Annotated in this window: 45 protein-coding genes, 1 tRNA gene, 1 pseudogene, 1 riboswitch and 1 other annotated feature; of the genes and pseudogenes, 33 read left to right on the top strand and 14 right to left on the bottom strand. The window is 42.3% G+C overall.

Features of this window, described 5'->3' with window-relative positions; genetic code table 11:
* Positions 1-263: 263 nt before the first annotated feature.
* The 5 genes and pseudogenes from thrC to JJE29_03795 all read left to right on the top strand — a co-directional run bounded on the left by thrC (position 264) and on the right by JJE29_03795 (position 4,192).
* Complete coding sequence (thrC, locus tag JJE29_03815; protein MBK5251744.1) at positions 264-1,487, top strand: threonine synthase; 1,224 nt, start codon at positions 264-266, stop codon at positions 1,485-1,487.
* The gene (locus tag JJE29_03810; protein MBK5251743.1) at positions 1,471-1,932 is read left to right on the top strand and encodes a RidA family protein; all 462 of its coding nucleotides are present in this window, start codon (positions 1,471-1,473) and stop codon (positions 1,930-1,932) included. Before thrC ends, JJE29_03810 begins: the two co-directional genes overlap by 17 nt.
* Positions 1,933-1,967: 35 nt before the next feature.
* Positions 1,968-3,002: a homoserine dehydrogenase gene (locus JJE29_03805; protein MBK5251742.1), complete on the top strand. Its 1,035-nt coding sequence runs from the start codon at positions 1,968-1,970 to the stop codon at positions 3,000-3,002.
* 331 nt (positions 3,003-3,333) lie between these two features.
* Positions 3,334-3,717: pseudogene (locus JJE29_03800) on the top strand (pyridoxal-phosphate dependent enzyme).
* A gap of 193 nt (positions 3,718-3,910) precedes the next feature.
* A complete protein-coding gene (locus JJE29_03795; GenBank protein ID MBK5251741.1) occupies positions 3,911-4,192 on the top strand; it encodes a hypothetical protein in 282 nt (93 codons plus the stop codon).
* Between the two features lie 146 nt (positions 4,193-4,338).
* Here JJE29_03795 and JJE29_03790 read toward each other — a convergent pair whose 3' ends face one another.
* The 4 genes from JJE29_03790 to JJE29_03775 all read right to left on the bottom strand — a co-directional run bounded on the left by JJE29_03790 (position 4,339) and on the right by JJE29_03775 (position 7,034).
* Positions 4,339-4,980: a thioredoxin family protein gene (locus JJE29_03790; protein MBK5251740.1), complete on the bottom strand. Its 642-nt coding sequence runs from the start codon at positions 4,978-4,980 to the stop codon at positions 4,339-4,341.
* 29 nt (positions 4,981-5,009) lie between these two features.
* Positions 5,010-5,978 carry an FAD-dependent oxidoreductase gene (locus tag JJE29_03785; protein ID MBK5251739.1) on the bottom strand — a complete coding sequence of 323 codons (969 nt, stop codon included), beginning with the start codon at positions 5,976-5,978 and terminating at the stop codon, positions 5,010-5,012.
* Positions 5,979-5,990: 12 nt separating this feature from the next.
* On the bottom strand, positions 5,991-6,734 hold the full coding sequence (locus JJE29_03780; protein ID MBK5251738.1) for a transposase: 744 nt from the start codon (positions 6,732-6,734) through the stop codon (positions 5,991-5,993).
* Between the two features lie 141 nt (positions 6,735-6,875).
* A complete protein-coding gene (locus JJE29_03775) occupies positions 6,876-7,034 on the bottom strand; it encodes a hypothetical protein (protein ID MBK5251737.1) in 159 nt (52 codons plus the stop codon).
* A gap of 274 nt (positions 7,035-7,308) precedes the next feature.
* On the opposite strand from JJE29_03775, the gene ybaK reads away from it, so the two are divergent.
* On the top strand, positions 7,309-7,788 hold the full coding sequence (ybaK, locus tag JJE29_03770; protein ID MBK5251736.1) for a Cys-tRNA(Pro) deacylase: 480 nt from the start codon (positions 7,309-7,311) through the stop codon (positions 7,786-7,788).
* Between the two features lie 166 nt (positions 7,789-7,954).
* On the top strand, positions 7,955-8,986 hold the full coding sequence (locus JJE29_03765; GenBank protein MBK5251735.1) for a low specificity L-threonine aldolase: 1,032 nt from the start codon (positions 7,955-7,957) through the stop codon (positions 8,984-8,986).
* Between the two features lie 105 nt (positions 8,987-9,091).
* On the opposite strand, the gene JJE29_03760 is transcribed toward JJE29_03765, so the two are convergent.
* Positions 9,092-9,607, bottom strand: a complete 516-nt coding sequence (locus JJE29_03760) for a GNAT family N-acetyltransferase (protein ID MBK5251734.1) — start codon at positions 9,605-9,607, stop codon at positions 9,092-9,094.
* 208 nt (positions 9,608-9,815) lie between these two features.
* Here JJE29_03760 and JJE29_03755 point away from each other — a divergent pair, with 208 nt between their 5' ends.
* Positions 9,816-11,432 (top strand): ATP-binding cassette domain-containing protein, encoded by a 1,617-nt coding sequence (locus tag JJE29_03755; GenBank protein ID MBK5251733.1) that lies wholly within the window; start codon positions 9,816-9,818, stop codon positions 11,430-11,432.
* Here the strand turns inward: JJE29_03755 and JJE29_03750 are convergent.
* Positions 11,354-11,722: an FMN-binding protein gene (locus JJE29_03750; protein ID MBK5251732.1), complete on the bottom strand. Its 369-nt coding sequence runs from the start codon at positions 11,720-11,722 to the stop codon at positions 11,354-11,356. The two genes, JJE29_03755 and JJE29_03750, sit on opposite strands and share 79 nt — an antisense overlap.
* 90 nt (positions 11,723-11,812) lie before the next feature.
* Between JJE29_03750 and JJE29_03745 the strand changes: the two genes are divergently transcribed.
* The 10 genes from JJE29_03745 to JJE29_03700 all read left to right on the top strand — a co-directional run bounded on the left by JJE29_03745 (position 11,813) and on the right by JJE29_03700 (position 21,431).
* Positions 11,813-11,889: transfer RNA gene (locus JJE29_03745), tRNA-Pro, on the top strand.
* Positions 11,890-12,106: 217 nt separating this feature from the next.
* Positions 12,107-12,259, top strand: coding sequence for a hypothetical protein (locus JJE29_03740; protein MBK5251731.1), 153 nt, complete (start codon positions 12,107-12,109; stop codon positions 12,257-12,259).
* A gap of 167 nt (positions 12,260-12,426) precedes the next feature.
* Positions 12,427-13,653: a serpin family protein gene (locus tag JJE29_03735; GenBank protein ID MBK5251730.1), complete on the top strand. Its 1,227-nt coding sequence runs from the start codon at positions 12,427-12,429 to the stop codon at positions 13,651-13,653.
* A 37-nt stretch (positions 13,654-13,690) separates the two neighbouring features.
* Positions 13,691-14,167, top strand: a complete 477-nt coding sequence (msrA, locus tag JJE29_03730) for a peptide-methionine (S)-S-oxide reductase MsrA (protein MBK5251729.1) — start codon at positions 13,691-13,693, stop codon at positions 14,165-14,167.
* A 267-nt stretch (positions 14,168-14,434) separates the two neighbouring features.
* Positions 14,435-15,145 carry a class I SAM-dependent methyltransferase gene (locus JJE29_03725; GenBank protein ID MBK5251728.1) on the top strand — a complete coding sequence of 237 codons (711 nt, stop codon included), beginning with the start codon at positions 14,435-14,437 and terminating at the stop codon, positions 15,143-15,145.
* 115 nt (positions 15,146-15,260) lie between these two features.
* Entirely contained in the window at positions 15,261-16,328 is a 1,068-nt protein-coding gene (locus tag JJE29_03720) for a hypothetical protein (GenBank protein ID MBK5251727.1), read from the top strand.
* Between the two features lie 85 nt (positions 16,329-16,413).
* Positions 16,414-17,613 (top strand): class I SAM-dependent rRNA methyltransferase, encoded by a 1,200-nt coding sequence (locus JJE29_03715; protein ID MBK5251726.1) that lies wholly within the window; start codon positions 16,414-16,416, stop codon positions 17,611-17,613.
* A 158-nt stretch (positions 17,614-17,771) separates the two neighbouring features.
* Positions 17,772-18,635, top strand: a complete 864-nt coding sequence (locus JJE29_03710; GenBank protein ID MBK5251725.1) for an RNA-binding protein — start codon at positions 17,772-17,774, stop codon at positions 18,633-18,635.
* A gap of 5 nt (positions 18,636-18,640) precedes the next feature.
* The gene (gene mnmH, locus JJE29_03705; protein ID MBK5251724.1) at positions 18,641-19,720 is read left to right on the top strand and encodes a tRNA 2-selenouridine(34) synthase MnmH; all 1,080 of its coding nucleotides are present in this window, start codon (positions 18,641-18,643) and stop codon (positions 19,718-19,720) included.
* A gap of 151 nt (positions 19,721-19,871) precedes the next feature.
* Entirely contained in the window at positions 19,872-21,431 is a 1,560-nt protein-coding gene (locus tag JJE29_03700) for a bifunctional GNAT family N-acetyltransferase/carbon-nitrogen hydrolase family protein (GenBank protein MBK5251723.1), read from the top strand.
* Here JJE29_03700 and JJE29_03695 read toward each other — a convergent pair.
* On the bottom strand, positions 21,428-21,865 hold the full coding sequence (locus tag JJE29_03695) for a DUF188 domain-containing protein (GenBank protein ID MBK5251722.1): 438 nt from the start codon (positions 21,863-21,865) through the stop codon (positions 21,428-21,430). The genes JJE29_03700 and JJE29_03695 overlap by 4 nt on opposite strands.
* A gap of 136 nt (positions 21,866-22,001) precedes the next feature.
* Between JJE29_03695 and JJE29_03690 the strand changes: the two genes are divergently transcribed.
* A complete protein-coding gene (locus JJE29_03690; GenBank protein ID MBK5251721.1) occupies positions 22,002-22,649 on the top strand; it encodes a cyclase family protein in 648 nt (215 codons plus the stop codon).
* 89 nt (positions 22,650-22,738) lie between these two features.
* Here the strand turns inward: JJE29_03690 and JJE29_03685 are convergent, their stop codons facing one another.
* From JJE29_03685 to JJE29_03675, 3 genes are all read right to left on the bottom strand, one after another.
* Positions 22,739-24,115, bottom strand: a complete 1,377-nt coding sequence (locus JJE29_03685) for an MATE family efflux transporter (protein ID MBK5251720.1) — start codon at positions 24,113-24,115, stop codon at positions 22,739-22,741.
* Positions 24,112-24,582, bottom strand: coding sequence for a MarR family transcriptional regulator (locus tag JJE29_03680; GenBank protein ID MBK5251719.1), 471 nt, complete (start codon positions 24,580-24,582; stop codon positions 24,112-24,114). Before JJE29_03680 ends, JJE29_03685 begins: the two co-directional genes overlap by 4 nt.
* A gap of 96 nt (positions 24,583-24,678) precedes the next feature.
* Positions 24,679-25,332 (bottom strand): hemolysin III family protein, encoded by a 654-nt coding sequence (locus JJE29_03675; GenBank protein ID MBK5251718.1) that lies wholly within the window; start codon positions 25,330-25,332, stop codon positions 24,679-24,681.
* 147 nt (positions 25,333-25,479) lie between these two features.
* Between JJE29_03675 and JJE29_03670 the strand changes: the two genes are divergently transcribed.
* The 11 genes from JJE29_03670 (at position 25,480) to JJE29_03620 (ending at position 37,574) form a co-directional block, all read left to right on the top strand.
* Positions 25,480-25,986, top strand: a complete 507-nt coding sequence (locus JJE29_03670; GenBank protein MBK5251717.1) for a DUF1836 domain-containing protein — start codon at positions 25,480-25,482, stop codon at positions 25,984-25,986.
* A 13-nt stretch (positions 25,987-25,999) separates the two neighbouring features.
* A complete protein-coding gene (locus JJE29_03665; GenBank protein ID MBK5251716.1) occupies positions 26,000-27,079 on the top strand; it encodes an alanine/ornithine racemase family PLP-dependent enzyme in 1,080 nt (359 codons plus the stop codon).
* Between the two features lie 59 nt (positions 27,080-27,138).
* Complete coding sequence (locus tag JJE29_03660) at positions 27,139-27,705, top strand: LysE family transporter (GenBank protein MBK5251715.1); 567 nt, start codon at positions 27,139-27,141, stop codon at positions 27,703-27,705.
* Positions 27,706-27,807: 102 nt separating this feature from the next.
* Positions 27,808-28,078, top strand: a binding site (T-box leader).
* A 70-nt stretch (positions 28,079-28,148) separates the two neighbouring features.
* Positions 28,149-28,382, top strand: a complete 234-nt coding sequence (locus tag JJE29_03655) for a hypothetical protein (protein ID MBK5251714.1) — start codon at positions 28,149-28,151, stop codon at positions 28,380-28,382.
* Positions 28,383-28,401: 19 nt separating this feature from the next.
* Positions 28,402-29,394, top strand: a complete 993-nt coding sequence (ilvC, locus tag JJE29_03650) for a ketol-acid reductoisomerase (GenBank protein ID MBK5251713.1) — start codon at positions 28,402-28,404, stop codon at positions 29,392-29,394.
* Positions 29,395-29,415: 21 nt separating this feature from the next.
* Complete coding sequence (gene ilvB, locus JJE29_03645; GenBank protein ID MBK5251712.1) at positions 29,416-31,056, top strand: biosynthetic-type acetolactate synthase large subunit; 1,641 nt, start codon at positions 29,416-29,418, stop codon at positions 31,054-31,056.
* Positions 31,057-31,727: 671 nt separating this feature from the next.
* Positions 31,728-34,022, top strand: coding sequence for an ATP-dependent Clp protease ATP-binding subunit (locus tag JJE29_03640; GenBank protein ID MBK5251711.1), 2,295 nt, complete (start codon positions 31,728-31,730; stop codon positions 34,020-34,022).
* 86 nt (positions 34,023-34,108) lie between these two features.
* Positions 34,109-34,594, top strand: coding sequence for a copper amine oxidase N-terminal domain-containing protein (locus JJE29_03635; protein ID MBK5251710.1), 486 nt, complete (start codon positions 34,109-34,111; stop codon positions 34,592-34,594).
* A gap of 167 nt (positions 34,595-34,761) precedes the next feature.
* Positions 34,762-34,851: riboswitch (glycine riboswitch) on the top strand.
* A gap of 95 nt (positions 34,852-34,946) precedes the next feature.
* Positions 34,947-35,216 (top strand): ACT domain-containing protein, encoded by a 270-nt coding sequence (locus tag JJE29_03630; protein ID MBK5251709.1) that lies wholly within the window; start codon positions 34,947-34,949, stop codon positions 35,214-35,216.
* Between the two features lie 11 nt (positions 35,217-35,227).
* Positions 35,228-36,586, top strand: coding sequence for a PFL family protein (locus JJE29_03625; protein MBK5251708.1), 1,359 nt, complete (start codon positions 35,228-35,230; stop codon positions 36,584-36,586).
* 148 nt (positions 36,587-36,734) lie between these two features.
* Positions 36,735-37,574: a sulfurtransferase gene (locus tag JJE29_03620; protein ID MBK5251707.1), complete on the top strand. Its 840-nt coding sequence runs from the start codon at positions 36,735-36,737 to the stop codon at positions 37,572-37,574.
* A 150-nt stretch (positions 37,575-37,724) separates the two neighbouring features.
* Here JJE29_03620 and JJE29_03615 read toward each other — a convergent pair whose 3' ends face one another.
* Positions 37,725-38,366 carry a lactate utilization protein gene (locus JJE29_03615; GenBank protein ID MBK5251706.1) on the bottom strand — a complete coding sequence of 214 codons (642 nt, stop codon included), beginning with the start codon at positions 38,364-38,366 and terminating at the stop codon, positions 37,725-37,727.
* A gap of 182 nt (positions 38,367-38,548) precedes the next feature.
* Here JJE29_03615 and JJE29_03610 point away from each other — a divergent pair, with 182 nt between their 5' ends.
* Positions 38,549-39,430, top strand: a complete 882-nt coding sequence (locus tag JJE29_03610) for a YitT family protein (GenBank protein MBK5251705.1) — start codon at positions 38,549-38,551, stop codon at positions 39,428-39,430.
* Between the two features lie 72 nt (positions 39,431-39,502).
* Here the strand turns inward: JJE29_03610 and JJE29_03605 are convergent, their stop codons facing one another.
* From JJE29_03605 to JJE29_03595, 3 genes are read right to left on the bottom strand one after another with little or no spacing between them, the layout of a single operon-like run.
* Entirely contained in the window at positions 39,503-40,159 is a 657-nt protein-coding gene (locus JJE29_03605) for an ABC-2 transporter permease (protein ID MBK5251704.1), read from the bottom strand.
* Positions 40,152-41,021, bottom strand: a complete 870-nt coding sequence (locus tag JJE29_03600; GenBank protein ID MBK5251703.1) for an ABC transporter ATP-binding protein — start codon at positions 41,019-41,021, stop codon at positions 40,152-40,154. Before JJE29_03600 ends, JJE29_03605 begins: the two co-directional genes overlap by 8 nt.
* Before the next feature lies 1 nt (position 41,022).
* Positions 41,023-41,394: a GntR family transcriptional regulator gene (locus JJE29_03595; protein ID MBK5251702.1), complete on the bottom strand. Its 372-nt coding sequence runs from the start codon at positions 41,392-41,394 to the stop codon at positions 41,023-41,025.
* Positions 41,395-41,557: 163 nt separating this feature from the next.
* Between JJE29_03595 and JJE29_03590 the strand changes: the two genes are divergently transcribed.
* The gene (locus tag JJE29_03590; protein MBK5251701.1) at positions 41,558-42,382 is read left to right on the top strand and encodes a purine-nucleoside phosphorylase; all 825 of its coding nucleotides are present in this window, start codon (positions 41,558-41,560) and stop codon (positions 42,380-42,382) included.
* A gap of 40 nt (positions 42,383-42,422) precedes the next feature.
* The coding region (locus JJE29_03585) for a hypothetical protein (protein ID MBK5251700.1) at positions 42,423-42,708 on the top strand (286 nt) is incomplete at its 3' end.

Genomic DNA, 42,708 nt, shown 5'->3' with positions numbered 1-42,708 from the left:
TTCTTTACTAGTAAAATGAATATAATCGAGAGAGGATTATTCTTTATTGGCGGATTAATGTTACTTACAACAAATCGTTATTTTAATCTAATAGCAGTAATACTGTTGGCTGTAGCGTATATTTTACAAAAAAGAAAACATCCAAAAGCAAAGATGGCATAATAAGAAAAAAAATATACAATCAACTTCTATCTACTATGCAGGCATTAATATCAATAATTCATTCTGTTAATAATATTATTTAATAGTGAGGGGGAATTAACATGAAAAATATAAAGCTTAATTGTACAAAATGTGGTAAAGAATTTTCAATAAAAAAAATAAATTTCCGATGTGATATTTGCAATGAACCATTGGAACTAGAAGAGGTAAAAACAGGAAAAATTACTAAAGGCAATACACTCAGCCAAAATACGCTAGAAAGATATTCTGATTTTTTTCCATTTCTGGAGTTAACCAAGGGAATATCTTTAGGAGAAGGATTTACAGCTCTTACTGAATCTCCGGATATTGCTAATAAAATAGGCATTAAAGAGCTTTATTTTAAAAATGAGAGTCAAAATCCTACATGGTCTTTTAAAGATAGAGGGACTGTAGCAGCAGTACAACATGCCATAAAACTTGGTTTTAAAAGAATAGGAACTGTTTCAAGTGGGAATATGGCACCGTCGGTAGCTGCTTATGGCAGCAAATCTAATTTAGAAACATTCATTTTTGTAAAAGAAGGTATACCTACTGAAAAGATAAATCCCATAGCGATATACAATCCTAATCTTCTAAAAATCAATGGGAATTATGATGATATTTATTTGGAAAGTTATAAAATTGGAGAAGAGAATGATATATACTTTATGAATTCAGATGTTCCTTTTAGGGTTGAGGGCGAAAAAACTGCTGCTTTTGAAATTTGCGAACAACTTAATTTTAATATGCCGGATTATGTAGTTGTGCCAACCAGTTCAGGCGGGAATACAAGAGGTATAGAAAAGGGATTCAGAGAATTTAAAAATTGTGGTTTAATAGATAAAATCCCAAAGATAATTTGTGCGCAAGCAAAGGGATGTTCTCCTATTGCTGAAGCTTATGAAGATGGACGCGAAGTGGTTAATAAAGTTGAGAATCCCAATACAATTGCTCATGCTATTGAAAACCCATATCCACCAAGCGGCAATCAAATTCTTCGTATGCTAAAAGCAAATGGAGGAATCGCAGTTAGTGTTACAGATGAAGAAATAATAGATGCGCAGGGGATTCTAGCAAGGGAAGGTATTTTTATTCAGCCAGCATCTGCGGTTCCATTGGCTGCCGTAAAAAAATTAAAGAAGCAAAATTATTTAAATGAAAACGATAGAGTTGTTTGTATTGTGACAGGAAGTGGATTGAAATACACAGCTGTTTTTGAGAAACATAAACTGAATACTATTGATTGCGATATAGAAGATCTATCTAGCGTAATTAAGGGGATAAAAAATGATAATAGAAAATAGACTAAAGGAATTGAAAATCAATATTCCGTTGTCGCCAAAACCGGGTGCAATATATGTCCCGGCAGTTAAGTGTGGGGAGTATATATATGTATCGGGGCAAACTCCCAAAGATGGAGTGAATTTAGTATACAAAGGAAAGCTAGGAAGAGATTTGTCTACAATTGAAGGATATGAAGCTTCAAAACTTTGCGTATTAAGATCTATTAGTGCTATAAAAGATATTATAATCGATTTGGACAACATAGAGAAAATTGTAAAAATGACAGGTTTTGTAAATTCTTGTGAAGATTTCACTGAACAATCTCTAGTTATAAATGGTGCATCTGAATTATTGGAGCAGATTTTTGGAGAAGTTGGAAAACATGCAAGGTCAGCTATAGGTGTTAACTCATTACCTGGAAACGCAGCCGTAGAAATTGAACTAATCGTAAAAATCAAAAAATAATAAAGCTTTGTCTATGTTGAAATAAGGAGAATTTAATGAATATTGCAGTTATTGGTTTTGGTGGTGTAGGAAGAGCTTTCATGAAGCTGCTTGAAGAAAAAGAAGAAATACTGCGTGAAGAAGGATTGGATACGCAAATCTGCTACATCATCAATTCGCGTGGCGGGGTTTATAACCCCGAGGGTATAGACTGCATGGACCTATTGGAATTTTCTGCGAAGGAGAGGGACATATCTAAATATCCCAAAGGCGGAAGCAAAGATGTCTCGTTCGGTAAAATGCTTGAAAACAAAGATGTTGATGTCGTTGTTGAAATGACCCCCACAAACAAAAAAACCGGAGAACCGGGTATGACCCATATAACTAAATCGATTGGAAGTGGAATTCATGTAATCACATCCAACAAGGGGCCAATATTGCTCGCATATAAAAAGCTGAATGATTTAGCAGTGAAAAATGGAGTGCAGCTGGGAATTGGTTGTACTACAGGAGGGGCTCTGCCTTCTATAAACGGTGGCATGATGGACTTGGCCGGGTCTGAAATACTTTCCATAGAAGGCTTACTTAATGGGACGACAAATTTCATAATAAATGAAATGGAAAACAAAAAAGTTAGCTACCTTGAGGCGCTGAAAGAGGCGCAGAAAATTGGTATTGCTGAAACCGATCCGACTCTTGACGTGGAGGGCTGGGATACGGCGTCTAAACTCTTGATTTTGACCAATGTACTTATGAATGAGGAAAAAACATTGGAAGACATAAGCGTAGAAGGAATTACGGAAATCACACCGGAGGATGTAAGTCAGTGCTTAGCCGAAGGCAAAAAATTCAAGCTGGTTGGCAAAACGGTAAAAAAAGACGGACAAGTGAGAATGAGCGTTCGGCTTGAAAAACTTGACTCGAGCCATTCTCTTTACGGGGTGGATGGAAAAAATAAAGCAGTCAGGTATACCTCGGACGGATTGGGCGATTTGACAATCATAGGCGGGGCATCAGGTGTTAGACCTGCTGGAGCGTCAGTTTTGAGAGATCTAATCAATATACACAGAGGATATAAATTCAGCAGATAAGTGATTGCAATTTAGGGTTGAGGATAAAATACAGAAGCGTATACGTTCCTGTATAGCAGATTCTGTATTTTATCAAACTCGCAATATTCGAATTTTTAAGGATAAGACATCAAACAGATCGGCACAGCGATTTTGCCGATCACGTAGGGCAGTTGAAGGAATGAGTACGCGTGCAGATGAAAGCCTAAACCTCACAGAAGGAGATTTTTCCTTGGGCTTCATCTGTATTTGGCTTTTCGACTTCCCAAAAACGATAAAACCGACCATGATGCCATCGATTTCACGGGAAACAAAGTGGTACTGAAAGTTCTTAAGCGTTGATGAAGGAGTATCACTAGATGAAGGATTTACCGGGCTAGTTGAAACAGAGAGACTAGCGGACGTTGTTGGTGTTGATAAGTTGTATTTTAAGAATGAAAGTCAAAATCCGACATGGTCGTTTAAGGACAGAGGAACATATGTGGGATTGCAACATGCGCTTAAACTCGGATATAAAAGAATAGGGACGGTTTCTACCGGGAACATGGCTTCTGCGGTTCCGATTGCGGCTGTGAAAAAACTCAAAGAGACTGGAGTGCTTTCAGATGACGACAGGGTTGTTTGCATTATTACCGGGAGCGGACTTAAATATACTGCCGCTTTTGCTAAACATTATATGAAAAGCGAGGAATGCCGCCTGGAAGACCTTGGCGAATTTATTGCTAAAAACTATTAATGTGTAGTGGATTTCGACAGGGAGACCCAGAGCAACACCTATTTCTCGTGGTGATACAGTCGAGTGTAGGATTGATGGGTTTGAAACCTTAGAAAACTCTGAAGCAGACAAAAAAGTTGCCGAATAGAAGTGAGATTATTGGACGGAAAGAACAAACAATGTTTAATTTAGCGGGCAATCGGAGGAGCAAGCCATGGACAGACTGACCGAATGGATTGAAGAGAAAAAAACATATATTTCAAAACATATTGAGGGGAAACAAAATGGCGGCTACAGCGGAGAAGCAATCGACAGGCTTGCGAAATTCGAGAACCTGCTTGAAGACATGCTCGGGCAGAAAGAAAAACTTCCCGGAGAGCTAGCAAAACTAAGGGAAGAAGGGAAAGAAAAAAGCTATCGGTTCAGGGAAATATTCGCCAAGAAACTTACAATAGAGGCTTTGCTAACAATCATGAAGGATTTCGGAATAGAATAAAATGGCGCAAGAATATTCCGGGATTATTGTTGACTCATAAAAAGAAGGCCTTCGCGGGGTGATTTGCGAAGGCTCTTTTCTTCTATATATTACATAAAGTTGTATCTGCTTTAATAGTGACGAATTGTTTTTCTAAAAAAACGTTTCTAAAGGGTTTCCATTGCATTTATGAACGCATCCAAAGGCTGGTCGCCTATAAGATCGACACTGTCATTGAAGACGATTTTAGGAACCCCGCCGACATTGAACTTTTGGGAAAGTTCTTCGAAGGTGTTGGCTTCAATCATCTCTGCATTCACATTGGGGTTTAGAAGAGCGATTTTGTGGGCTTTTGACACGGCACCCGGACAATGCGGGCAGCCCAAGGTTACGAAGACCTTAATGTTTACAGGTTTGTCTATACTTTTGATTCTTTGCATCATTTCCTCCGGCAATTTTTCTCCGGCTCCAGATACATTCAATATGCCTGATATGAAAGAGTTTATCTCATGGCCAGCAGGGATTCCGTTGAACTTCACTCCGTTGTTCTTGTTTTCGCTGTCAAGAAGGACAATCGCAGGCGTAAGCTTTACGTCAAATTCCATGGCTTTTTCCTTGTCGCGGGCAACATCGTAGACTGATAGCGAAAGCTTATCGCTGAGACTGGCCATTTCCTCCATGTATCCACGGGCGTCTTCGCAGGATTCGCAGCCAGTTTTGTCAACGAATAGAGCGATGTTCACATTTTCTTTCATTGGTGCAAAAACTGCCTTGATTTGCTTGCTGATATCTTCATTTAAAAAAGCCATATTAATAATCCTCCATTTTTGGGTTTGTTTTAAAGCTTGTTTATATAGTCGTTTGCGCTTAGTGCGGCCGTTGCGCCTTCTGCTGCCGATAGTATTATTTGCTTGTAATCGCCGTTGGTAACATCCCCTGCTGCAAAAATTCCTTCGGTGCTTGTTTTTGCTTTTCTGTCGACAATAATTTCTTTTCTTTCGTTCATTTCAAGTAATCCCTCAAAGACTTCGCTCTTTGGAAGGTAACCTATCTCTATGAAAAGACCGTTTGTGGCGATTTCAATTTCCTTACCTTCATTTTTGTCGAAGGCAACAATGTGTGTGAGCAGCCTTTCGCCGCGGATTTCCCTTATTTCAGTTTGAAGATAAATCTCAACATTCTCAAGTTGCTTTAGTCTGTCTATGAGAACTTGGTCCGCCCTGAATTGGCTTCTGTGAACAATCTTGACAGTGCTGGCTATCTTTGCAAGGTCGATTGCAGCTTCAACGGCAGAATTTCCGCCGCCGGAGACGATTACATCCAGGCCTGAGAAAAGCGGTCCGTCGCATATCGCGCAGTATGCTACCCCTTTGCCCATGAATTCTTTTTCGCCGGGTACGCCCAGTGTTCTTGGTTTGCTGCCGGTGGAAACAATGATTGATTTTGCCTTGTATATTTTTCCATTGTCTGCGTGGATTTTTTTAAAGTCTTTACCATCTTCAATGGATTGAACCAGAGTTCCCGTCGTTGTCGGAATATCGTATTCATTTAAATGTTCTTCGAATCTATGCATCAAATCCTGACCGGAGAGGTTTTTGAATCCGAGATAATTTTCGACGGAGGAGGTGTCCATTACCTGCCCGCCTATGTGGTTTGCAATTATTCCAATATTCAAGCCCTTGCGCTTTGCATACAATGCGGCGTTGAGCCCTGCGGGGCCGCCTCCGATTATTATTGCATCGTAAAGCCTTTCTGTGTCGAGCCCTTTTGCTTTTGCAGCGCCATTTAGATTAAAATCCAATACCATTTTTTTCTCCCTTCATTTTCCCATGTTTCGGCTTATGATTTTGCATACGGCTGATTCCCCGAGCCCCCCGAAAAGGGTGCCTATTTCCTTGAGAGAAAGGGTCGTCATTTTTCTGAAATTAAGAAGTTCGCTGTTTCTGAGTTGCTTGTTCGACAGAAATTGCTCAAGGGTGAGGCCATGAACCTTTGCTGCAGCTTTCAGCAATTTCATCCCCTGGTCCAAGGTACGGATGCAATCGGTCCTGTCCTTGCACGACGGATTGACGTCAAGGCAAATCTCGCCCGTTTCAGTGTCATAAATCATTACACTTTCCCTATTGCTCTTGCCGGGCGTGAAATATATGTCGCTATCCAAAAGGGTGTCGGTTATGGCGGACCAATAGTCGCAACAAGGTTTTTCTCCGTGCAATGTATTCAGAACAATGCGAAGATCTTCCGGAGATTTTATCAATGTGCTTCTATAGCGCCCCCTAAAAATCTTGCCCCGATTCCTCATGCGATAGGCATAACTTATATTGATCGACTTCATGATCTTTGAAATGTCGCTTCCATTGTCATAAAGCACAAGCTTGTAAGCCTGCTTGTCCGCCAAACAATATCCGTATACCTTGAATTGAAATTGAGCCTTCTTTTCCTGCAATATTTCGAGGAAATTATGTCGGTCGGTATCGGAATCGAATATGTTTTTGCCTTCGACGCAGGATTGTTGAACGAGATATGTCCCGAAGGGAACCTTTTCCCTCGCCTTTCTTGCCATGGCAATCACCTCAGTTATAAAATACATCAAAATAAAACATTTGTCAAGTACCGTCCCCGATTAATTTACAATCATACAAAAGAGCACTGCATCCTTGAAGGGTGCAATGCTCTTTACAGATTGAACATGGTACTTTAATTTTCATTTGATAACTATCATGTTTGTTCCGGCCGTGAAAAGCTTATTGTGTATATAGTCCAAAAACCTTGGCTCCATGGTGGAAAAACAAGGAACAAGATTTTCGTTCTTCATGTTTTGAAAATCGTCAATCAAATCTTGCAGTGAGGGGTCTGTATTCATGGCAGAGGCTCCTTTTAAAACGTATTTTTAATCATTATATGATTTAAAAGGGCAGATGACAATTTCCTAAGCTATGAAATGGATATCATTAATAGTCTTCTTTACAAGAAGAAAAAGACAAGAGTGTTTGCGATGCGGAAATATTGAAGACACTTTTTTGTGCAAATCAATTAGATAATCTGCCTTATGGATACTTTAGCTCACGAATGGTTTGGACAATTTCGCAGGTTGGAGTATATAATGATATGTAAAGAGATGAAAAGAAGGTATAAATATGGCAAAAAACAAAAAAACCAACGCAATGCGCTTGCTTGAAAAAGAAGGCATTGCCTTTGAAACAATCTCATACGAAAACAGGGATGGGAAAATTGACGGAGTTTCAGTTGCGGCCAAAATTGGGCGAAGTCCTGAATATGTATTCAAAACACTTGTTACGGAAGGCTCGAGTGGAGAGCATTACGTGTTTGTTATTCCAGCGAACGAGGAGTTGAATCTGAAAAAAGCGGCAAAAGCTGCTGGAGAAAAGAAGGTACAGATGATTCATGTTAAGGACATATTGGGGCTTACCGGATACATACGGGGAGGATGCTCCCCGATAGGAATGAAGAAGCATTTCAAGACATTCATAGATGAAAGCGCCGGATTGCTTGACAAGATTGTTGTCAGCGGAGGGATGATTGGGCTACAAATGGAGATCGAATCGAAATCCTTGCTCTTTGTGGCAAAAGCAACATTGGTTGATGTGGCTGATTGAGCCTATTGTGCCCAAAAAATGCTGAATGTATAAAAGAACGATGAGCGAAAAATTATATGGGAAGAAAACATGTCTCCTTGTGTAATTGACAGCGGAGCAGGACTTGTATATCATGGATACATGAAAAACAAACATGACATTTATTGAGATCAAGGAGGATAAAGGAATGTTATACAGTTTTAGGAACGACTACAGCGAGGGAGCTCATCCCAGTATATTGGAGGCCCTGACAAAAACGAATATGAATCAGGAAGACGGATACGGTGAGGACTCACATTGCGTTATTGCAACTGGGATCATAAGAGAAAAAACAGGCAATTCCAATGCTGACATACACTTCGTGTCGGGCGGCACACAGGCCAACATGATTGTCATTTCGTCCATGTTGAAACCCTATGAATCGGTAATATCGGCGGAGACCGGTCATATAAACGGACATGAGACGGGAGCCGTGGAGTCCACCGGACACAAGATCAATACGGTGACAAGCACGGACGGAAAACTTACTACGGAAGGAATAAAGAGAGTGTTGGAGGAGCATTACTTCGAGCACATGGTCAAGCCGGCGATGGTTTACATATCAAACTCGACAGAGGTAGGGACATTCTATACAAAGAGAGAGCTTGAGGATATTTCTGATTTTTGCAAGAGGGAGGGCTTGTATCTGTTTGCGGATGGAGCAAGATTGGGTTCGGCACTATGCGCGGAAGGAAACGATTTGACTCTGGAGGAATTTTCTGCCCTTGTGGATGTTTTTTACATAGGCGGTACCAAGAACGGGGCACTCATAGGGGAAGCAATCGTAATTAACAATGAAGCCCTTAAGCCATGCTTTAGGTATGCCATGAAGCAGAGGGGGGCTCTTCTTGCAAAAGGAAGAATCCTTGGGGTGCAGTTTGAGGAATTATTAAGAGATGATCTGTATTTTGAACTAGCGCGCCACGCAAACTCCATGGCGGCAAAGCTTACCGATGGAATAAAGAATCTGGGCTATGGATTCATGGCCGAGTCGACTACAAATCAGATTTTCCCTATACTGTCCAATACGGTAATAAAAAAAATGATGGAAAGCTACGGCTTCTATGAATGGTGTGGGATTGACGAAAGCCATACTGCAATTCGACTTGTGACGTCCTGGGCTACTGGTGAGGATGCGGTTAAGAGCTTCCTATCCGACCTGAAGCGTTTAAGCCAATAGGACTGATGAGAAGAAAATTCCTATTTGTGAAATATTAATGGGCAATAAAAAGGCTGCCGCATCATTTAAAAGATGCGACAGCCTTTAATTTATTCAGAATGAAAATTAAAGAGACAATTCCCAGCGTTCTTCGATTAGGTCTATTCCCCAAAGGAAGCGGGAAGCGTATTCAGTTATCTCGAATCCGTATTTCTTGTAAAGATGGCGAGCGACATCAAGGCTTTTTACTGTCCATAGGAAAATTGATTTATAGCCCTTTTCCCTGCTGAAATCTATTGCTGTCCTTACAAACGCGTTTCCGAGGCCGGTTCCTCTTGCGGACGGATCGATTAGAAACCACCTGAGTTGTGCGTCGTCTTCACTGTTCTGTATGATTGCGATAGACCCAACGATAACTCCGTTATCTTCGGCCACCCAGACCATGCTTCCGCTACGGTCATTTGTTTCGAGGAATTGGCCCATAGCAGGCAAAACATATGGCTCGAATTCGCTTACATCAAATCCATATTCCCTCTCATACAATTTGCAGTGCAAGTAGTCTATATAACCCAAATCTCCCGGTTGGTACTCCCTGATCACGAGGGCTTTTATGCAGTCGCTATTGCTGTTTGGTTTTTCCATTTAGGCACATCCCTTCGAGAGTATTTCCTTCATCATAAACCGCTTGAGCCTGCAGGTCAAGACAAATGCTGGAATATTCAGAAAAAAACCTACGCAAACATTCGTGAATTTATAAGCGAATATTTGCTATTTGCTTCGTTTTACGATAAACTAATTTAATGTGAACAATTCGGAACGATATTATTAAAAAGGTTAAAAGGGTGAAAAAATGTTAAGTGTTACTAATTTATCTTTAAGATTTTCGGATAGAAAGTTGTTTGATGATGTGAATTTGAAATTTACCAAGGGGAATTGCTATGGCGTCATAGGTGCGAATGGAGCGGGCAAATCCACCTTGCTGAGAATACTCGAGGGTGAACTTGAACCTACTGCGGGAGATGTTTTCATTACCCCAGGAGAACGGCTTGCAGTTCTTAGGCAGGACCATTTCGCCTACGACGATGAAAGCGTCATCGATACGGTTATAATGGGTCATGAACGGCTTCGGCAAATAATGGCTGAGAAGGATGCGCTTTACGCCAAAGAAGATTTTTCTGAAAAAGACGGGATAAAGGCCGCCGAACTCGAGGGCGAGTTTGCAGAGATGAATGGATGGGATGCTGAAACCGATGCGGAGAAGTTGCTTGTCGGACTTGGCATAATGAAGGACGCCCATGGGCTCCTAATGCGAGAACTTGCAGGCGGTGAAAAAGTGAAGGTGCTTCTAGCACAGGCTCTTTTCGGAAACCCCGACATACTTCTTATGGACGAGCCTACGAACCATTTGGATTTTACGGCTATCAACTGGCTTGAAGAATTTTTGATAAACTATGAAAATACCGTGGTAGTAGTATCCCATGACAGGCATTTCCTAAACATGGTCTGTACACACATGGTGGATGTAGATTTTGGAAAGGTGCATCTCTTTGTGGGAAACTATGATTTCTGGTACGAGTCGAGCCAGCTGGCATTAAAGCTCATGAAGGACCAGAACAAGAAGAGCGAGGAAAAAATAAAGGAACTTGAAAAGTTCATAGCCAGGTTCAGCTCCAATGCATCGAAGGCAAAGCAAGCGACTTCGAGAAAGAAGCTTTTGGACAAGATAAATGTTGAGGACATAGTTCCTTCATCCAGACGATATCCATTCGTTGGGTTCAAGCCCAACCGTGAAACAGGGAAGGACATACTCTTTGTAGAAGGTCTCACCAAAACAGTCGATGGGGCCAAGGTGCTAGATGATATTTCCTTTACTTTAAACAAGAACGACAAGGTCATATTCGTTTCTAAGAACAAGGTGGCAGTTACGACCCTTTTCAAGATTCTCGCTGGAGAAATGGAAGCGGATGAGGGTAAATTCAAGTGGGGAGTCACTACAAGTCAGGCATATTTGCCCAATGACAATGCCAAGTGGTTCGAGGACGTGGACATTAATCTTATAGACTGGCTCAGGCAGTTTTCCGAAGAAAAAGAAGAAAGTTTCATAAGGGGATTTCTAGGGAGAATGCTTTTCTCAGGAGAGGAGCCTATGAAAAAGGTTCCGGTTCTTTCCGGAGGAGAAAAGGTAAGATGCATGTTCTCGAAGATGATGCTTTCGGGATCGAATGTGCTGATTCTGGATGAGCCCACAAACCATCTTGATCTGGAATCAATACAAGCTGTGAATGATGGACTCCAGAGTTTTAACGAGATATTGCTGTTTTCATCACACGACCACAAGTTTGTTGAATCTATTTCAAATAGAGTTATTGAGCTTACACCGTCGGGCGTTTACGACCGAGTGGGGGACTTTGACGAGTTTCTTGCAAACGAAGAGGTCCAGGCTTCAATTGAAAAAATGTATAAATAAAAAGAATGCTTGTTTCCGCGGGGCATTCCCTTTCCACTGCATTTTCCAGAAAGCTCGGGATTTTCTATTTCCGCAAGACTTCCGGATTCGACGGCATCCGAAAGAGCGTCTCCTACAGCGTTCATGATTCCATAGGATGTGCAGGTTGAACCATTCACCGCGTCCACAGAAATCGACTGGCTTTCGATTATTTCCTCAGGTGGTACCTTGTCCATTGCCGGCATATAGTACGAGGAACCGTGTTCGTTGTGGCTTAGTATGTCAATGACTGAAATGACATTGTCCTTCATTGTGACAGATGCGTGAAGAAACAAGAAATAATTATATTTTGCTATTGATTATAATGCCATAATTATGTATCATAGTGTTGTGCCTTTTTTCGGGATGTGGCGCAGCTTGGTAGCGCGCTTGCTTCGGGAGTAAGAGGTCGCAGGTTCAAATCCTGTCATCCCGACCAAATTATAAAAGCCCCTGTTGTTCTATATGAACAGCAGGGGCTTTTATTTGTCAAAAGAGGGTAATATAAATATTAAGGGAGGCGGGGAAACAATGAAATTATACAGGCGTATAAAAGGAAAAATCTACTTTATACCTTTTACTTACAGTGTTTTCTTCATCGTGTTGCCAAGTCTATACAGATTAACACGCTTATAAAACGCATAACAAGGGAAATATTGGCTTTAATCGAATCAAAGGTTCAAGAAATATGCGATTATGAAAGCATAAGAAATTCTCCGACGGAGAATTTGGGCAACCGGCTGGAGCTTGAATCAGAAGCAATAAAATCGGACAGAGCCGGATACATAAGGGCTTTGATGAAAAAGTAAAGAGGCTTGAAAAATTGACGGGAAGGATTCGCATGAGTGTCTAAACAATCGAAGACATGAATTGAGGAAAAGGCTATTGACGGTTTGTCTATTGGGGTATTAAAGTAATGCACAAAAAAATATGGGGATGGCGCTTCTCATAAAATTTCATGAAGGGAGACGCAGATATGAATAAATATTTGAAGGTAGTTTTACCCGTTATTTTGGTTGTTGTCATTCTTGCCGCATGCACTTCGCCGGCTACGGAACCTAAAAGAGCCTATGACGAAGGAAAAATAGACAACAAATTTGTTGGAGGAATGACGTCCTTCGCATTCGATATGTTCAGGGAGCTAAACAGGGAAGAGAAAGGCGAAAATATATTCATTTCACCCCTCAGCATTGTAGCAGCGCTTACAATGACATATAACGGTTCGGGCGGGGAAACCAGAGAAGAAATGAAGTCGGTACTGGGGTACGAAATCTTTTCAGATGAGACAGCAAACGATTCGTTTGAGAACCTTTTGCCATATTTGATGCAGGCTGATGAAAAGACAATCATCGACATATCAAATTCCATATGGTACAGAGAAGGAGAGGCCATTGGAGAGAATTTTCTTGAGCTAAATAAAAGGGTGTTTGATGCTTCTATTGAATCCATTGATTTCCAAAAGCCGGATAGTGCAGACATAATAAACCGATGGATAGAGGATGCTACAAAGGGCAAGATAACTAAAATGATTGAGCCCCCCATCTCGCCGGATGTAGTGATGTATCTCATAAACGCGGTTTATTTCAAGGGCGAGTGGACAAATGCATTTGATGAGAAAAGAACCTATGAGACCAAGTTCACGGAGGAATCCGGAACGCAAAAGACTGTTGAGATGATGAGTAACAAGACAACGGTCGATTTCGGCGAGACGAAGGACTTCAAAATTGCAAGGCTGCCATACGGAAACGAAAAGCTGTCCATGTATTTCGTTTTGCCTGAGGGTGGGCAAACTGTGGATGATCTTATAGAGTCTTTGGACGCAGACCGCTGGGAAAAAATGAAGGAGTCTATCTGGGAAACGGAAAATATTATACTTGGAATTCCCAAGTTCAAGATGGATTACGGAATAAAAAAGCTCAACGATACCTTGATTTCGATGGGAATGAAAAAGGCTTTTGGGGCTGAGGCGGACTTCTCGGGAATAAGAGACGACATTTTCATAAGCAGGGTGCTCCACAAGGCTGTCATAGAGGTCAACGAGAAGGGAAGCGAAGCGGCGGCTGTCACTGTTGTGGAGATTCTTGAGAGCGCAGCAGTGGAAGACCCGGCTATGTTCGTGGCTGACAGACCCTTTGTTTTCATGATTGCCGATGATGTACACGGGGATATATTGTTCATGGGCAAGTATGTAGTGGTAGAATAAGAATGGATGAAAGAACAAAATGAATGGAGGCGAACAGATGAAAAGCATATATTTTGCAGGAGGGTGTTTCTGGGGCGTTGAGGAGTATTTTTCGAAAGTAGCAGGCGTAATCGAAACTGAAGTCGGTTATGCGAACGGAAAAATCGAAAATCCAACCTACGAGGATGTTTGCCATAACTTCACGGGGCACGCGGAAACGGTAAAGGTTTCGTATGACGAGAGACTTGCGAGTGTAGAAACCTTGCTTGCCGCACTGTTCAGGATAATAGATCCGACACTTTTAAATCGCCAGGGACCTGACAGGGGAGCGCAGTATCGGACGGGTGTCTATTCGGAGAACGAGGACGACCTTGCGGCGGCGAATGAATGGATTGGGTCGGTCGCAGGAAAATATAAGAAACCGGTGCAGACAGAGGTACTGCCTCTTGAAAACTATAGCAGGGCAGAAGAGTACCATCAGAAATACCTCAAGAAGAATTCCGGAGGGTACTGCCATATAGATTTGGATGCATAATTAATGTCGACGAGAATCGCTAATTTCAGCGTTGCTTTCTGAAAACCGCTCTGTCACGTATATTTTATACGCTCCAGTCACTGTTTTCAGAAAGCGCCTTGAACTAAGCGATTCTCGCCGGTTTTTATACTGTCTTTCATTCTTGCCCGCTTGCTGCGTCTTGCGTCTGATTCGCGTGCCCTTATGAGAGAGTTTAATATTTGATATAATAGATTATAGAAGCAAATATAAGGATTCTTATTAGCAATTGTTCTGAAAGGAAAACCAATGGGAAATAACAAAAAAACAAACGCTTGCAACAAAACTGCTTGCAAGATTTGCGGAAGCGAAACTAGAGATTTGTATGATACGCAAATGAAGGACCGTTACCACATATGCCCTGTATGTAAGTACATTTTTCTGGACAATGGGGGATATGTTTCAAGCGAAGATGAAAAAGAACGATATCTAGAGCATAATAACTCATATGAAAACGAGGGATATAGATCTTTTCTCGAAGGATTTCTTGATGAAGCTGTCTTTCCATATGGGAAAAATTTCGACAGGGCATTGGATTTTGGAAGTGGTCCCGAACCCGTATTGTCGCGAATAATGAGGGAAAAGCATGGAATAAAAACCGACATATGTGATCTTTATTTTTCTCCTGAGAAGGTTTATCTTGACAACAAATATGACCTTATTGTTGCCACGGAGGTGTTCGAGCATCTCAAAGAACCCGTCGATACCATTAAGGAGCTTTCGAAATGTCTTAAAACTGATGGATTGCTTTCCGTGATGACACTTTTTCACTACAACGATGATGAATCGTTTCTAGGCTGGCATTACCGAAGGGACAAGACACATATAGGGTTTTTTATGTCGAAGACCTTGGAAAAGCTTGGAGAGCTTGCGAATCTTCGATTGATACATACGGATGGTAAAAGATGCGGAACCTTTAAAAAATATTCCGATGCCGATTCTGAAATCATAGACTCCTAGGCTTCCAGACAATGTATATGTATTTTGCGTATTCATATCCATAATTTTGCGCCATAGTCATTTCATCAAGATCTAAGATGGGAAAATACATACACGAAAGGGAAAGGGAAGAAGAGTGAAAAAATATAAAATCCAATTTATCTTAGTGCTTGTTACGGCACTCATTCCTATAGCGGCATGGGCAAACATGGGAATTCCGATAGAAGACCCGGTGGACCACTACATGGTTTTCGATTCTGATTCCGGAATTCGCATGGTGGAAGAAACGGTCTCGTTCAGCTTCGAAGGCGACAAGGGGCTTTACAGCTCTAGGGTAGACGTATCATACATTCTTAGGAACGAAGAGAAAGAAGATAAAATTGTGGACATGATTTTCATGACTTCCTACATGGGGGAGGATGGATCCCTCGCAGTCCGTTCCAAAGGAGAAATGATTGAAACAGGTCAGGCTAAGCATCTTGAAGAGATGCCGATAAATTGGGAGGCGTCCAGCCGAATGCCGATTGTTGAGCCGCTAAGTGGAGAAATCCTCGAAAACAGTCCGAGTCATTTTGAAGGGGCTGTGTCAAAAGATGGCCCGGTCATTTGGGGAACTCGTTTTTCCGTGGACTTGCCGGCAGGGAAGGAAACGACTCTTGAAGTCGCCTACGACAGCGAAAGCGGTTTTTACAGGTACCAAAACGTCATAAACAATGTTTGTTCGCAGATATACTATCTTACTCCCGCGAAATTCTACGAGGGGGAGCCCAAGGTGACTCTGAAAATCTCCTTTCCGGAAGAGATGGACATGGCTCTGCACTCCAACATTCCCATGCATTCGGACGGAGGGAATGCTTACTCGGCAGAGCTTGACGGGCTTCCTGAAGAGGAATGGCTATTCTCTTTCGCGGACAGAAAGGGTCTGGTTTTGGGAACGAATGACAGAACGCTGAATAACGGAATTGTTTTAGGGATGTTAGCGGTTATTATTGCTCTTTCCGTTTGGATTTGGAAGAAGAAGAGGCGAAAGACCATGGCTATATGTGGGGGCGTCATAGCCGTATGTTCACTTGCGCTTTTCAGGCCATCATATGGAATGGCCTTCCTGCTTTATATAGCGGCGCCGATTATTGGAATTGCTGCTTTGGTATTTCTTGCCGTTTGGGTTATGAAGAGGTTTCTTGCAAACAAGCGTAAGCTATAGGAAAATGTGAATATTTTGGACAAGCTTTATTGAAGAGACGATGAACGATATCATGTATTCATAAATTGACCGGAGGAAGATGGAATTGAAAGAACAAGTGCTGAAACTTAGGGGAAAAAATTCTATAAAATACATCGAAGGGTATCCTCTCATAAGAGAGAAGGACCTTGAAGGCGTAGGTAAAAGCCTTAAGGAAGGCTCTGTCGTCAGGCTTGAGGATGGCTCAGGAAACTTCATCGCAAGGGGCTACATAGGCAGTCAAAACAAGGGCGCCGGCTGGGTTCTCTCGAGAAAGGAAAACGAGGCAATCGATGAAGCATTCTTTTATAACAGGATTGCGGCTGCGCTCGGAAAGAGAAGCCGATACTTCGCAGACCATGAAACAACTGCCTTTAGAATCTTCAACGGGGAAGGCGACGGAATCGGAGGATTGACAATCGACTTTTTTGATGGATACTGCCTTATAAACTGGTATAGTCTGGGAATCTATAGATTCAAAGAAACCATCGTAGAAGCGCTTTCTGCAATGACGGCGGCCAAGGGCATTTATGAGAAAAAGAGATTCGATACCGGGGGCAAATACTTAACAGATGACGATTTTGTCAAGGGTTTGCAACCGGAGTTTCCTCTAATAGTCAGAGAAAAAGGTGTGAAATACGCGGTTTATCTGAACGAGGGAGCCATGACAGGAATTTTTCTTGATCAAAGGGAAGTGCGAGGCCGCCTGAAAGAGGTCTATTCAAAGGGCAAGACCGTGCTTAATACCTTTTCGTATACAGGGGCGTTTTCGGTTGCGGCAGCGCTTGGTGGAGCAAAAAAAACCGTGAGCATTGATCTTGCTAACAGGAGCCTCGAAAGGACAATGGAGCAGTTCGAAATTAACGGTCTCGGAAAAGAAGGACGTGAGATAGTTGTAGAGGATGTCTTCAAGTATTTTAAAAGGGCGGTCAAGCAGGGTCTTCTTTTCGATATAGTGGTACTCGATCCTCCAAGCTTTGCCAGGTCCAAGGAAAACATATTCAGCGCTCCTAAGGACTACGGGAATCTAGTTTCAGAGTCCGCAAAGCTGCTTAAAGACGGAGGATTGCTCATTGCGTCTACAAATTGTGCCGCCTTTGACATGACGCGGTTTAAGGAAATGGTGAAGGACGGGTTCAAGCAGTCGGATGCTACATTCAATATTCTTGAGGAGTATAGGCTTCCTGAGGATTTCAGGATATGTGAAAGCTACAGTGAAAGCGACTATCTGAAAGTTCTATTTTTAAGGGTTGGCAAGCGGGCATGAAGACCCTAAATCATATTAAAAAGAGATTTGTGGCTTTGATAACCTTAAAAGCATAAAAAGAAACTCGATTTTTCAAAAATCCGCTTATTTAGCGGGTTTTTGCTGTATGATAGAAATGTAAATGAAATTAAAAGAATGATAATAAAAGGATGGGAAAAATGATTAAATTAGGGGAAAGACAATCCTTGAAAATAATTAAAAAAACCGCTGACGGACTGTTTCTATCAGATTCCACAGAAGGTCAAAATGTTTTTTTGCCGACGAAGGAAATCAAGGAAGACATGGAAATAGGAGATGCTTTAGAGGTTTTTGTTTACAAGGACAACAGGCAAAACCTTTTGTCCACTACTAAGGAGACAAGACTTGTAAAGGGAGGAATGGCTCTTTTATCGGTTAAGTCTATTACGGATTTTGGCGCATTTTTGGATTGGGGATTGGATAAGGACCTCTTTCTGCCATTCAAAGAGCAGAGAGGGACTATTAAAGAAGGCCATAGGGTTTTAGTCCAATTGTATGAGGATAAAAGCGGACGCTTATGTGGAACCATGAAAATATCCAATAGGCTTCAAAGTGCAAGCCCGTACGATGAAGGCATGGCTGTATGGGGAACGGTCTATGATATAAATCCGGACATGGGCGCTTTTGTTGCCGTAGAGAATCTATATCATGGAATGCTTCCAAAACGCGAGGTATATAAAATATTTCAGCTTGGAGAAAGAATTGAAGCCTGGGTTGAATCAACGAGAGAAGACGGCAAACTAAACCTGACATTCCGAAAAAAAGCACATGTGACAATGGACGATGATGCTGACTTTGTTTTTAAGGAACTAAACAAGAATGATGGATTCTTGCCTTTTAATGATGAATCGGATGCCGACGAAATAAGGAAGCGCTTTGGTATAAGCAAGCGTTCTTTCAAGAGGGCTTTGGGAAGATTGTTCAAGAGGCACTTGATCACTTTCGAAGAAGGCGGAACCAGACTTACGGAAGCAGGGATAGAAGAATTCCAAAACAAAATATAGAAGGAATGATTGAGATTATGGAAGAAAGTATGACTATAAGTGTTGAGAAGGCTCTTTCAGGGAAAAACTACATCTTTTTGGATGTTCGTTCTGAAGGAGAATTCGCAGAGGACCATTTGGAAGGGGCTTTGAATTTCGCGCTTTTTAATGACGAAGAGAGGTCCCGCATAGGAACAATATATAGAGAGGATCGGAGCGAAGCGAAGCTTGAAGGCATACGGGTTGCATCAAAAAAACTAGAGCTTTTATATACACAGATACAGGCTCTTTCGAGCAAGCATGACCGCGTAGTAGTATACTGCTGGCGGGGAGGCATGCGAAGCCGCGCAGTTGTTGCGTTTTTTCGGTCTTTGGGAATGGGGAATGTTTTGCAACTTGAAGGCGGCTACAAGGAATACAGGAGAATTGTGAACGCGTATCTTGAGAAGGATGTGGAAAAACTGACCTTTGTGGTTCTCCATGGAAGGACAGGGGTCGGCAAGACGGAAATACTTAAAAAGCTTAAGAAAAGGGGAGTCCATACGGTAGACCTTGAGGCCCATGCAAGCAACTCAGGGTCAGTTTTCGGTAGAATACCATTCGGTGGAAGAGGCCCTACTCAGAAGCGGTTCGATACGTTGCTTTTCGAAAACCTTAAAGATTGGGACGATTATTTTATACTTGAGAGTGAAAGCAAACGTATTGGAGATCTCCACCTGAAGGAAAATTTCTTTCAGGCTATGAAAAGAGGGGTTCACATACTCGTTGACACAAACATTGAAAATCGCGTCAAAATAATCGCCGACGACTATGTTTCGCCTGAAACTGAGAAGCAAATAATTGGAGCAATAGAGGCCCTTAGAAAGCGATTGGGAGGAGATGCTGCCGATCGACTTGTGGGCCAGGTTAAAAATGATGAATACCACGAGGTTATACGATACCTCATGGAGTCCTATTACGACGGACTATATGATTACTCCATAAAAAATGTTCTCGAATATGATTTGGAAATCACATACGAAGACATTGACGAAGCCGTAGATGCTATTGAAGCATGGTTGGTGGACAAGGTCTTTTTCCGAAAGGCCGATGTTGTGGAAAAGTGAGAAAATAATTTAATGCAGTTATTATGCATCCTCTCTCAGTAGAGGTTTTTCTTTTGATTAAAGCAGGGCAGGTACAGGTCTTGCTTTATGGTTGACAAGAGGCCATGGATGGGTATAAATGAATTATATTAATAAAAGGGAGAGGATTAAAGTGCCAAACATTGACTTGTCAAAATTCGAGAAGAAACTTATTGTAAGGCAGATAAAGCGGGAGGATTTTAATGAGATTATAGCGCTTCAGAAGATCTGTTTTCCGGAAATGGATCCTTGGCGTATTGACCAACTGGAGAGCCACATAACCCTTTTTCCGGAGGGACAGATTTGCGTCGATTACGATGGTAGAATCATAGGGTCGAGCTCGAGCCTAATAGTTACTTTTGACGAGTATGAAGACCAGCACACATGGGATGAAATTACGGGGGAAGGGACCATCAGCACCCATGATTCCGAGGGGTATAATCTTTACGGCATCGAGGTCATGGTTCATCCTGAGTACAGGGCCATGAAAATTGGGAGAAGACTTTACGAGGCCAGAAAGGATTTGGCACGGGACTGGAATCTTAAAAGCATCGTTATAGGCGGACGAATCCCCAATTATCACAAATACGCAGATGAGTTGACTCCGGCCGAGTATGTACGAAAGGTCATGCGTCACGATCTTCGAGACCCGATACTAACCTTCCAGCTCAGCAACGGATTCGTGGTGAAGCGTATCAACCGCAACTACCTTCCGGATGATGAAGCCTCTCTCAAATACGCCACATTAATGGAATGGTATAATGTGGATTTCCATCCCAAGACCAAGAGGCACTTCAAGACGGCTTTTCCGGTAAGGACCTGCGTCATACAGTACATGATGAAAAGGATTGAATCTTTTAAGGAATTTGCCAATCAATGTGAGTATTTCGTGGATATTGCATCCAATTACAAATCTGATTTCGTGGTTTTTCCGGAGATTTTTACAACCCAACTGCTCTCATTTTTGGGAGGCAAGTCTCCTAGCGATGCAATCCGTAAGCTTACTGCATATACTGAGCCCTACATTGAAATGTTCACGGCTTTTGCCGTCAAGTATAATGTCAACATCATAGGCGGATCCCATTTTGTTGAGGAGGACGGCCGGATCTACAATGTGGCCTATCTTTTTCGTAGGGACGGTACCATCGAGAAGCAATATAAAATCCACATCACCCCCAATGAACAGAGGTGGTGGGGAATTTCTCCGGGAAACGAAATCAAGGTTTTCGACACGGATTCCGGTAGAATCGCCATTCTAATATGTTATGACATCGAATATCCGGAGCTTTCCAGAATTGTGACAGAAAAGGGAGCCCAAATTATATTCACACCCTTCTGCACCGACGAGCGGCAGGGGTATATGAGAGTGCGCTATTGTGCCCAGGCTCGTGCGGTAGAAAATCAAGTCTATTCAGTCATTGCAGGCACAGTAGGCAACATGACCCAGGTTGAAAATATGGACATCCAGTACGCTCAGTCGGCTATATTCACACCATCTGATTTCGCATTCCCCCGTGACGGAATAATGGGTGAATGCACCCCTAACATCGAAATGGTTGTGGTAGGGGACTTGGACCTTGAACTTTTGAAGCGGACTAGAAGGGACGGCACCGTTACTCTTTGGAAAAATCGGCGAACCGATCTTTACGAGCTGAATGTTAAGAAAATGATTAACGATTGCAAAGCTGATTAAAAATTGGAGTCAAGCAGTTCTTTTAGAGAGGCCTCGAAAGCCCTATCATTTTCGGGGCTTCTTTTTTTGAATCGGGAACCTCGTCCTCCCCCTTTTCGTATGATGTGGTTCATGTGGCGGCTGCCAAGAAGCCGACCTATGTTGACGTCAGATATGACGAGCCCGTTTTGGGTAATACATTTTCCACCTCGTGATAAAACCATTGCAGCAAGTCCGTAATCCTGAGTTACTACTATGTCGCCTAGTTTAATATGGTTTGCTATGTAATAGTCTGCGCTGTCAAGGGATTTGTCGACGGTTATCACAGTTGCATAAGCATTCTCGATTTCGTGTGAATAGTTCTTTACAATGAAGGCATCCATTCCGCGTAGAGCAGCCATTTTAACGCTCAGTGAAACCACGGGGCATCCGTCCGCATCGATGAATATAGACATAAAAACCACCTCTTTCTCTTGCTCTTAGTATACAGCAAAAGAAACCGAGTTATGTCTTTTGATTTTGAATTATAGTAAACTGTAGACATGGCTGGAAATGCTAAAAGATTGATTATTCAAAAGGAGATTTGTGAACATGAAAATATTTGATTTGACACATTTGATAGAACCTGACATGCCGGTTTTTCCGGGAACGGAGCCGCCCGAAATAATCAAGGCCAACACAATCGAAAAAGACGGCTTTGAGGAAAAGATACTAAAGATGTATTCACACACGGGAACACATATGGATGCCCCGGCCCATTTGTTGCGGAATGGAAAAACACTAGACAGATACGATGCGGAGCATTTTTTTGGTAAGGCATTTGTGATCGACTCATCGGGTGCTGCGGGAGGGATTATTGAAAAAAACAGTTTAAAAGAAAGAGAAAACGAAATAAGGGAAGCGGATTATGTGCTTTTTCATACGGATTGGAGCAGATATTGGGGAGAGGATGAATACTATGACAACTTTCCATGCCTCGATATAGATGCCGCTATGTATCTTGCCTCATTTTCGCTTAAGGGAGTAGGATTCGACACCATCTCAGCCGATCCTGTCGAAGACTTGCTTTTGACGAACCACCGAATTATTCTTGGAAAGGGAATGGTAATAGTCGAGAATCTAAAGGATTTGGATAGGCTTATCGGTGAAGATATTTTTTGGTTTTCATGCATGCCGCTTAAAACAATAAACGCGGACGGATCTCCCGTAAGGGCAATCGCCATAATAGGTACGCTTTAAATAAAAAAATCGCCTGCTCAACCCATTTATTGGGGAGAGAAGGCGATTTTGTCCACACTATGCACAATATTTTGTGGATAAGGGTTAAGTTAGACACAAGAGCTTTCAGGCAGAGCTTCTTCGCAGTCTTTCATTTTCTTCAGTTCTCCGAATATGAGTGTTCCGGTCAGAATTGTAGAGAACAAATCGGCAATGGGATATGATATCCAAATGCCTGTCAGCCCAAGGCTTCCGATTCTGGGAAGAAATAGAAGCAGCGGAATCAAAAGCAATACTTGCCGTAGAAGGGACAAGACTAGTGAAGGTAGAGCTTTGCCAAGGGATTGGAAAAGAGCTGCTCCCACTATTTGAACTCCGATAACGGGAATCATAAGTATTACCAATCGGAGAGCCGGGGCTCCCTGAGAAATCAATTCTGCATCTGTGCTAAAGATATTAAATATTGCATAGGGAAAGATTTCTCCCATCAATACGCTTACGCTTGCGAAAATAGTTGTTGTCAAAATCGCCAGCTTGACGGCTTCCTTAACCCGTCCGTATTTTTTGGCTCCGTAATTAAAACCGACTATAGGTTGAAGTCCTTGAACTACACCGAAGAGAGGCATGAAAAGGAACATAGTTACACGCCTGATGACTCCGAAAATTGATATGGCCAAGTTTCCGCCATAGAAAGCCAAAGAATGGTTGACAAGAATAGCAACGAAACTTCCGGCAACCTGTCTTGCGAAGGAAGCCAATCCAACAGTGACTATTTCCTTTAAAATCTTAAAATCAGGTTTGAGATGATGCCAGCGCACCTTGAGAATGCTTTGGTCGCTGTATAGGTATCGAGTGATGTATATGAAAGAACAGAATTGCGAAATTATTGTTGCGAGCGCCGCTCCGCGTATACCCATATCCAATGTGAAAATGAATATAGGGTCAAGTATTATGTTTAAGCCTGTACCTATTAGCATAGCAATCATTGATACCTTGGCACTTCCTTCGGCTCGCACCAAATTGTTAGCTGAAACAGTAAAGGAAAAGAAGACGCTGCCCATCAGGATGATTCTGATGTAGTCCCTTGCATAAGGAAGTATTGCGTCTGTCGCGCCGAATAGTCTAAGTAGTGGATCGGTGAAAAAAAGACCGACGGCCATAACAATCGAGCTTATAAGCAAAATAGCACCGAAGGAATTCCCGGCAACATGATCCGCCTTTTCAATTTCCCCGGCTCCCAAGCTCCTTGATATAGCAGATGCAGCTCCTATTCCCACCATTTGTGCGAATGCCATTATTATCATTTGTATCGGGAAAGCGATGGATAGGCCGCCTATGGCAAGCGTTCCAACGCCGCGCCCTATGAATATGGTATCCACCACATTGTAGAGTGCGTTGACTATCATCCCAATGGTTGCCGGAAGCGACATGCGCAATAGCAATTTGCTGATTTTTTCGTTTCCGAGTTGTATGCTTCGTTCGTTCATTGTGTGTTCTCCTGTTCTTTGTTTCGATGAATTTCAAATGTGTTGTTTGCGGCTTTTTCGCTCATGATTTTGAGCAACTCAATGGCGGATTCCCTTTGCTGTGCCGACATCTCATTTGCTAAAATATCCGTCCATCCCATATATATGGATTTTATATCGTCCTTTAGTGAAAGAGCCTTGTCGGTCAGGTATATCCTGTATGCGCGCTTGTCTAAAGAGTCTATTTGCTTGGAAACATAGCCCGAAGACTCAAGCTTCTTGAGAGCCTTGGCAGTGGTGCCCTTGTCTATGTTGATACTCCTGCATAGGTCCTCCTGCCGTATTCCGTCATGATGGTAGAGAGCCATTAAATAGACGGCCTGGCCCTCGCTGAGTCCATACTGCTTTATTTTTTCATTGATATGCATTTTGCCATGTCTATAAATGATAGAAATATATTTTCCCAAAGATATGTTAGGATTTTGCATGAGAACCTCCTTGAATCGCAAAATAATAATGGTTGCAAGGACAACTATAACACGAGATAGTTGTCCTTGCAACCATTATTTAAAATTAAATCAATCTTACAGGCTTGGAAGAAGGTACCTGCTGACCATTACAAAATGCGAAAGGCTTCCCCCAAGTATAAAAAGGTGGAAAATTTCATGAAAACCGAAAATTGAAACCCTAAATCTTGAAGGCTTGAAGGCATATATGACAGCCCCTGAAGTATATAAAAGGCCCCCAATCAGAAACAGTAGAAATCCATGAATAGGAATGGTCTTGTATATTGGGACTATGAAAAAGACTGAAAGCCATCCCAAAAACAAATAGAAAGCGGTATAGATGAACCTGGGAGCACCTAGCCAAATGAATTTGAGGACTATGCCAAGAACGGCAAGCGACCATATTCCTGAAAGAAGCCAAAATCCTAATGGCTGTGGAAGCCCAAGAAGGCAAACAGGCGTGTATGTTCCCGCAATCAGAATGTAGATCATAGAATGATCGATTTTTCTAAGAACTCTTATTGTTGAGGGCGAGGCTTTAACCCAGTGATAGCAAGAGGAAGCGCCGTAAAGTAGAATGAGGCTTAGGCCGAACACGACAACAGAAACCAGATAGGCCGGAGCAGGATGTCTAAGCACTTTAAAAAGCATCCAGATGAGTCCGGCTACGGACAGAATGGCTCCGCAAAAGTGCGTAATTGTGTTGACCGGTTCGCGTATTTTACCAAACATAAAAAGACCTCCTATATAGTATGTGATACTATGTGATATATTGATTATAACAAGACACGCTATAAAATGCAAGAAGCGGATTAATAAAACAGGAGAATCGTCATTTGTGGAGAAAACAGTATATAAGAGTCTAAGGAGGAATAGAAATTGAATTCAAAGATTGAAAGCTTTCTGAAAACGCCCGGCATTCCGTCGGAGACCATACCGGAAATCGAGCTTTACATGGATCAGATATTGGGGTTTCTTGAGGAAAGGCTTGGGGTCTTCGAGAGGGGAAAAGGCGACAAGGCCATGACTAAGACCATGATAAACAATTATGTGAAGGCGAGGGTTATCAAACGCCCCCACAAGAAGAAGTACGGCAAGGAGCGGATTGAAAGAATAATTATGCTATATCACCTAAAGAATGTCCTTTCCTTAAAGGATATAGAGAAGCTGTTTGGGATGCTTGAGGGTTCCATCGAAGACGGATATGAGTTATTTAGGGCATCGGAAGAAAAAACGATTGAAAGGCTTCTGAAGCGCTACGAAAAGGCGTGGGACGAAATGCCTGAAGGTGAAAAAATTGCAGAAATCATTGAATTGGCCATTGAAGCTGATTTAAAGAAGCGTTTGGCGGAAAAGCTAATGGATGATCTTACGGTTGAAAAATAAGGGAGGGCTACATATGTATCCTGTACTTGAAATAAATCTTAAAAAGATAAAAAACAATGCCGAAACAATCAAGAAAATTTGTTGTGATAGAGGAATTGAAGTTGCTGGAGTGGTAAAGGGGGCGGAAGCGCTCTTGCCTGTTGCGGCGGCATTCTTGGAAGGGGGCATTTCATGCCTTGCAGATTCGAGAATGAACCACATATTAAGCATGAGAAGAGGGGGCCTGGATGCGGAAATTCTTCTCCTTCGAATTCCGATGATATCTGAAGCAGACAATCTTGTTTGCAATGTTCATATGAGCCTTAATTCGGAAATTGCGGTACTGAAGGAAATTGAAGAGGCCTGCGAGCGTAACGATAAAAGCCATAGCGTCATTCTTATGGCAGATCTTGGGGATCTGAGAGAAGGATATTTCGATGAAGAGGAGCTTCTGGAGGCAGCCTCTTTTGTTGAAAACAATTTAAAGCGAGTTCGCCTTAAGGGAATAGGTACAAACCTCGGTTGCTATGGATCCATAGCCCCAACTCGTGAGAATCTGGACAGGCTTGTTAAGCTTGCTGAAAGAATCGAGGAGAGGATAGGCAGACGCCTTGAAATTATATCGGGAGGAGCAACATCATCCCTTAAGCTTCTTGTAAAAGGCGAAATGCCCGAAAGGATCAACCATCTCAGGATAGGGGAGGCCATTCTTACGGCAAGAGACATGGAGGAATACTTTGATTGCAAAATAGAAGGTCTGGAGAGGGATGCATTCGTGCTAAAGGCCGAGGTGGTTGAGGTCAAAACGAAACCTACCCATCCCGTTGGGGATATGTTGGTAAATGCCTTCGGAGAAAAGCCTGTTTTCGAGGACAAGGGAAGAAGAAAGAGGGCGCTTATTGCTGTGGGCAGAGGAGACTTCGGGCAGCCCGACAAGCTGATTCCAAAACTTGAGGGGGCATTCGTTTTGGGGGCAAGCAGCGATCATCTGATATTGGATATTGAGGATTGCACGGTAGGTATAAAAGTCGGAGACATTCTGGATTTTGGAATGTACTATGGCCCCATGCTCTTTCTTTGTGGTTCTGATTCGGTTTTAAAAGTTTTTATTTAAATTAGAGAATAATAAGGAGGAGCAATTGCTATGGTTTTTTTAAGGGATTTCTGCTTGGAATGACTCTGCAGCTTTCCGTCGGACCTGTTTTTTTTGCATTGCTTCACAAATCCATAAAAGAGGGCTTCATTGAGGGCTTCAAGATGACCCTTGGAGTGGCACTTGTTGATGCCGCATATATTGCATTGTCGTTTACAGCGGTCTCGGGAATTTTGGCGGCAAGAGGCAATCTTGCATGGACTCTGCGCGTGGCCGGGGCGCTTGTGCTCTGCTATTTCGGGCTTGGCTATTTTAGGCGGGCAGGAAAGCAAAGCGCAAAGACGGCGGATTTGGGAAAGGGAAAGAGCTTCTATTACGGATTGAAACTCACCATGATAAATCCGCTCAGCATAGTGTTTTGGACTGGAACATTTGGAGCGGTTGTTGCTTCGGGAATGGTGCCCGGAGGCAACGGAATACTTCTTTATGCAGGCGGTTGCGTATCCGCTACGCTTTTGTTTTTAACTGGGGCATCTTTCCTTGGATCGAGAGTTCAGGGTTTTCTGACTCCGAGGATCATGAAAAATCTCGACCGCGTGGTCGGTGTTTGTCTTTTTCTATTCGCTGCAAACCTGCTGTTCAGGTAATTATACAATCAAGCGGGTCATAATAATTCTGAAAAATCATAAAAAAGTGTTGACAAGGGACTTCTGTGGCTATATAATTGGTTTCAAATCAAAAAAAAAATAATAAAAGCGTTGACGGAGAGAAAAATATTCAATATAAGATTACAGAGAATCGGTGGGTGCTGAGAGCCGAGGTCTAAACGGATATATACTAATCACTCCCGAGCTTCCAAGCCTAAAGGGAAACCGAGTAGGCGAGGACGGATCCGTGAAAGCGGAGTGCCACCGTTACATGGCTAGGGTTAACAGATGAAAGTCTGCGACCTGAAGAGGCTTACTGCGTGAGCAGTTAGCAAACCGGGGTGGTAACGCGAGAATAACTCTCGTCCCCGAAATATGTCAATGACATGTTTCGAGGACGGGAGTTTTTTATACCATAAACAGTGCGGAAAGGAGGAATATGAATGAATGCGGACAGTATAATCAGAGCACGGGTTAGAAACGAACCGGATGTGCTTATGCGTGTGGTAGGCACTATGAGAAGAAGAGGCTTTAGGATGAAAAAAGTCCTTATGGAGGAAGGCAACATGCCGGAAGAAGCTTTTTTAAGCATTACATTGGCTGATTCGGAAGATGATTCCAAAAGGGCTATGACATACCTTAACAGATTGATTGGCTTTAACGCAATTGACTACTAAAAAAACGGAGGAAAGTAAAATGGCGAAAATGTATTATGAAAAGGATGCAAACCTGGAGTTGTTGAAAAAGAAGAAAGTGGCTGTTTTGGGATATGGGAGCCAAGGGCATGCCCATGCACTCAACCTAAAGGAATCGGGAGCCAGTGTTGTAGTAGGGCTTTATAATGGAAGCAAATCTTGGGAAAAGGCTGAAAAGGACGGTTTCAAGGTTCTTACTGCCGAAGATGCTGTAGCCGAAAGCGATTTGGTTGTTATGCTTGTACCCGATGAAAAGCAGAAGGTTCTCTATGAAACGGCTGTAAAACCGAACCTAAATCCGGGAGATGTACTCGTTTTCGCCCATGGCTTTAATATTCATTTTGGTCAGATTGTTGCAGACGAAAGTGTTGATGTGTTCATGGTGGCGCCAAAGGGTCCCGGACATCTCGTAAGGCGTGTATATGAAGACGGAAAGGGAGTTCCTGCACTTTTTGCGGTTCATCAAGATCCTTCAGGTAAGACAAGGGACTTGGCTCTGGCCTACGCAAAAGGAATTGGAGCAACACGTGCCGGAGTAATCGAGACTACCTTTGAGGAAGAAACTGAAACGGACCTTTTCGGTGAGCAGTGCGTTCTTTGCGGAGGAATAACAGAACTAATAAAGGCTGGATTTGACACATTGACAGAGGCCGGCTATCAAAAGGAGATTGCATATTTTGAGTGTCTACATGAAATGAAATTAATCGTTGACCTACTTTACGAGGGCGGTTTCGAGAACATGCGATACAGCATCAGCGATACAGCCGAATACGGTGATTACACTGCCTCAAGTCGCATTGTGACCCAGGAAACGAGAAACGAAATGAAGAAGATGCTTGGAGAAATCCAGACGGGCGTATTCGCAAGAAACTGGATCCTTGAGAATGTTGCAGGAAGACCGTACTTCAATGCAAGGAAGAGACAGGAGCTTGAGCATCCAATGGTTGAGACTGGCAAGGAACTCAGAGGCATGATGTCCTGGATCCAAAAGTAGGCATAGACGGAGGAAAAAATGATGACAGGTGCGCAAATAATCTTGGAGTGCTTGAAAAGGCAGGGCGTGGATACCATATTCGGATATCCCGGTGGAGCCGTAATACCGCTCTACGATGCCTTATATAAGAACAAAGAACATTTCAAACATGTGCTTACCTGTCATGAGCAGGCCGCTGCGCACGGAGCCGATGGCTATGCCAGAGCGACCGGAAGAGTAGGAGTATGCTTCGCCACCTCGGGGCCCGGGGCTACGAATATAGTGACAGCTATTGCAACAGCCTATATGGACTCAATACCGGTAGTATATGTCACAGGGCAGGTGCCGAGCAGTTTGCTTGGAAAAGATTCTTTCCAGGAAGTGGACATAACGGCTGTGACACAGCCGATAACAAAACACAACTTCATAGTGAGGTCGGTTGATTCATTGCAAAACATAATGGAGAAGGCCTTTCGGATTGCAGGAGAGGGCAGAAAGGGACCGGTTCTTGTAGATGTGCCAAAGGATATTTTTCTTGCCGAAGCTGAATTTGTGGAGAAAAAAAGTAAAGAGGAGAAAGAGAATTCTCCTACCATGCAGGGAAACCTAGTAAAAGCAGCCGAATGGATTCGCGATGCAAAGCGTCCCGTCATCTACGCTGGTGGAGGAGTTGTACAGGCAGGGGCGTCAGGGCATCTTAAACGGTTTGCCGAGAAAACGGGAATTCCGGTAGTCAATACACTGATGGGTTTGGGCGGTTTTCCAAGGAATCACAGGCTTTCTCTTGGAATGGTGGGAATGCATGGACTATATAAGGCTAATATGTCAATCTCAAAAGCAGATCTCATAATAGCGGTTGGAGGACGATTCAGCGACAGGGTAATAGGTTCACCTGACTCTTTTGCACCCAAAGCTCGCGTAATACACATAGACATAGACTTTTCAGAGATAGGGAAGAATGTGGAAACAGCCCATTGGATTCTTGGAGATATGAAGGGGATACTTGATATACTCACCGAGTTTGCTGCTGAATCTAGCCATCTCGACTGGATAGACAGCCTGCCTAATGGGGACTGCCTTAAAGATGAATCGGACTTTCATCCAAGGCAAATATTGGAATACTTAAACCGTCGTCTTGAAAAAGACACGGTTGTTGCTACAGAGGTAGGACAGCATCAGATGTGGACGGCGCAGTATTGGGAATTCGAAAAGCCTAGAACCTTTCTGACATCGGGAGGACTGGGGACCATGGGCTATGGAATGGGAGCCGCTATGGGAGCCGCCTTCGGAAAAAGTGGGGAGCGTGTTCTTCTTGTATCTGGAGACGGAAGTTTCAGAATGAATTGCAATGAGCTGATCACCGTGGCGAAATACAACCTACCTATACTTATACTTCTTATGGACAATGAATCCTTGGGAATGGTTAGGCAGTGGCAGAAAAAGTTTTGCGACAGCCGATTTTCGGCAACGGAACTTAGCCGGGAAGTTGACTATGTCGGGATTGCCAAGAGCTTCGGAATTGATGGCGCAATTGCTTCAGATATGAAAAGCCTTGGCAGCGCGCTTGACATGGCTCTTGGAACAATGAGTCCATATCTAATTGATTGCAGAATCTCAAAGGAAATAGGCGTTTTCCCGTTTGTTCCTCCGGGCAAGCCTCTTGATGAAATGATTTTGCAGTAGAACAATATTTCCTGGGAAATATTGTTGATGAAGCAAGTGAGAAAGCTCGCCGAAAGGCGAGCTTTCTGTCTGATTTTTGCTACACTATTTTTATTCTTTACTGTCTACAGCTTGTTGTCCTTGGCTTGCTTCTTAACGTCTCAAGACTTGTCTGATTGCTGCGCACTACGGCTGAAATAGCAGGCACCTTGTTGTTTGCAGTAAAAGATTGAAGAGCAATCCTTAACCTCAAAAGCATTCCGGAGGTTTCCGGTGGACTAAGAAAAGCTCATGAAGAAATAATGAAAGACAAATGATAGCAACGTGATTCTTGCCTTATATGCATAGTATTGATAAAATGAGTATGGGATTTGATTTTATGGAAAGGCGGCGGAAAAATGAATAAGAAAAGAATTGGATTATATTTAGTCCTTTTCGGTTTGGCTCTCATACTTTTTTCGATTATGAATAAATGAAAAGACGGCAATTTTTAAAGGCGGCCGAAAACGGAGAAGCCATTTTTTCATTAATATGTTTTTGAGAAGCATTAATGGGAATATAATGAAAGAGTAAAAGAAATTGGCATCGCTTGTATTTGCAACATTAATTGTATACAATGAGGTACTAAGAACTTGAAGATATCCATCGGGTTCTACATTTTACATAACCGAATGGAGATGATAAATATGAAAATGCAGAAATGTGCAGTATGCAAAAAGAATCTAGCGGTAATATATACGACTAAGATAGTTGATGGAAAGTCCGAGCTTTATGGGCTTTGTTTGGATTGTGCCAAAAAAATGGGGTTGCCGGTAATTGACCAGTTGATGAAACAGACCGGCATGTCTCCAAAGGAAATTGAAAATCTTTCAAACCAGATGAATACAATGTTTCAGAATATGGATATGGACGATTTGGAAAGCAATGAAATGTTTATGAAAATGATGTCCATGGGGACAGACGCTTTAAATTTTGGAGATCAGGAAAGCCTTGGAGATGGAATTGAAGAAAATAAATCAATAGGGTCGGCTGATGAAAAAAAAGATTCGCAGTCGGATAAAAAACAGAAAAAGAGAGCAAAGGACACGAAGAATCTGGACACCTATGGCACCAATCTTACAAATGAAGCAAAGAAAGGGAAAATAGACCGTATTATTGGCCGCAATCCGGAAATGGACAGGGTAGTTCAGATATTGAATCGAAGAAACAAAAACAATCCGGTTCTGATTGGAGAATCAGGGGTAGGCAAAACTGCAATAGCTGAAGGTCTCGCCGTCAGGATTAACGAAAAACAAGTGCCGGCTAAGCTTTTTGGCACAGAGATATACCTTCTTGACATGACTGCCATAGTTGCGGGGACCCAGTTTAGGGGCCAATTTGAAAGCCGAATGAAGGCAATAATAAAGGAAGCGGAGGAACTCGGGAATGTAGTGCTTGTAATAGATGAACTCCACAACATTATGGGAGCCGGAGAGGTGCATGGAGGAGTAATGAACGCGGCAAACATCCTTAAACCATCACTAGCTCGGGGAGGAATACAGATTATTGGGGCAACCACCCTTGACGAATACAGGAGACACATCGAGAAAGACGCTGCACTTGAGAGAAGATTCCAGCCCGTTCTTGTAGAGGAGCCTTCTATTGACGATAGCGTTGAAATACTTATGGGAATCAAGTCCTATTACGAGGAATACCATAAGGTCAAGATATCCGAGGAGATTGTAAGAAAAGCGGTAAACCTTTCAGAAAGGTATATAACGGATAGATTTCTGCCTGACAAGGCAATAGATGTTATAGACGAGGCGGGCTCGAGGGCAAACCTTAAGAACAAGGGAATTGTCGAGCTGCAGTTTTTGAACGAATCGCTTGAAAAGCTGCACGAAAGAATGGAAGATGTTGCTACTATGGAGAATTATGAAAAAGCTGCGGAGCTCAAGGCGGAAGAATGCAAGCTTATTGAAAAGATAAAGGATATGGAAGAAAAGTCATCGAATGTTGAAATCACAATGGATGACATAGGATATGTGATAGAGGCATGGACAAAGGTGCCTGTAAGAAGTGTAACCGAGAATGAGGCGGAAAAACTGATGAAGCTTGAGGAGCGGCTTCACAAACGAGTAATAGGACAGAACGAGGCGGTCGAAAGTGTTTCAAAGGCCATTCGAAGAAACCGTTTGGGCTTCAGGAAAAGGAAAAAGCCGGCATCCTTCATTTTTGTGGGTCCTACGGGAGTTGGCAAGACGGAGCTTGTCAGAGCACTTTCAGTTGAACTCTTTGGGAGCGAGGAGGCGCTTATAAGGCTCGATATGAGTGAATACATGGAGAAACATACTGTTTCTAAGCTTATTGGAGCACCCCCTGGATATATAGGCTACGATCAAGGAGGGCAATTGACGGAAAGAGTCCGAAGGAAGCCGTATTCAGTGATTCTGCTGGACGAAATTGAAAAAGCCCATAGCGATATATTCAACATGCTTCTTCAAATACTCGAGGACGGAAGGCTTACAGATAGCCAGGGCAGGACAGTCAACTTTGAAAACACAGTCATAATAATGACATCGAATGCGGGAACCGGATTGAAATCTGCAGGTATAGGCTTCGAAAAATACGGAGACAACGCTGAGGAAGAGAAAATCAAGGATGCTTTGGAAAAAATATTCAGACCGGAGTTCTTGAATAGGGTTGATGAGATTATTGTTTTCTCAAAGCTTTCGGAAGAACAACTCAAAAAAATTCTTGAACTGATGCTTTTGGAGGTTGGAGAAGAAATAGCCGAAAAAGGAATCAAATTCGAAGTATCTCAGAGCGTCCGTGATTTTCTTATCAAAAAGGGATACAATGATAAATATGGAGCTAGGCCGCTAAGAAGGGCTGTTCAAAAGCATATAGAGGATGTTCTTGCGGAAAGCTATTTAATTGGAGAACTTGACAACAAAACCGTTATTGAAATAGACATGAAGGACGGCATTCCTTCAATTGCAAATTAAATGAGGAGTTTTGAAACTAAATGATCCATAGAATCGTCTAATAAAGTAAGAAAGTAATTTTTTGGTTTATGCTGGGGGTGATAGCTGTGAAAAAATCGGGAATCGCAATAGTTTTTGCAGCAATGCTTGTTTTTTCATTCTTGAGCGTGGCATTTGCACAGCAGGAGGAAATTGAAGATTTGCCGGAGTATCTTGATTTAGTTTTCAGCGAGCCGATAGAATACAATTTTTTCATAAACAACGAAAAAACAGACTACTCAATGGGTAAGCCCTATCTAAGCAGAGACATGGTGGTTATGATACCGGTTAGGGTTGCCGTAGAAAAAATGGGTTATAAGGTTGTATGGAACGAAAAGATAAGGACTATAATAATATACAACGACGATTCAATGTATATATTGAAGATAAATAGAAATAGGTACTACAGCCGTCACAACTCATCCGCTGTACTGTCTAAGGAACCCGTAATAAAGGATTCAAGGACCTATGTTCCGCTTGAGTTTTTTACAACCCTAATGAAGGTCGATGTCAAAATCGATTCCGGAGGCAATTTATTGATACAATACCGATGATAGCAATCCTGCATTTTAAATGCGGGATTTTCTTTTTATGAGAAAAAATTAAAATAGAATATATCGAGCAAAGTATTGTTTGCATTATTTGTTTGTGTTAGTATCATTATTATAAATAAAATAGCGTTTGGATGAAGGTGTCGGAAGCCTACTTGGCAACCGGTTCCGGACAGACCTCTGGAGAGACTCTAAAAAGAGCGCCGAAGGGGAAAGCCGTAAATGGTGAAACTCTCAGGCAAAAGGACAGGGGATTCGTAAAAGCATGGCCATGCCTTGCTTTTTGTCGATTGCCCGGCTCAGAGAGACTTCCTAATAGTCTCTTTTTTTATTATAAAAAACCAGGAGGAAAAAAATGAAGACAGTAATAACGGTTATCGGAAAAGATAAAACAGGAATAATAGCAAATGTTTCAAAAACACTGTGGGAGAACGATGTCAACATATTGGACATAAGTCAAACGATAATGCAGGACTATTTTGCAATGATTATGATGGCGGACATATCCTCAATGAAAATCTCTTTCGGCGAATTGAAGGAAAAGCTAGAGCTGGTGGGGGAAACCATTGAGATGGACATACGCGTGCAGAATGAAAAAATATTTAATGCCATGCATCAAATATAGGAGGAGCAAACATGACACAGTATAAAAAGATAATGGAAACAATAAAGATGATCGATCGCGAAAATCTCGACATCAGGACAATTACTATGGGAATATCCCTTCTGGACTGTTGCGACGGAGACGGTGAGAAAGCCAGAAGAAAGATGTACGAAAAGATAGTACGAAAGGCGGAAAATCTTGTAAAGACCGGGGAATACATAGCCGGCAAGTATGGCATACCCATAATAAACAAACGGATTTCCGTAACGCCAATTGCCCTTGTTGCAGGGGCTTCCTCAGACAGCGACTATGTAGCCTACGCCAAGATGATGGACAGAGCGGCACGCGAAACAGGAGTAAACTTCATAGGGGGATTCTCTGCACTAGTGCAAAAGGGTTTTTCCAAGGGAGACAGAATACTTATTGATTCCATACCCGAGGCCCTTTCTGTTACAGAGAGGGTGTGCTCATCCGTAAATGTTGGGAGTACACATGCGGGTATAAATATGGATGCAGTCAAGATGATGGGTGAAATAGTAAAGAGGACGGCATATCTTACGAGAGATGCAGACAGTATAGGCTGCGCCAAACTGGTTGTATTTTGCAACGCTGTGGAAGATAATCCCTTTATGGCGGGAGCCTTCCACGGAGTTGGAGAGGCCGATTGTGTAATAAATGTGGGAGTAAGTGGCCCCGGTGTAGTAAAATCGGCTCTTGAAAAAGTAAGGGGAGGCACCTTTGACCAGGTTGCCGAGACAATTAAGAAAACGGCATTTAAGATTACGAGGGCAGGGCAACTGGTGGCAAAAGAGGCGGCCGAAATACTCGACGTGCCATTTGGCATAGTTGATTTGTCCCTTGCTCCTACCCCGTCCGTAGGGGATTCTGTTGCAAGAATCTTCGAGGAAATGGGGCTTGAAGCTGCGGGAACCCACGGTACCACGGCGGCCCTTGCAATGCTCAACGATGCCGTTAAAAAAGGCGGAATCATGGCGGCGGAGCATGTGGGTGGACTAAGCGGAGCCTTCATTCCGGTCAGCGAGGACGAGGGAATGATAGAAGCCGTTCGAAAGGGAGCACTTTCTCTCGACAAGCTCGAAGCAATGACATGCGTGTGTTCTGTAGGTCTTGATATGATTGCCATACCGGGTGATACGCCTTCGGCAAGCATAGCCGGAATGATCGCCGACGAGGCCGCAATTGGCATGATTAACAACAAGACAACAGCGGTTCGCATAATACCTGTCCATGGCAAGGGTTTAGGTGAAGAAGCCGTGTTCGGAGGACTTCTTGGGACGGCTCCTATAATGAAGGTAAATCCCTTCTCAAGCGAATTGTTCATAGCGCGAGGCGGAAGAATTCCTGCGCCGGTTCATAGCTTTAAGAACTAAAACGAAAATGGAAACAGCTAAGGAAGTGGGCAACTTGACGCTCAAAGATAAAATTGCCCACTGCGTGATTTGGTAGATTTTCTTCCCCTTGATGTAATTCGGTGTTAAAATTAAATGAGCCAAAGAAAAGAAGAAAGAGGGGGAGAACATGAACACATTTATAAAAATTGATGAGCTAAAGGAAAGGCTTAAGGATGAGAATATTAAGGTTATAGATTGTCGCTTCGACTTGTTCAATCCGGAATACGGAGAAAAGGCCTACACGGAAAACCACATTCAAGGGGCATTTTTTCTGGATGTCAACAAGGATATATGTGGAGAAAAGCAAGAACATGGGGGGGCAAGACCGATTCCCCATACAGGAGTTTTTGCCGGAAAACTGGAGGTCATGGGCATATCCGATTCTACGACAATAGTTTTATACGATGACAACATATATGGCTCGGCCCGTGCATTTTGGCAAATGAAATACATGGGAATGGAAGACATACATATTCTTGAGGGAGGCTGGAATGGATGGGTATCAGAAGGCGTAGCCTGTTCATCAGAAGTGCCTAAGGCGGCATCCCTCGGGAAAATTAGCATAAAAATGGATGAATCCATTTATTGCGACATGGACTATGTTTCGCATTGCAAGAATAAAAAAGGCACGGCTATAATCGATGGTAGAGCACATGAACGTTTTACAGGAGAATATGAACCGCTTTATGCAAAAGCCGGACATATTCCATCGGCACTTAGCTTCCCGTGTTCCCAAAACATGGAAGCGGAATGCTCTTTAAAAGATAAAAAAACCCTTGCGAAGCTTTACGAATCATTGGACGGACTCGATGAAATAATAAGTTATTGCGGAAGCGGCATCGCCGGAGCACGCAATTTCGTTGTACTGAGAGAATTGGGAATGCCGGTTCGCCTATATGTGGGAAGCCTAAGCGACTGGATCGGATATGAGGAGAATTGTATAGAAACAGGAGAGGAAAGGCAGTAAAAGAAGTGGCAGTAAAAGATAAGAAACAGTAAAAGAAAAAACGACAAAAAAGCTAAAGCAAAATGCGCATTCCATTATGGAATACGCATTTTTTATGATAAGCGCCAGAACACCCGTGACTTTAGTCATGGGAGGTTCAAGTGCTCAGTTTTAGTAGCCTAAATCCTTGTTGACTATAAAGACCTTAATTCGTCCCTTAGAGAATTGCCTCTTTATGAACGTGAAACTGTTGCATATGCGTTCGGGACTCGTGCAGTCTGTACAGTATCCAAGCTCGGTGCAGGGTGTTTTTCTTGAAAGGCGCTTGGCGTTAGCTGGTCCGGATACTTCACGATTGCGCTCTATGGCTTCATCCTCAGTAGTGACGAGTTTGTTTCTACCTACAATTACTATAACATTGTCCGGACCAAAGATCATGGCCGCGGTGCGGTTGCCACTTCCGTCCACATTGTAAAGGGTTCCTGTTTCTGTAACGGCATTTGTGCCGGTGAAGTAGTAGTTTGCGGAGAAGGAATCCCTGAATAGCTGAGTTATGTCCTCTGGAGAGAGGCCCTCGGCGTAGCGGTCTAGAAATTTAAATTTGCCGGAGCGAAGGAAATCGATGACACCAGTTTCGAACAAGGTCATTGAGCCTCCTACGGATACTAGAGAGCCCGGTGCTACTATTTCACCCATTTTTTCAATCAATTCTTTCTCGTCTTCCACGAGAAAGGCTTCCATGTTGTTTTTTTCGAGGTTCTCCATGGTTCTTTCTATTCTTTTCTGATAAAGCCAATCCATATTTGTATCCATTATTGTTCCTCCTTGAGATTGATTTACATTATTAATTCAATTATAATTCATAAATGGATGCGATTAAAGAGAAGGCTTGAAAACAGTTTTGAATGTAATGAAATTGTAACATTCAAAGGGTGTATTTGTATACTGATTAGTGATAGTATTTGTCATTGTAATAACAATAAGGAGTGACAAATATGACTGAAAAAATCAAGAGCAATAAAATATTGATGGACATACTGGTTTCCGGTATGGGATGCATCATGATGGCCTTTGCAATAGCATCAATACTAAAGCCAAACGGGCTTGTGACGGGTGGATTTACGGGGCTGTCCATAATATTGGGATATCTATTCAATATAAATTACACATATATTTACTACGGATTTTCATTGGTGGTAATGCTTAGCGCCTTTGTTTTCATGGGAAAGAAAAATGCTTTTAAAATACTTGTTATTTCCTTGATTTTTCCAATCATTTTAATACTTGTAGACAAGTCGGGTTTTCATCTGATAGAGAATGACATGTTTTTGAGCTCTGTATTTTTCGGAGTAGTAGGAGGCATCGGAGGTGGGCTGGTATACAAAAGGGGTTTTTCAACAGGTGGAACAGATACCATTGCGCAAATCTTCCACAAGAAGATTTTCCCGTTCATCAGTCTTAGCCAGATTATATTCTTTATGGACATCTTCGTAATCCTGTTTGCCGCATTAGTATTCGACCGCAATATAGCCTTGTACGGATTTATCTCGAATTATGTTTTTGCTAAATCTGTCGATGCTGTGCTTTTCGGTTTTGGATCGAAAAAACTCAAAATGGAAATCATAAGCAAATTCAACGACCAGATAGCGGACTATATAATGAAAGACATAGGTCGCGGATTGACAATATTAGATGTCACCGGGGGCTACAGCAATGAAATAAAAAGCAAGATACTCACCATATGTTCTCCCAGAGAGACCATGCTTATAAAGCGATTCGTAGCGGATATAGATGCGAGGGCTTTCATATATGTATTGCCTGTCGTTTCGGTCTGGGGCGAGGGAACTGGTTTTGACAAACTGGAGGAAGAATCTTGATTAAAATGAAGCATATAAGAAAAGCCTTATCCCGATTTTAGGGATAAGGCTTTTTTAATCATAGCAGTATGATTAAAATTCTCTTTTATTGTAGAATCTATTTGATAACATGAAAGATGCAATGCCTAAAAGTGTGACTGTGATTCCCATAAATAGTATGGCTTGTATCTCGGTGACATATTTTAGATTTTCAAGAAAAGTTGGAGTGTTCCCGTTCAAGAATACTTTGCTCAGGAATGTGGGAATCATGAATACCAAAAAGATGATGGCGAAATTGAATAGTTTTGCTTTAATGGAGCCTAGCTTGAAATAGACAGGAAGATAAAGGAAAACGATAAAACATACTGAGCAGGTTGCAATTGCAACGTCATCAAGACGGACTAACCGCAAATTGTTGACAATTCCTATGCTTATCATGATTAAGCCGCTTAATGACATGATAATTGCAGTTGAGGCAATGAAGACAAAAAGGGAAAGATATCTTTCTGCTACAATGTCCCGTCTCTTAAGGGGAAGGCTGTTGAGCATCATGTCGCTCTTGTTCAAGTCGTCATAGGCCGAGCTGTACATAAGTAGAATATATGAAATCATTGTTATGCCCATAACATAAATCATCTGAGGCGTAGTATCTGTTTTTGAAAATATGAAGAAAATCATGAAGCTGTAGACGATCAAAATCCAGAGGTTCTTTCGGAGCAGCATGAAATCTTTTATCAAAAGGTTAATCATTTGAATTCCCCCTTACAGTGTAAAGCATTATGTCGTCTATGTTGGGTCTTTCAATAACTATTTTTTCGCGGTCTAAATCATCCAAAGCATGTGTTTTTTCGAAAAGTGCCGAGAAGCCGTACTTGCCGCGCCTGTAACCTACAAGGCCTTTGAAGGCATGTGGATCTTTAAGCAAATCGTTCGGACCCTTGATTAATGCATAGTCTTCTAAAATAGCATCCTTTTCTTTGCTGAAAATCAGTTTGCCTTCATTTATGAATGTTATGTAGTCTGCGGCGCGTTCGAGGTCCTGCGTTATATGGGAAGAAAATAAAACCGAGCAATTTCCTTCTTCTATGATTTCTGAAAGTATGTCGAGAATTTCGCTTCGAAAGATAGGATCCAGACCCGATGTAGGCTCGTCCATGATGATGAGTTCGGCACCGTGGGAGAGGGCGATGGCAAGCGAGAACTTCGTTTTCATTCCCCGGGACAATTCCTTGATTTTTTTGTTCGGATTCAAGTTGAAACGTTTAATATAGCCATTGAATATAGTTTCATTCCATGCCGGATAATATGGAGCTATGATGCGTTTCATTCTTGCTATGGTTAAATCATCATAATAGTGATTCTGGTCATAAATGAAACCGATGCGTTCCTTTACTGATTTTTCGTATTTTTGATAATCTTTGCCGAAAAGTTCTATGGTTCCCGAGTCTTTTTTTACAAGATTCATTATGAGTTTTATGGTTGTGCTTTTTCCGGCGCCGTTGGGACCTATGAAGCCCATGATATATCCCTTCTTTAAAGAAAAGGACAGATTGTCAAGTTTGAAGCTGTCATATGTCTTGGTCAGGTTTTTTACCTCTAGGATGTTTTCCATATTAATCCTCCTCGATTATTGACATCATTTCTGATAAATCTTTTGAAGAGAGGCCGATGATTCGAGCCTCATCCAATAGAACCGAAAGCTTGCCTTCTATTTCCCTTAAACGCTGCTCGAAAAGCAATTCCTGGTTCTGGCCAGCGACAAAGGAGCCCTTTCCCGGAACGGTATCTATGAATCCATCCCTTTCCAATTCCTCATAGGCGCGTTTTGTCGTTATCACGCTTATTCTTAGATCCTTTGCAAGGCTTCGAATCGATGGAAGCGCGTCTCCCTGGGTCAATTCCCCTTTAAGAATCTCCTCCTTCAACTGGGTAGATATTTGAAGGTAGATCGGGTCTTTGCTCGAATTTGCAATTATTATGTTCATAAAAAGACTCCCTATAGCTATACTGTATATATAAGATATATACAGTATAGCCGCAATTTGATTTTTTGTCAACAAAAATAAAATATTGTTTATTTGCAGTGCAGACATAATAACTAATATAATATAGTTATTAACAAAATGATAATTAAATAGGGAGGACGGCATGGAGAATTTATTTGAGAAAGTTAAAGAATCTAAAATGCATATAGAAGGCAAAACCGGCAGCAAACCCAAGATTGGAGTAATACTGGGTTCAGGGCTCGGCGGCTTTGGAGAATCGATCAAGGAGCCGTTTGAGATTGAATACACAGATATTCCACATTTTCCGGTTTCGACCGTAAAGGGGCACGATGGAAAATTGATTTTTGGCAGGGTCGGAAATACAGACATTCTTGCCATGAAGGGAAGATTCCACTTCTATGAGGGGTACTCCATGAAGGAGGTTGTATATCCCATCTATATAATGAAGGCTTTGGGTGTCGAGGCTTTAATAGTGACGAACGCTTGCGGAGGAATAAATAGAGGCTTCAAGCCTGGTACGCTGATGATAATAGAGGACTTCATAAATATGTTTAAGGATAATCCGCTTATTGGGAAAAACGACGAGCGCTTCGGGACGCGTTTTCCGGACATGTCCGAGCCCTATGATAGGGGGCTGATTACCCTGGCGGAGGGAATGGCCGAAAAACTGGGGATTGAGTATGAAAAAGGCGTTTATGCCGGTGTGACAGGGCCATACTATGAAACGGCTGCCGAAATCCGCATGCTTGACGCCATGGGTGCCGACGCTGTTGGAATGTCTACGGTTCCGGAAACAATAATGGCAAACTACCTTGGAATGAAGGTGCTGGGGATATCCTGCGTGACAAACATGGCAACAGGGATACGGAAGGAAAAGCACTCCCATGAAGGTGTCGTGGAGACAGCGAATGCCGCGTCGGAGCGATTGAGCGCGTGGGTCGATGCAGTAATACCGGAAATGCTATAGACATTTTACACATGTAAAAAATGGAGGATTGATTATTTTTATGGAAGAAACATATAAGATTTCTAGATGGAAAGGGGAATTCGACTGTAAAGAAACAGAAACAGAATATTCCCTGTATTATACAAAAAAAATTATGCCAACAATGAAGCGAATCATAATCATATTGGCTCTAATGAATTTTCTTTTCATAATTCCAGATTATTTTGCCATTTCAAGCAGAGGATTATTTGCAAAGATGGTTTACCTTAGATGCGCATTCTTCGTAGGCTTCTTGCTTTTTTATCGCTGGTTCAATCAAAGCGATAACTACGAGCACTACTTCAAAG

The organism is Peptostreptococcaceae bacterium (assembly GCA_016649995.1).
GTDB lineage: Bacteria > Bacillota > Clostridia > Peptostreptococcales > BM714 > BM714.
The sequence above is the reverse complement of the archived record's forward strand: the minus strand, read 5'-3'. Positions and strand labels throughout refer to the sequence as shown.

What these genes read in the sequence shown, in the direction of transcription:
- JJE29_03790 (MBK5251740.1), bottom strand. Translation starts at nt 4,980, where the DNA reads ATGGCTTTTTTAAATGAAGATATCAGCAAGCAAATCAAGGCAGTTTTT.
- JJE29_03690 (MBK5251721.1), top strand. Translation starts at nt 22,002, where the DNA reads ATGAAAATATTTGATTTGACACATTTGATAGAACCTGACATGCCGGTT.
- JJE29_03620 (MBK5251707.1), top strand. Translation starts at nt 36,735, where the DNA reads ATGAACACATTTATAAAAATTGATGAGCTAAAGGAAAGGCTTAAGGAT.
- JJE29_03605 (MBK5251704.1), bottom strand. Translation starts at nt 40,159, where the DNA reads ATGATTAACCTTTTGATAAAAGATTTCATGCTGCTCCGAAAGAACCTC.
- JJE29_03685 (MBK5251720.1), bottom strand. Translation starts at nt 24,115, where the DNA reads ATGAACGAACGAAGCATACAACTCGGAAACGAAAAAATCAGCAAATTG.
- JJE29_03695 (MBK5251722.1), bottom strand. Translation starts at nt 21,865, where the DNA reads ATGTCTATATTCATCGATGCGGACGGATGCCCCGTGGTTTCACTGAGC.
- thrC (MBK5251744.1), top strand. Translation starts at nt 264, where the DNA reads ATGAAAAATATAAAGCTTAATTGTACAAAATGTGGTAAAGAATTTTCA.
- ilvB (MBK5251712.1), top strand. Translation starts at nt 29,416, where the DNA reads ATGACAGGTGCGCAAATAATCTTGGAGTGCTTGAAAAGGCAGGGCGTG.
- JJE29_03615 (MBK5251706.1), bottom strand. Translation starts at nt 38,366, where the DNA reads ATGGATACAAATATGGATTGGCTTTATCAGAAAAGAATAGAAAGAACC.
- JJE29_03680 (MBK5251719.1), bottom strand. Translation starts at nt 24,582, where the DNA reads ATGCAAAATCCTAACATATCTTTGGGAAAATATATTTCTATCATTTAT.
- JJE29_03610 (MBK5251705.1), top strand. Translation starts at nt 38,549, where the DNA reads ATGACTGAAAAAATCAAGAGCAATAAAATATTGATGGACATACTGGTT.
- JJE29_03600 (MBK5251703.1), bottom strand. Translation starts at nt 41,021, where the DNA reads ATGGAAAACATCCTAGAGGTAAAAAACCTGACCAAGACATATGACAGC.
- JJE29_03595 (MBK5251702.1), bottom strand. Translation starts at nt 41,394, where the DNA reads ATGAACATAATAATTGCAAATTCGAGCAAAGACCCGATCTACCTTCAA.
- JJE29_03710 (MBK5251725.1), top strand. Translation starts at nt 17,772, where the DNA reads ATGATTAAATTAGGGGAAAGACAATCCTTGAAAATAATTAAAAAAACC.
- JJE29_03640 (MBK5251711.1), top strand. Translation starts at nt 31,728, where the DNA reads ATGCAGAAATGTGCAGTATGCAAAAAGAATCTAGCGGTAATATATACG.
- JJE29_03655 (MBK5251714.1), top strand. Translation starts at nt 28,149, where the DNA reads ATGAATGCGGACAGTATAATCAGAGCACGGGTTAGAAACGAACCGGAT.
- JJE29_03725 (MBK5251728.1), top strand. Translation starts at nt 14,435, where the DNA reads ATGGGAAATAACAAAAAAACAAACGCTTGCAACAAAACTGCTTGCAAG.
- JJE29_03765 (MBK5251735.1), top strand. Translation starts at nt 7,955, where the DNA reads ATGTTATACAGTTTTAGGAACGACTACAGCGAGGGAGCTCATCCCAGT.
- JJE29_03660 (MBK5251715.1), top strand. Translation starts at nt 27,139, where the DNA reads ATGACTCTGCAGCTTTCCGTCGGACCTGTTTTTTTTGCATTGCTTCAC.
- JJE29_03735 (MBK5251730.1), top strand. Translation starts at nt 12,427, where the DNA reads ATGAATAAATATTTGAAGGTAGTTTTACCCGTTATTTTGGTTGTTGTC.
- mnmH (MBK5251724.1), top strand. Translation starts at nt 18,641, where the DNA reads ATGATTGAGATTATGGAAGAAAGTATGACTATAAGTGTTGAGAAGGCT.
- JJE29_03785 (MBK5251739.1), bottom strand. Translation starts at nt 5,978, where the DNA reads ATGGTATTGGATTTTAATCTAAATGGCGCTGCAAAAGCAAAAGGGCTC.
- JJE29_03775 (MBK5251737.1), bottom strand. Translation starts at nt 7,034, where the DNA reads ATGAATACAGACCCCTCACTGCAAGATTTGATTGACGATTTTCAAAAC.
- ilvC (MBK5251713.1), top strand. Translation starts at nt 28,402, where the DNA reads ATGGCGAAAATGTATTATGAAAAGGATGCAAACCTGGAGTTGTTGAAA.
- JJE29_03665 (MBK5251716.1), top strand. Translation starts at nt 26,000, where the DNA reads ATGTATCCTGTACTTGAAATAAATCTTAAAAAGATAAAAAACAATGCC.
- JJE29_03805 (MBK5251742.1), top strand. Translation starts at nt 1,968, where the DNA reads ATGAATATTGCAGTTATTGGTTTTGGTGGTGTAGGAAGAGCTTTCATG.
- JJE29_03780 (MBK5251738.1), bottom strand. Translation starts at nt 6,734, where the DNA reads ATGGCAAGAAAGGCGAGGGAAAAGGTTCCCTTCGGGACATATCTCGTT.
- msrA (MBK5251729.1), top strand. Translation starts at nt 13,691, where the DNA reads ATGAAAAGCATATATTTTGCAGGAGGGTGTTTCTGGGGCGTTGAGGAG.
- JJE29_03755 (MBK5251733.1), top strand. Translation starts at nt 9,816, where the DNA reads ATGTTAAGTGTTACTAATTTATCTTTAAGATTTTCGGATAGAAAGTTG.
- JJE29_03810 (MBK5251743.1), top strand. Translation starts at nt 1,471, where the DNA reads ATGATAATAGAAAATAGACTAAAGGAATTGAAAATCAATATTCCGTTG.
- JJE29_03795 (MBK5251741.1), top strand. Translation starts at nt 3,911, where the DNA reads ATGGACAGACTGACCGAATGGATTGAAGAGAAAAAAACATATATTTCA.
- ybaK (MBK5251736.1), top strand. Translation starts at nt 7,309, where the DNA reads ATGGCAAAAAACAAAAAAACCAACGCAATGCGCTTGCTTGAAAAAGAA.
- JJE29_03760 (MBK5251734.1), bottom strand. Translation starts at nt 9,607, where the DNA reads ATGGAAAAACCAAACAGCAATAGCGACTGCATAAAAGCCCTCGTGATC.
- JJE29_03590 (MBK5251701.1), top strand. Translation starts at nt 41,558, where the DNA reads ATGGAGAATTTATTTGAGAAAGTTAAAGAATCTAAAATGCATATAGAA.
- JJE29_03750 (MBK5251732.1), bottom strand. Translation starts at nt 11,722, where the DNA reads ATGAAGGACAATGTCATTTCAGTCATTGACATACTAAGCCACAACGAA.
- JJE29_03675 (MBK5251718.1), bottom strand. Translation starts at nt 25,332, where the DNA reads ATGTTTGGTAAAATACGCGAACCGGTCAACACAATTACGCACTTTTGC.
- JJE29_03625 (MBK5251708.1), top strand. Translation starts at nt 35,228, where the DNA reads ATGACACAGTATAAAAAGATAATGGAAACAATAAAGATGATCGATCGC.
- JJE29_03630 (MBK5251709.1), top strand. Translation starts at nt 34,947, where the DNA reads ATGAAGACAGTAATAACGGTTATCGGAAAAGATAAAACAGGAATAATA.